This window comes from Croceibacterium mercuriale (assembly GCF_000802385.1).
GTDB lineage: Bacteria > Pseudomonadota > Alphaproteobacteria > Sphingomonadales > Sphingomonadaceae > Croceibacterium > Croceibacterium mercuriale.
On record NZ_JTDN01000002.1, the window covers coordinates 111453 to 167665 of the forward strand.

54 protein-coding genes and 2 tRNA genes (2 of these 56 cut by a window edge) are annotated in these 56213 nt (G+C 67.1%); 24 read left to right on the forward strand and 32 right to left on the reverse strand.

Features of this window, described 5'->3' with window-relative positions:
• The 4 genes from zwf to PK98_RS10160 form a co-directional block, all read right to left on the reverse strand.
• Window positions 1-415: the 5' end (the start) of a glucose-6-phosphate dehydrogenase gene (zwf, locus tag PK98_RS10145; RefSeq protein ID WP_039097527.1), read on the reverse strand. Its footprint begins 1019 nt before the window's first position; only the first 415 of its 1434 coding nucleotides appear in the window; its start codon is at window positions 413-415; its stop codon lies beyond the left edge, outside the window.
• Between the two features lie 154 nt (window positions 416-569).
• Entirely contained in the window at window positions 570-1397 is an 828-nt protein-coding gene (locus tag PK98_RS10150) for a transglutaminase-like domain-containing protein (RefSeq protein WP_326998662.1), read from the reverse strand.
• 38 nt (window positions 1398-1435) lie between these two features.
• Window positions 1436-1861 carry a GAF domain-containing protein gene (locus tag PK98_RS10155; RefSeq protein ID WP_039096800.1) on the reverse strand — a complete coding sequence of 142 codons (426 nt, stop codon included), beginning with the start codon at window positions 1859-1861 and terminating at the stop codon, window positions 1436-1438.
• A 144-nt stretch (window positions 1862-2005) separates the two neighbouring features.
• Window positions 2006-2749 (reverse strand): GcrA family cell cycle regulator, encoded by a 744-nt coding sequence (locus PK98_RS10160; RefSeq protein WP_039096802.1) that lies wholly within the window; start codon window positions 2747-2749, stop codon window positions 2006-2008.
• A gap of 204 nt (window positions 2750-2953) precedes the next feature.
• On the opposite strand from PK98_RS10160, the gene PK98_RS10165 reads away from it, so the two are divergent.
• Entirely contained in the window at window positions 2954-3760 is an 807-nt protein-coding gene (locus tag PK98_RS10165; RefSeq protein ID WP_052208763.1) for an ABC transporter permease, read from the forward strand.
• Here the strand turns inward: PK98_RS10165 and PK98_RS10170 are convergent.
• On the reverse strand, window positions 3757-4176 hold the full coding sequence (locus PK98_RS10170; protein ID WP_039096803.1) for a secondary thiamine-phosphate synthase enzyme YjbQ: 420 nt from the start codon (window positions 4174-4176) through the stop codon (window positions 3757-3759). The genes PK98_RS10165 and PK98_RS10170 overlap by 4 nt on opposite strands.
• 78 nt (window positions 4177-4254) lie before the next feature.
• Here PK98_RS10170 and PK98_RS10175 point away from each other — a divergent pair, with 78 nt between their 5' ends.
• The 4 genes from PK98_RS10175 to PK98_RS10190 all read left to right on the forward strand — a co-directional run bounded on the left by PK98_RS10175 (window position 4255) and on the right by PK98_RS10190 (window position 10668).
• On the forward strand, window positions 4255-5571 hold the full coding sequence (locus PK98_RS10175; protein WP_039096804.1) for a DUF2254 domain-containing protein: 1317 nt from the start codon (window positions 4255-4257) through the stop codon (window positions 5569-5571).
• Between the two features lie 12 nt (window positions 5572-5583).
• Complete coding sequence (locus PK98_RS10180; RefSeq protein ID WP_039096806.1) at window positions 5584-6453, forward strand: HpcH/HpaI aldolase/citrate lyase family protein; 870 nt, start codon at window positions 5584-5586, stop codon at window positions 6451-6453.
• A gap of 91 nt (window positions 6454-6544) precedes the next feature.
• Window positions 6545-9550 (forward strand): TonB-dependent receptor, encoded by a 3006-nt coding sequence (locus PK98_RS10185; RefSeq protein ID WP_039097530.1) that lies wholly within the window; start codon window positions 6545-6547, stop codon window positions 9548-9550.
• Entirely contained in the window at window positions 9550-10668 is a 1119-nt protein-coding gene (locus PK98_RS10190; protein WP_081996189.1) for a glycoside hydrolase family 43 protein, read from the forward strand. The genes PK98_RS10185 and PK98_RS10190 overlap by 1 nt, the downstream gene beginning before the upstream one ends.
• An 11-nt stretch (window positions 10669-10679) precedes the next feature.
• Here the strand turns inward: PK98_RS10190 and PK98_RS17170 are convergent, their stop codons facing one another.
• Window positions 10680-10991: a hypothetical protein gene (locus PK98_RS17170; RefSeq protein ID WP_152608632.1), complete on the reverse strand. Its 312-nt coding sequence runs from the start codon at window positions 10989-10991 to the stop codon at window positions 10680-10682.
• Window positions 10976-11668 (reverse strand): lipoyl(octanoyl) transferase LipB, encoded by a 693-nt coding sequence (gene lipB, locus PK98_RS10200; RefSeq protein WP_407637619.1) that lies wholly within the window; start codon window positions 11666-11668, stop codon window positions 10976-10978. The genes PK98_RS17170 and lipB overlap by 16 nt, the downstream gene beginning before the upstream one ends.
• 72 nt (window positions 11669-11740) lie before the next feature.
• Between lipB and PK98_RS10205 the strand changes: the two genes are divergently transcribed.
• Complete coding sequence (locus PK98_RS10205) at window positions 11741-12550, forward strand: hypothetical protein (protein WP_052208500.1); 810 nt, start codon at window positions 11741-11743, stop codon at window positions 12548-12550.
• A 6-nt stretch (window positions 12551-12556) separates the two neighbouring features.
• Here the strand turns inward: PK98_RS10205 and PK98_RS10210 are convergent, their stop codons facing one another.
• From PK98_RS10210 to PK98_RS10265, 12 genes are all read right to left on the reverse strand, one after another.
• On the reverse strand, window positions 12557-13228 hold the full coding sequence (locus PK98_RS10210; protein WP_052208501.1) for a class I SAM-dependent methyltransferase: 672 nt from the start codon (window positions 13226-13228) through the stop codon (window positions 12557-12559).
• Between the two features lie 143 nt (window positions 13229-13371).
• Window positions 13372-13914 (reverse strand): (2Fe-2S)-binding protein, encoded by a 543-nt coding sequence (locus PK98_RS10215; RefSeq protein WP_039096810.1) that lies wholly within the window; start codon window positions 13912-13914, stop codon window positions 13372-13374.
• A 72-nt stretch (window positions 13915-13986) separates the two neighbouring features.
• Window positions 13987-14778: a response regulator gene (locus tag PK98_RS10220; protein WP_039096813.1), complete on the reverse strand. Its 792-nt coding sequence runs from the start codon at window positions 14776-14778 to the stop codon at window positions 13987-13989.
• Between the two features lie 305 nt (window positions 14779-15083).
• Entirely contained in the window at window positions 15084-15515 is a 432-nt protein-coding gene (locus PK98_RS10225) for a response regulator (protein WP_039096815.1), read from the reverse strand.
• A gap of 93 nt (window positions 15516-15608) precedes the next feature.
• Window positions 15609-16757 carry a hypothetical protein gene (locus tag PK98_RS10230; protein WP_039096816.1) on the reverse strand — a complete coding sequence of 383 codons (1149 nt, stop codon included), beginning with the start codon at window positions 16755-16757 and terminating at the stop codon, window positions 15609-15611.
• A gap of 33 nt (window positions 16758-16790) precedes the next feature.
• Window positions 16791-17561: a sterol desaturase family protein gene (locus PK98_RS10235; RefSeq protein WP_407637629.1), complete on the reverse strand. Its 771-nt coding sequence runs from the start codon at window positions 17559-17561 to the stop codon at window positions 16791-16793.
• A 367-nt stretch (window positions 17562-17928) separates the two neighbouring features.
• The gene (locus PK98_RS10240) at window positions 17929-18159 is read right to left on the reverse strand and encodes a hypothetical protein (RefSeq protein WP_039096818.1); all 231 of its coding nucleotides are present in this window, start codon (window positions 18157-18159) and stop codon (window positions 17929-17931) included.
• 142 nt (window positions 18160-18301) lie between these two features.
• Complete coding sequence (gene lptG, locus PK98_RS10245) at window positions 18302-19402, reverse strand: LPS export ABC transporter permease LptG (RefSeq protein WP_152608683.1); 1101 nt, start codon at window positions 19400-19402, stop codon at window positions 18302-18304.
• Window positions 19392-20678 carry an LptF/LptG family permease gene (locus PK98_RS10250; RefSeq protein WP_081996190.1) on the reverse strand — a complete coding sequence of 429 codons (1287 nt, stop codon included), beginning with the start codon at window positions 20676-20678 and terminating at the stop codon, window positions 19392-19394. The genes lptG and PK98_RS10250 overlap by 11 nt, the downstream gene beginning before the upstream one ends.
• A gap of 40 nt (window positions 20679-20718) precedes the next feature.
• Window positions 20719-21159, reverse strand: a complete 441-nt coding sequence (clpS, locus tag PK98_RS10255; protein ID WP_081996191.1) for an ATP-dependent Clp protease adapter ClpS — start codon at window positions 21157-21159, stop codon at window positions 20719-20721.
• 155 nt (window positions 21160-21314) lie between these two features.
• A complete protein-coding gene (locus PK98_RS10260) occupies window positions 21315-22010 on the reverse strand; it encodes a phasin family protein (RefSeq protein ID WP_152608633.1) in 696 nt (231 codons plus the stop codon).
• Between the two features lie 129 nt (window positions 22011-22139).
• A complete protein-coding gene (locus tag PK98_RS10265; protein ID WP_039096822.1) occupies window positions 22140-24020 on the reverse strand; it encodes an alpha/beta fold hydrolase in 1881 nt (626 codons plus the stop codon).
• Between the two features lie 149 nt (window positions 24021-24169).
• Here PK98_RS10265 and PK98_RS10270 point away from each other — a divergent pair, with 149 nt between their 5' ends.
• The 4 genes from PK98_RS10270 to PK98_RS10285 all read left to right on the forward strand — a co-directional run bounded on the left by PK98_RS10270 (window position 24170) and on the right by PK98_RS10285 (window position 26356).
• Complete coding sequence (locus tag PK98_RS10270; protein WP_039096824.1) at window positions 24170-25369, forward strand: LL-diaminopimelate aminotransferase; 1200 nt, start codon at window positions 24170-24172, stop codon at window positions 25367-25369.
• 90 nt (window positions 25370-25459) lie between these two features.
• A complete protein-coding gene (locus PK98_RS17395; RefSeq protein ID WP_235425486.1) occupies window positions 25460-26134 on the forward strand; it encodes a winged helix-turn-helix domain-containing protein in 675 nt (224 codons plus the stop codon).
• A gap of 52 nt (window positions 26135-26186) precedes the next feature.
• Window positions 26187-26260 (forward strand) — tRNA-Cys (locus PK98_RS10280).
• 20 nt (window positions 26261-26280) lie between these two features.
• A tRNA-Thr gene (locus PK98_RS10285) sits at window positions 26281-26356 on the forward strand.
• 96 nt (window positions 26357-26452) lie between these two features.
• Here the strand turns inward: PK98_RS10285 and PK98_RS10290 are convergent.
• Complete coding sequence (locus PK98_RS10290) at window positions 26453-27565, reverse strand: S-(hydroxymethyl)glutathione dehydrogenase/class III alcohol dehydrogenase (RefSeq protein ID WP_039096827.1); 1113 nt, start codon at window positions 27563-27565, stop codon at window positions 26453-26455.
• A 110-nt stretch (window positions 27566-27675) separates the two neighbouring features.
• Here PK98_RS10290 and acnD point away from each other — a divergent pair, with 110 nt between their 5' ends.
• The 7 genes from acnD (at window position 27676) to PK98_RS10325 (ending at window position 36062) form a co-directional block, all read left to right on the forward strand.
• Window positions 27676-30294, forward strand: a complete 2619-nt coding sequence (gene acnD / locus PK98_RS10295; RefSeq protein WP_039096829.1) for a Fe/S-dependent 2-methylisocitrate dehydratase AcnD — start codon at window positions 27676-27678, stop codon at window positions 30292-30294.
• Complete coding sequence (gene prpF / locus PK98_RS10300) at window positions 30291-31478, forward strand: 2-methylaconitate cis-trans isomerase PrpF (protein ID WP_039096831.1); 1188 nt, start codon at window positions 30291-30293, stop codon at window positions 31476-31478. Before acnD ends, prpF begins: the two co-directional genes overlap by 4 nt.
• 31 nt (window positions 31479-31509) lie before the next feature.
• Window positions 31510-32658: a bifunctional 2-methylcitrate synthase/citrate synthase gene (prpC, locus tag PK98_RS10305; protein WP_039096833.1), complete on the forward strand. Its 1149-nt coding sequence runs from the start codon at window positions 31510-31512 to the stop codon at window positions 32656-32658.
• 31 nt (window positions 32659-32689) lie between these two features.
• On the forward strand, window positions 32690-33010 hold the full coding sequence (locus tag PK98_RS10310; protein ID WP_152608635.1) for a hypothetical protein: 321 nt from the start codon (window positions 32690-32692) through the stop codon (window positions 33008-33010).
• 28 nt (window positions 33011-33038) lie between these two features.
• Window positions 33039-33959 carry a methylisocitrate lyase gene (gene prpB, locus PK98_RS10315; protein ID WP_039097541.1) on the forward strand — a complete coding sequence of 307 codons (921 nt, stop codon included), beginning with the start codon at window positions 33039-33041 and terminating at the stop codon, window positions 33957-33959.
• 38 nt (window positions 33960-33997) lie between these two features.
• Complete coding sequence (locus PK98_RS10320) at window positions 33998-35020, forward strand: SDR family oxidoreductase (RefSeq protein ID WP_407637620.1); 1023 nt, start codon at window positions 33998-34000, stop codon at window positions 35018-35020.
• Between the two features lie 67 nt (window positions 35021-35087).
• Window positions 35088-36062, forward strand: coding sequence for an asparaginase (locus tag PK98_RS10325; RefSeq protein ID WP_152608636.1), 975 nt, complete (start codon window positions 35088-35090; stop codon window positions 36060-36062).
• Window positions 36063-36065: 3 nt separating this feature from the next.
• On the opposite strand, the gene PK98_RS10330 is transcribed toward PK98_RS10325, so the two are convergent.
• A complete protein-coding gene (locus PK98_RS10330) occupies window positions 36066-36524 on the reverse strand; it encodes a MaoC family dehydratase (RefSeq protein ID WP_039096837.1) in 459 nt (152 codons plus the stop codon).
• A gap of 89 nt (window positions 36525-36613) precedes the next feature.
• On the opposite strand from PK98_RS10330, the gene PK98_RS16005 reads away from it, so the two are divergent.
• From PK98_RS16005 to PK98_RS10355, 5 genes are read left to right on the forward strand one after another with little or no spacing between them, the layout of a single operon-like run.
• The gene (locus PK98_RS16005) at window positions 36614-36922 is read left to right on the forward strand and encodes an I78 family peptidase inhibitor (RefSeq protein ID WP_052208515.1); all 309 of its coding nucleotides are present in this window, start codon (window positions 36614-36616) and stop codon (window positions 36920-36922) included.
• Entirely contained in the window at window positions 36915-37976 is a 1062-nt protein-coding gene (locus PK98_RS10340) for an enoyl-CoA hydratase/isomerase family protein (protein ID WP_235425487.1), read from the forward strand. The genes PK98_RS16005 and PK98_RS10340 overlap by 8 nt, the downstream gene beginning before the upstream one ends.
• 47 nt (window positions 37977-38023) lie before the next feature.
• Window positions 38024-38965: a sulfate adenylyltransferase subunit CysD gene (cysD, locus tag PK98_RS10345; protein WP_407637621.1), complete on the forward strand. Its 942-nt coding sequence runs from the start codon at window positions 38024-38026 to the stop codon at window positions 38963-38965.
• Window positions 38965-40899 carry a sulfate adenylyltransferase subunit CysN gene (cysN, locus tag PK98_RS10350; protein ID WP_039096840.1) on the forward strand — a complete coding sequence of 645 codons (1935 nt, stop codon included), beginning with the start codon at window positions 38965-38967 and terminating at the stop codon, window positions 40897-40899. The genes cysD and cysN overlap by 1 nt, the downstream gene beginning before the upstream one ends.
• The gene (locus tag PK98_RS10355) at window positions 40881-41639 is read left to right on the forward strand and encodes a 3'(2'),5'-bisphosphate nucleotidase CysQ (protein WP_039096842.1); all 759 of its coding nucleotides are present in this window, start codon (window positions 40881-40883) and stop codon (window positions 41637-41639) included. The genes cysN and PK98_RS10355 overlap by 19 nt, the downstream gene beginning before the upstream one ends.
• Before the next feature lie 21 nt (window positions 41640-41660).
• Here the strand turns inward: PK98_RS10355 and PK98_RS10360 are convergent, their stop codons facing one another.
• From PK98_RS10360 to PK98_RS10395, 8 genes are all read right to left on the reverse strand, one after another.
• Window positions 41661-42989, reverse strand: a complete 1329-nt coding sequence (locus PK98_RS10360) for an alkaline phosphatase PhoX (protein ID WP_039097546.1) — start codon at window positions 42987-42989, stop codon at window positions 41661-41663.
• A gap of 75 nt (window positions 42990-43064) precedes the next feature.
• Window positions 43065-45638 (reverse strand): DNA ligase D, encoded by a 2574-nt coding sequence (ligD, locus tag PK98_RS10365; RefSeq protein WP_052208517.1) that lies wholly within the window; start codon window positions 45636-45638, stop codon window positions 43065-43067.
• 3 nt (window positions 45639-45641) lie between these two features.
• A complete protein-coding gene (ku, locus tag PK98_RS10370; protein ID WP_039096843.1) occupies window positions 45642-46550 on the reverse strand; it encodes a non-homologous end joining protein Ku in 909 nt (302 codons plus the stop codon).
• Between the two features lie 61 nt (window positions 46551-46611).
• On the reverse strand, window positions 46612-47628 hold the full coding sequence (locus PK98_RS10375) for a phytase (protein WP_039096845.1): 1017 nt from the start codon (window positions 47626-47628) through the stop codon (window positions 46612-46614).
• Entirely contained in the window at window positions 47628-50444 is a 2817-nt protein-coding gene (locus tag PK98_RS10380; RefSeq protein ID WP_039096847.1) for a TonB-dependent receptor, read from the reverse strand. Before PK98_RS10380 ends, PK98_RS10375 begins: the two co-directional genes overlap by 1 nt.
• 121 nt (window positions 50445-50565) lie before the next feature.
• On the reverse strand, window positions 50566-51867 hold the full coding sequence (gene hslU, locus PK98_RS10385) for an ATP-dependent protease ATPase subunit HslU (protein WP_039096849.1): 1302 nt from the start codon (window positions 51865-51867) through the stop codon (window positions 50566-50568).
• 14 nt (window positions 51868-51881) lie between these two features.
• Window positions 51882-52457: an ATP-dependent protease subunit HslV gene (gene hslV / locus PK98_RS10390; protein WP_039096851.1), complete on the reverse strand. Its 576-nt coding sequence runs from the start codon at window positions 52455-52457 to the stop codon at window positions 51882-51884.
• Between the two features lie 62 nt (window positions 52458-52519).
• Complete coding sequence (locus PK98_RS10395) at window positions 52520-52993, reverse strand: outer membrane protein assembly factor BamE (protein ID WP_039096852.1); 474 nt, start codon at window positions 52991-52993, stop codon at window positions 52520-52522.
• A 147-nt stretch (window positions 52994-53140) separates the two neighbouring features.
• Here PK98_RS10395 and PK98_RS10400 point away from each other — a divergent pair, with 147 nt between their 5' ends.
• Window positions 53141-53674 carry a ubiquinol-cytochrome C chaperone family protein gene (locus PK98_RS10400; protein ID WP_039096853.1) on the forward strand — a complete coding sequence of 178 codons (534 nt, stop codon included), beginning with the start codon at window positions 53141-53143 and terminating at the stop codon, window positions 53672-53674.
• Window positions 53671-54186, forward strand: a complete 516-nt coding sequence (locus tag PK98_RS10405) for a YceD family protein (RefSeq protein WP_039096855.1) — start codon at window positions 53671-53673, stop codon at window positions 54184-54186. The genes PK98_RS10400 and PK98_RS10405 overlap by 4 nt, the downstream gene beginning before the upstream one ends.
• On the opposite strand, the gene PK98_RS16010 is transcribed toward PK98_RS10405, so the two are convergent.
• From PK98_RS16010 to PK98_RS10425, 3 genes are all read right to left on the reverse strand, one after another.
• Window positions 54128-55240 carry a DUF1440 domain-containing protein gene (locus PK98_RS16010; protein WP_081996194.1) on the reverse strand — a complete coding sequence of 371 codons (1113 nt, stop codon included), beginning with the start codon at window positions 55238-55240 and terminating at the stop codon, window positions 54128-54130. The genes PK98_RS10405 and PK98_RS16010 overlap by 59 nt on opposite strands.
• 135 nt (window positions 55241-55375) lie before the next feature.
• Complete coding sequence (locus PK98_RS10420; RefSeq protein ID WP_039096857.1) at window positions 55376-55567, reverse strand: hypothetical protein; 192 nt, start codon at window positions 55565-55567, stop codon at window positions 55376-55378.
• 58 nt (window positions 55568-55625) lie between these two features.
• On the reverse strand, window positions 55626-56213 hold the 3' portion of the coding sequence (locus PK98_RS10425) for an NAD(P)H-dependent flavin oxidoreductase (RefSeq protein WP_039096859.1). Its footprint extends 423 nt past the window's final position; 588 of the gene's 1011 nt are visible here — the last part of the coding sequence; the start codon falls outside the window, past its right edge; it ends in the stop codon at window positions 55626-55628.

Consider the following 56213-nt stretch of genomic DNA (forward strand, 5'->3'; position numbering starts at 1 on the left):
TCCGCGCGCCGTTACCGTTGAGCCCGCAATCGGCCAGGCCCTTGATCGTCGCTTCGAACAGGCTGGGTGCGGTGGACAGGAAGATCGCGACATCGCCGTTACCGTCCTGCCGGACCTTGTCGGCCAGTGCATGGTACCCTTCCGGCGTGGTCGCATCCAGCGCCTGGTAGGTCAGCCGGCCGAGGAAGGCTTCCACATCGCCGCGTCGCGGTTCGGGCAGGAACTTCCCGATCGCTTCGCGCGCCAGGTTGCGGAACGCGGCATCATCCATCTCGGACCGCGCAGTACACACGATCCGCAACTGTTCGTGCAGCAGCCCGTCCGCATCCAGCGCGCAGAGCGATGGCAGCAGCATGCGCTGCGCAAGGTCGCCGGTGGCGCCAAACAGCACAAGTGTTTCGGCAGCCGCCTTCATCGCGATATTGCCCCGATGGCTGTTCTGGCGTGCATCCGCGTCTCCCGTGCTGGCGGTTGCGCTACAGCCCCGTGCTGCGATGCGCAATGCCGCACCGATCATCTATGCAATCGATTGCATAGTCCCGCAACCCGGCTGTGGACGCAACAATCCGTCAGTCGGGTGCGGTCACCGCTACGGTCTTGTCCTCGAACTGGGCGGCGCCGAATGTCGTCATGAAGCTGACATCGGCCGCGTCACGGCCCACGCCGATCTTCACGGTCTGCGCCGGATCGGCCATCGCGGTCGCATCCAGGATGTGCCACGCGCCGCCACCCGGGATGCTGGGATCGGCCAGGAACACCTCGGCCACGGCATGGAAGTCCTGCGGCGTCACGCCGGGGGCATAGCAGCTGACGAACCGCGCCGGCACCGCGCTGGCGCGGGCCAGCGTGATCATCACATGGGCATAGTCGCGACAGATGCCGCGGCGCTCCACGAAGGAATCCATGGCGGTGGTGGTCGCATCGCTGCTGCCCGGCACGTAGGAGAAGTTCTGCGCCACCCAGTCGCGCATCGCCACCATGCGCGGACCACCGGTCAGATGGCCGAACTCCGCCTCCACGAAAGGCTGGAAACGGTCAGCAGGGCAATACCGGCTGTCGAACAGATATTGCACCGCTTCGCCCGGCAGATCGTGCGGCTCCAGCCGCTCCAGTTCCGACAGGTCGGCCAGCATGCGGTTGACCTGGACGCGGGCACGATAGTCGACCTCGTACAGCCCTTCGCTACGCAGCCAGATCCGCTGGCCGATATTGTCCTGCGCCGGAATGCGGGCGAGATGAATCGCCTCGCTCATCTGGCAGTCGCAGGACAGGATTGTCTGTTCGGGGATGGCGGCGGCCTCGAACTGCAGCAGCACATCGCAAGGATCGTGCAGGCTGAAGCTGAACCGGGCGGAGATGTCGATGGGCATGATGCCTGGCCAACGCCCGTCCGCCATGGCGGTTTCGCGCCGGCGAAAAGTACCGCGGGCAAGCGTCAGTCAGGTTGGCCCGTCATGCACAGGCCGGCCGCGACACCGGCCAGCTGCTGCAGGACGCCCAGTTCCTCGCCGGAAAGCGGCCGTTGCGCGCCGTCCATGGCCGCCAGGGTGCCGATGCGGCGCCCGGCCCGGTCGCGCAAAGGCAGGCCGGCAAAGAACTGCATGCCGCAGGCCCGCGCGGCAAGCGGGTCGGCGAGGCCGCCCGGATCGCGCATGGTCGCGGGAACCGGCATGTCGATCCCGCCGCGCAGGGCCCAGGCGCCGTCCGCATCCGGCAGGCTGACCAGCGCCAGCTCGCAATCGAGATAATGTTGCAGGAAGCGGGTCAGATCGCCCAGCGATTGCAGATTGTCCAGGCCCAATACCGCCACGCTGGCGAAGGCCCCTGTCGCGCTGAAATCCTGATGTGCGATGTGACCCATGCTGGTGCCCCTGTCCCCGTTGGCACCATTCTAGGTAAGCGCGATCTTGCGCACCATTCAGGGAAGCCCCCTAGCCTGCACGCCGCGCTGATACGCAGAAACCGCTACCGCCCCGGGGCAGCCGGAGCCGCCCCGGGGCGCGGGTCAGCGGACGCGCGGACCGCCGAAGGGCAGCGGCGGGGGTGGACGGCGCGCACCACGGGGCAGCTGTGCCTGATAGGCCCGGCCGCAATGTTGCACGCAATAGGGGAAACCGGGGTTCACCTTGTCGCCGCAGAAGTGGAAGTCGGCCTCGCCCGGATGACCCATCGGCCAGCGGCACACGCGATCGTTCAGGTCCAGCAGGCTGGTCTTGTCGGCGATGTCCGCGCTCGGCTTGGCCGGCACCAGCCGCCGCGGCGGGGCAGGCGGAATGGGTGCCTGCTGATCACCCGGCCCCTGCCGCAGGAAACCACCCGGCCCGACCGATACGATGCGTGGCGTGGGTGCCGCGGGCGTGACGGGGGCGGCGTCGACCTCCTCCTCGTCATCATCCTCGACAGCTTGCGGCCGGGCAGAGGGCGTGGGCACCGGCGCAGAGGCGCGCGGCGCGGCGACGGGGGCCGCCTGCGGCTGGACTGCGCGATCCGCCGCGACCTCCCGGGCCTTGGCCGCAGGGGCCTCCGCTTCGGTGGTCACCGCCTCGGCAGGCTTGGCCTCGACCGCCTTTTCGCCAGTCTTCTCGTTCGCCTTCACGGGCGAAGGGCGTGACTTCAGTCCCAGGCGATGCGCCTTGCCGATCACCGCATTGCGCGACACGCCGCCCAGCTCGTCCGCGATCTGGCTGGCGGTGGACCCGCCTTCCCACATGCGGGTCAGGGTACTGATGCGTTCTTCGGTCCAGCTCATCGTCAATCCGCCGTCTGTAATCGTGTGTCGTCAGGGCAGGACACAGCCTGCCACGATCCCCGTTGCTCCACCGGTGCTTGCCATGCGCCGCCGGGGCCGATAGGCGCCGGGCCCATGGCCGATACCATCCGGAACGCCGCCCAGGGGGAACGGAAGCCCGACCCCGCCACCGCAGCCGCCCTGCCGGCAGGAAACTTCCCGCCGATGGGACAGCCCCGGATCACCGGTATCAACCGGATCGGGCTGTGGGCACTCTATATGAAGGAGGTGCGCCGGTTTCTCAAGGTGCAGACACAGACTGTCTGGGCACCGGCCGTCACCACCCTGCTGTTCCTGATCGTGTTCACCGTCGCCATGGGCCGGGGCGACCGGCTGGTGCTGGGCGTGCCCTTTGCCAGTTTCGTGGCGCCGGGCCTGATCATGATGGGCATGATGCAGAACGCCTTTGCCAATTCGGGCTTTTCCCTGCTGGCGGGCAAGCTGCAGGGCACGATCATCGACATGCTGATGCCCCCGCTCAGCGAGGCGGAGCTGATGATCGGGATCATCGCCGCCGCGCTGACCCGCGCGGTGATGGTCGGCTGCGCCCTGGCGCTGGCGATGGCGCTGTGGCCGGGCGTGTCGCTGTCCGCCGCGCACCCTTGGGCGATCGTGTGGTTCGGCCTGATGGGCTCGACCATGCTGGCGCTGGGCGGCCTGCTGACCAGCATGTGGGCGGAAAAGTTCGACCACAACGCCGCGGTGACCAACTTCGTGGTCGCGCCGCTGACGCTGCTGTCCGGCACCTTCTACGTGGTGCATGACCTGGCGCCGGCGTTCCAGACGATCAGCCGGCTCAACCCGTTCTTCTACATGATCAGCGGTTTCCGCTTCGGCTTCCTGGGCATCAGCGACATCGGCGACACCAATGGCGCGGTGATGGGCGCGGCGATCGGCGTGGGCGTGCTCAACATCGTGCTGGGGGCGATCGCCTATGCCCTGCTGCGCAGCGGGTGGAAGCTGAAGAGCTAACCCTCGCCGACCACATGCGCCACCACCTGCCGGCGGTGCGGCGCATGGCGATGCTCCGCCAGGTACAGCCCCTGCCAAGTGCCCAGCAGCATGCGCCCGTCCGCAACCGGGATCGTCAGCGACGGCCCGGTCAGCAGGCTGCGCAGATGGGCGGGCATGTCGTCCGGTCCTTCCTCGTCATGCTCGTAGCCGCTGCCCTCCGGCGCCAGCCGGGCCAGCCAGCGCGCAAGGTCGCGTCGCACTGCGGGGGAGGCGTTCTCCGTAATCAGCAATCCGGCGCTGGTATGCCGGCATAGCAGGCTGACGAGGCCGGTGGCGATGCCGGTGCCGGCCAGCCAGCGGGCGACCTGTGGCGTCAGATCGGTGAAGCCGGTGCCGTTCGTCGGGATCGTGAAGGTGGTCTGCGCCTGCTGCATGGGACCGCCATAAGGCACCGGCAATCTGCTGCACAGGCGCGGCATGCCCGCCTGCCCCGCTCGCGCGTTATCCGGCGCATGAGCGAAATGCGCTGGCTATGGTCCCGGCTGACCGGCAATTACTGGTTCTTCCCCACGCTGTTCGCCGTTGGCGCAACAGCGCTGGCGTTCGGCATGCTGGCGCTGGATCAGGCCGGCTTTGCGGAGTTGCTGAACGGCCAGGACCTGATCGTGCCCGCGCGCCCGGACAGCGCGAGCACCATGCTGTCGCTGATCGCCAGCTCGATGATCGGAGTGGCAGCAACGGTGTTTTCCATCACCATCGCCGCGGTCGCCTATGCCAGCGGCAGCTATGGCCCGCGTCTGCTGACCAATTTTATGCAGGACCGCGGCAACCAGTTGAGCCTGGCGACCTTCATCGGCACCTTTGTGTACGCGCTGGTCGTGCTGCGATCCGTTCGGGCAGCGGACGAGGCGACCACCAGCGCACAGAATGCCGCGGCCACCGCCCTGCCCGGCTTCGTGCCGCAGCTGTCGCTGCTGGTCGCGTTCGGCCTGATGGCGCTGTCCGTCGGCGTGCTGGTCTATTTCCTGAACCACATCCCCGATTCGATCCGGATCAACACGGTGCTGCGCGGCATCGGGCAGGCGCTGCTGGACGAGATTGCCGAGCTGCACCCGCGCCTTGGCGGCGGGGAGGAAGGGCGGGACACCCGATCCGGCGCACCGGTGCGTGCCCGGCGCGCCGGGTACATCCAGTTCATCGACTTCGACGATCTGGCACAGGCCGCCCGCAAGCATGGCAGCTGTCTGGCCATGGAGGTCAGGACCGGCGACTTCATCCACGCGGGCATGGTGCTGGCGCGGGTGGTCGACGGCCCGGGGGATGACGCGATCGCCGATGCCGTGCGCCACTCCCTGACCATCGGTTCCGCCCGCACCCCGGCGCAGGATCCGCAGTTCCTGCTGGACGAGCTGGTGGAGATCGGCCTGCGGGCGCTCTCGCCGGGGATCAACGACCCCTTCACCGCCATCACCGCGCTGCACTGGGTCGGCGCGGCCACGGCCGACCTGGCGCAGCGTGACCTGCGCAAGGTGGTGGCGGAGGAGGCGCCCGAAGACCGCAGCGTCATACCCCTGGCGGACGATTTCGCGCATTATCTGGCGCGCGGCTTCGGCGTGATGCGCTCCGCGGTGGCGACCAGCCGGCCCGCCGCGCTGGTGATGCTCGATTCGCTGCGCAATGCCGCCGGCGCCATCGATGATGAAGGACGAACCGGGTTGCTACAGCGCGAGGGCGACCGGCTGCTGGAGCAGGCGCGGCTGGAGCTGGAAGGGCCGGACCTGCAGGAGGTTGAGGCACGCCACGCCTTGTTCGCCCTCGCGCTTCGCTGATAGATGCCGGCGATGACACACGTACAGACCGGTCCGACGACGACACGATCATGGCTGTTCGCCCCGGGCGACAGCGAGCGCAAGCTGGCCAAGGTCGCGACATGCGGCGCGGACGTGGTGATCGTCGACCTGGAAGATGCCGTGGCCCCGCCGAACAAGGCGCGGGCGCGGGGCCTGGCTTCGGAATGGCTGGCGGACCATCCGAACGCCTGGGTCCGCATCAATCCCCTTTCCTCCGACCTGTGGCAGGATGACCTTGCCGCAGTGCTGCCCGCCCGGCCCGCCGGCATCATGCTGCCCAAGGCGGCCGGGCCGGTGGAGGTGGCGCAGCTTGCCGCCGCGATCACCGATGGCGCGGGCACCGACGCCGCGATCGGCATCCTGCCCCTGGTCAGCGAGACGGCCGCTGCGGCGCTGACCATCCCCCTCTATGCCGCTGCCACCCCGCCCCGCCTGGCCGGGCTGACCTGGGGGGCGGAGGATCTGTCGACCGTGCTGGGCGCCACGCGCAAGCGTGACGAGCGCGGGTTCTGGACCGATGCTTTCCGCCTGATCCGTGCGCAGGTGCTGCTGACCGCCCATGCGGCAGGCGTGGCACCGGTGGACACGCTGTTCGCGGATTTCCGCGATCTTGCCGGCCTCGCCCGCGTGGCCGCCGCGTCCTACGCCGACGGGTTCGCCGGGATGCTGGCGATCCACCCCGATCAGGTGGCGATCATCAATGCCGCCTTCACTCCCACCGCCGGGCAGCTGGCCGAAGCCCGCGCAATCATCGCCGCATTCGCGGCTGACCCCGGCGCGGGCGCGGTGCAGCTTGACGGGCGGATGCTCGACCAGCCGCATCTGGTCCTCGCCCGACGCCTGTTGGCACGTGCCGAATGAACAGGCGGCATCTTTACTCGTATGACAAGTCCTGATACATAGTGCGACAACGTTCCAAATAATGGGAACGCACATGTGGGGAGGCTTTTTCATGCATCATGCCAGTCGTTTTGCGTCCGCAGCCGTGTCGCTGCTGGCGATTGCCGCCGCTTCGCTGTGTGCGGCACCTGCTTTGGCGCAAGACGCTGCCGCGGCCGGCCGTGCCGCTGACGAGCAGGCAGAGCCGACCACTCCGCCGGGCGGTGGCGAGGAAATCGTCGTTACCGGATTTCGCGCTTCGCTCACCAGCGCGCTGGCGCTGAAGCGCAACGAGACCGCGGCGATCGACAGCATCGTGGCCGAGGATATCGGCAAGTTCCCTGACAGCAACCTGGCCGAATCCATGCAGCGGATCCCCGGCGTGGCGCTGGCCCGCGGCGACGGCGGCGAAGGTCGCAACATCTCCGTCCGCGGCCTGGGTGCGCAGTTTACCCGCGTGCGGATCAACGGGATGGAAGGCACTAGCCAGACCGGCAGCTCCGACATCTTCGGTGCCGGCAACACCGGCCGCAGCTTCGACTTCAACACCTTCCCGACCGAGATCTTCAGCCGGCTGACCGTGCGCAAGACGCCGTCTGCCGACGTGGAGGAAGGCTCCCTGGGCGCTACGGTCGATCTGACGGCCCCGCGGCCGTTCGACAATACCGAGGACTTCGTGTTCTCCGCCACTGCCCGCGGCGTGTACAACGAGGTCGCCGACCAGGTCGACCCGCGCGCATCCATGCTGGTGTCGCGCAAGTTCGGCGATTTCGGCGTGCTGTTCTCCGCCGCGTACCAGCGCCGCAACCTGCGCGAAGTCGGCTATGCCGCGGTCGACCTGCTGCCGTCCAACGTGAACGGCTTCGACCCGGACGGGACCGGCCCTATCGGCGTGCAGCCCTTCTGCACCCCGATCGGCTTCCCTGTCCTCAGCCCCAACACCCCCGCCCGCGGCTCCGACGCGGCGAATTGCAGCACCGGCAATCCGCGCACCGGATCGCTGGCCGCGTACAACACCATCATCAATCTGCGCCGGCCGGACGCCCCGAATGTTCCCGGCAGCGGCGCGTACTTCCCGCGCATCCCGCGCTATGTGAACTCGGAACAGGACCAGCAGCGCATCGCCGGTACCCTGACGCTGCAGTACCAGCCCAGTTCCGATACGGACATCTCGCTGGACCTGCTGCTGTCCGAGTTCGAGGTGGAGCGGCGCGACAACTACATCGCCGGCCTGTCCTTTGCCCGGTCCATCAGCAACAATGGCCAGCCGATGGTGTCGGTCCGCGATGTCGAGTTCGACGAGAACGGATCGCTGGTCTACGGCCTGTTCGACGGCGTGGACGTCCGTTCCGAAGGGTTGGTGGACAAGTTCACCACCACCTTCCAGCAGGCGAACCTCAACATTCGCCAGCGGCTGGGCGACACGCTGGAGTTGACCGGCCTGTTCGGCATCAGCGAAAGCCGGCTGGATGGCCCGAGCCGGCTGCAGACCTTCATCGACGTGATCGATTCGGACAATTTCTCCATCGATTTCCGCGATGACGACGTGATCCCGACCCTCGGCTTCGGCTTCGACGTGTCGAACCCGGCCAATTTCACCTACGCACCGACCCGGTCGGACGGCACCGTGCTGGGCGGCTTCAGCCTGCAGGGCCGCCCGCTGCGCAATACGATCGACAACAAGACAGCCGAACTGAACCTGGACTGGGAGGCGAGCGATGCAGTCTCCTTCAAGGTCGGCGGGCAGTACCGGGAGAGCGAGTTCCGTGGCCGGTTCTACTCGCCCTACCTGTCCGACGTGACCGTGCGCCCGCTGCCCGGCGGCGTGAACCTGGCTGACCTGACGCGCCAGATCGAAGGTGTCGGCAAGTTGTGGGGCAATGGTGCGCCCGACAGCTGGACGGCGATCGATCCGGACCGCTTCTCCGAAGTGTTCGGGGTGGAAGGGGTGCGCCTGTGCGGTGTCGAATGCGGCGCCGGCGACACGCGCATCCGCGAGGAGGTTATCAGCGGTTACGCCATGGCCACCTTCGATGCGACCGACCTGCTGGGCATCGGCCTGCGCGGCGACATCGGCGTCCGCTATGTACGCACCGACCAGACCTCGTCCGGCTACATCCCGATCCCGCCCCCGGCCGGCACCACCAGCCCGACCAACGTCATCGGCCAGCTGGCCCAGGCCGAGCGGGACTATGACGACTGGCTGCCGTCCGCCAACCTGGTGTTCGAGCCGACCGACGGCCTGCTGCTGCGCCTGTCCGCCGCCAAGGTGATGTCGCGCCCCGAACTGCAGCAACTGGCGCCCACCAGCGGCGTCAATCCGGTCACCCGTGTCGGCAATGTGAACAATCCGTTCCTGGAGCCGATCCGCGCCAACACCTTCGATGCGGCGGTGGAATGGTACTGGGCCCCGGGTGCGCTGCTGTCGGCCGCGTTCTTCTACAAGGACATCGGCAGCTTCATCCAGACCATCAACAGCCAGATCCCGTTCAGCGATCTGGGCCTGCCCGATGCGCTGCTGGCAAACAGCGGCACCGTACCGAGCGAGCTGTTCAACGTGTCCCGCCCGACCAACACCGATGGCGGCCCGCTGAAGGGTGTCGAGGTCAACGCGCAGGTGCCGTTCAGCGCCTTCGCCACCGGCTTCCTGGAGAGTGTCGGCGTGCTGGCCAACTACACCCACGTCACGTCGGAGATCGAATACTGCCTCGCCAGCCAGGGCGGCAATTGCATCAACAGCACGACCAACGATCTGATCGGCCTGTCGCGCAACACCGCATCCGGCACGCTGTATTACGATGATGGCACGTTCAGCATCCGCAGCACCGCCAACTGGCGCGACAGCTTCGTGCGCGGCATTCCGGCATCGCAGGGCAGCGATCTGCAGGGCAATTCGCCCACCCTGTTCGTCGATGCCAGCGCGTCCTACGCCATCAACGAGAATGTCGGCCTGATCCTGGAGGCGCAGAACCTCACGGACGAGCAGAACCGGCTGTATATCGACAGCGTGCGCGAAGACACGCTGTTCCAGCTGCGCTTCGGCCGGACCTTCACCGCCGGCGTGAACGTCAAGTTCTGATGCGACAGCCCCGACCGGTGCCGCGCCTCCACAAGGCCGTGCACCGGTCGGCCATCGCCGTCCTGCTGGCCCTGCTGCTGCCGGGCTGCCTGCACACGCCACCTGCAGCGCCGGTGGCGGCGGCGCCCTCGGCCGAGATGGTCGCCTACCTGTTCGTCTACTTCACCGGCAGCGGGCTGGAGAAGGAGGCGATCCACTTTGCCGTCAGCGAAGGCAATGATGCGCTGCACTGGCGCCCGCTGAACGACGGGCGGCCGGTGCTGCAATCGACCAAGGGCACGCTGGGCCTGCGCGATCCGTTCATTCTCCGCTCCGCGCAAGGGGATCGCTTCTTCCTGTTGGCGACCGACCTGTCGGCCGCGCGCACCGGCTGGGACGATGCGACCAGCCGCGGCAGCCACCACCTGGAAATCTGGGAATCGACCGACCTTGTCCACTGGGGCGAGCAGCGGCATGTGCAGGTCAACCTGCCGCAGGCCGGCATGACCTGGGCGCCGGAGGCGACCTGGGATCCGGCGAGAGGTGTCTACGTCGTCTATTGGGCATCGACCCTGTTCACCGACGATGCCCGCACGCAGGGCGACGGCCATGGCGCGCAGATGCTGTTCGCCAGCACGCGCGATTTTCACACCTTCAGTCCGCCGCAGCCATGGTTCAAGGCGGCCGACCGGCCCGAACTGACGCCGGACAAGGGTCTGATCGATGCCACCGTGCTGCACGAAGGAAACACCTTCTTCCGCTTCACCAAGGCGACCGAAGCGAGCGGCTGCCCGTCGGGCGACATCATCCTCGACCGCTCGACCGATCTCGGCGCCGGTGGCAATCGCTGGCTGCTGGCGGATCGCTGCATCGGGCAGGATGCCGGTACGACGGAGGTCGAAGGTCCGGCCATCCTGCGTACCAATCCCGGGGACCGGAGCGGATATCGTTACATCCTGTTTGTCGACCGGTTTCGCGATATCGGGCTGGTGCCGCTGGCCACGCAATCGCTGGAGGGCGACATCCGCTGGACCACGCCGGCCAGCTTCGCGCTGCCGGCAGGCGCCCGGCACGGTACCGTGCTGCCGATCAGCGCGGCGGAGCGCGATGCACTGCTGGCGCGCTGGGGCGCGAAGTAGCGCCAGCGCGCTCAGTCCGTTGCGGCGCCGCTGCTGGCGGTAGTGGGCACGGCGGAAGGCCCGGCGCTCGGCATCGCGCCTGGCGCGGCACTGGCCTGGACGGCCGGCCTTCCCGCGGGAGCACGGGCGCTGGTGTCAGGCTCCGGCGGGGCGAGGGGCGGCTGCGAGGTGACGGTCGCCAGCGGCAGCATCGCATCGCTGGCGGTGCCTTCCAGCACCTCTCCGCCGCCGGCCACCGGCTCGTCCGCGGCCTCGTTGCCGCCACAGGCCGCCAGCAGCGCCATGGCGCCGGCCACCAGACCTGTCTTCAACCTGCCGTGCATGTCGCCTCCTTGCCTTCCAGCCGTTCCAGGAACTCGCCGGCGCGGGCCTGCAAGGCCGCATCCCACTCCGCTCCCGATACCCGCACGCCCAGCCGGGCCAGGCTGGTCACGCCATATTCGGCAATGCCGCAAGGCACGATGCCGCCGAAATGCGAGAGGTCGGGATCCAGATTGACCGCAAAGCCGTGCATGCTGACCCAGCGCCGCACCCGCACGCCGATCGCGCCGATCTTCGCCTCGCGCCCGTCCACGTCGCGGGTCCAGATGCCGACCCGCTCCGGCACGGCCCAGGCTTCCACGCCCAGGTCGCCCAGGGTGGTGATCACCCAGCGTTCCAGCCCGTGGACGAAGCAGCGCACGTCACGGCCCCGCTGTCCCAGGTCGAGCAGCAGGTAGCAGATGCGCATGCCCGGTCCGTGATAGGTGTAGCGCCCTCCGCGCCCTGTCTGTACCACGTCGAAGCGCGGATCGATAAGGTCCGCAGCATCGGCGCTGGTGCCGGCAGTATAGACTGGCGGATGTTCCAGCAGCCAGATCAGTTCGTCCGCGGTGCCATCATGCACGGCGGCGTTGCGCGCCTCCTGCGCCGCCAGCGCCTCGCGATACGGCACGGGGGTGGAGGATCGCCGCCATTCGATCGCCCGCCCGGGCCAGTCATGTTGCACAGCTTGCGTCACGGGCGATTGCCTGCCCTGTCCCTTCGCGCTTATCAAGGCCGCTGCATGGGGCCACGGCCGGAAGGATCACGCATGAAGTTCGACATGAGCGCTGCCTGGAGCGAGGCGGTGGCGATGGTGACCGCCAATCGGGAGGTGCTGCTGGTGGTGGCTGGCATCTTCTTCTTCCTGCCGTCGGTGCTGCAGGGCTTCGTCATGCCGCCGCTGCAGGATGTGCTGACGGCAACCGACCCAGAGGCGATGCAGCGGCAGATCGCGGAAATCTACCTCGATTACACCTGGCTGATCGCTCTGGTCGCCATTGCCCAGATCGCGGGCACGCTGGCCCTGCTGGTGCTGCTGCGCGATCAGCGCCGGCCAACCGTGGGGGAGGCCATCCGTCGCGGCTTCGGCGGATTGCTGCCGATCGTGGGCGCGTACCTGCTGGTGGCCCTTGCCGTCATCCTGGCCTTCGTGGTGGCGACCGTGGCCACCCTGGCGACGCCGATCATCGGCGCCGTGGCGTGGCTGATCGTCGGGGTCGGCTTGGTCTACACGATGATCCGCCTGTCGCTGCTGCAGCCGGTCGTCGCGATCGAGCAGGTGCGCAATCCGCTGACCGCGCTGCGCCGCAGCTGGGCGGAAACGCGCGGCAATGTGGGGCGGCTGCTGCTGTTCTTCGTGCTCCTGACGATCGCCTATATCGTTGTGGCGCTGGTGGTCGGCCTGGTGGTCGGCGCGCTGGGCATGATGCTGGGTCAGGCAGGCACACTGATCGTGGGCGGGGTCGTTACCGGCCTGCTGGCGGCGATTGCGACCACCGTCTTCACCGCCGTGCAGGCGGCCATCCACCGCCAGCTGGCCGAGCCGGGGGTGACGGCCACGGCACCACCCCAGCTGTAAGCCGTATCAGGCGGCGGCGGTGGCCCGGGCCGCTTCCGTCGCCGCGTCCACCTCGTCCTGCCAGCCCCAGGCCAGCAGGCAGGGCGGCACGTTGCGCCACACGAAATGTGTCTCCACCCGCGGAAAATGCTGCGCGGTGAAGTCGCGCGCGGTGGTGCTGAACTGATAGGTCAGGAAGGCACCGCCCGGCCGCACCACACGGTGCGTCGCCGCCGCGATCGCCGGCGCCACGCCCTCCGGCAGAGTGGAAAACGGCAGTCCAGACAGGACGAAATCGGCACCATCGTGGCCGATGCTGGCCACATGCGCCTCCACATCAGCCGCAGAGCCGAGCACGGCATGGAAGCGGCTGTCACGATAGTTCTGGCGCAGATAGTCGATGAACAGCGGGTTGGTGTCGATCACCAGCAGCTCGCCCCCACGCGGCAGGCGGTCAAGCACCGGCCCGCAGAAGGTCCCGACACCCGGCCCGTATTCGACGAACAGCTTGCACCGGTCCCAGTCGACCGGCGACAGCATGCGGTTGATCGTCCACCGGCTGGACGGAATGATCGAGCCGACCATACGCGGATGTTCCAGGAAGCCGCGAAAGAACACCCCCGCGGGTCCCAGCGCCTGCCCCATGCGCCGCACAAGCCTGGAGCGGTTACGCTCCCCGGCCAATTCACTGCCATTCATCGCGTGGGGGCCACTCCGTTGGTTGGTCCGTATCGCCGCCGCCGACAGGCTGGCGGATCAGGCAAGGGGACTGGCAAATGTGTCTACCATTTGCAAGCGTGACGGTTCGGTTACGCAATCGCGGATCATCCGTTCCCACCTTCTCAGTGCCTTGGCTGACTGAGGGCAGGCACGGCGCGGACCGCATCGGCCGGTTCGATGCCGGGCGGAGGGACACCCTCCACCCGCTCTGCTCGCCGCCCGACACGGGCTGCCTGCTGCACGGCGGCGATCAGGCGCGGATAGACACCGCAGCGGCACAGATTGGGGATCGCCGTGCCGATCTCGGCCGGCGAAGGATCCGGATTGCGCGCCAGCAGCGCTGCGGCGGCGAGGGCAATGCCGGGGGTGCAGAAGCCACACTGGATCGCGCCCTGTGCCGCCAGCGCCTGTTGCACGGGATGGCTGCGGTCGTGTGACAGGCCCTCGATCGTGACGACCTCACGCCCCTCGGCATCGGCCAGGCTGACGAGGCAGGATCGAAGCGCGGCGCCATCCACCAGCACGGTGCACGCGCCACAATCGCCGACGCCGCAGCCATATTTGGTGCCCGTCAGGTTCGCCGCATCCCGCAATGCCCATAGCAGCGGAGCAGCGGGATCCATGGCGAAGCGCAGCGGCCGGCCGTTGACGACAAGGTCGGTCATGCACGCTGCCCTAGTGCCGGGCGACCATGATGACAATTGCCACCATGGTCACGGGCCCGGCAAGCGGACGGATCAGCCCAGCGGGCGAGCGGAGCCGAAGAACAGGGCCTGGCTGATCGCCGCGCGGACCGTATCTTCGTGGAACGGCTTGGTGATGAGATAGGTCGGCTCGGTTCGGTCGCCGGTCAGCAGCCGTTCCGGATAGGCGGTGATGAAGATCACCGGTACGCTGACGGATTGCAGGATATCGTCCACCGCATCTAGGCCGGAAGACCCGTCGGCCAGCTGGATGTCCGCGAGAACGAGGCCCGGCGTCTTTTCGGCAACGACTTCCTGCGCCTGTGTGCGGGTAGCGGCCGTGCCGCAGATGTCGTGACCCAGCGACCGGACCAGATCCTCCAGCTGCATGGAGATCAGCGGCTCGTCCTCGATGATCAGGACGCTGGTGGTGGATTCGCGTTCGATCTCCTCGACCGCGTCGGCCACCAGGCGGCTCACATCATCAGCCGACACGCCCATGATCTCGGCCGCTTCGGCCGCGGAGAAATCCTCCACGGTGGTCAGCAGCAGCGCCTGCCGGTTGATCGGCGTGATCTTCTTAAGCTGATCTTGCGCGGCACGTTCATGCAGGCCGCCGGCGCTTTCCTCACCGATCTCCATGTAGGCGCTGGACCACACCTTGTTGAAGGCGGCGTAGAGCGGCACGCGGCCGCCGGACAGGGACTGCGCCAGATCCTCGTCGGCCAGCGCGGCCTCCAGCGTGGCCTGGACAAAGGCGTCGCCGGTGCTCTGCGACCCCGTCAGGGCACGCGCATAACGGCGTAGAAACGGTAGATGAGCAGCTACTTCAGCCCCGATGGACATTCAAACCCCTTCCCGATGAAACTCGTCGGTGAACAACGACAAGGCTGTGGCATTGTTCCATCCGCCTGCGCAAGCCACCGGAGAACCCGCCTTGATCAAAGCCCGGGCAAACCGGCGAAAAAATCTGCCAGCAGGCCGGAACCTCTGTCTTTACCGCTCATTATCGCCTTGTCACCGCCGAGACCCCCCCTCCCGTCCAAGCGGCAGGTGACACGATCCCGAGGGCCCCCGCTCCTGAACAGAGCGGGGGCCTTTTTTCGTAGGGTGATCGCAGGAGCGGAGGCACAACACTCCTCGACGCGAGTTCAGCCGATTGCGTCCCGCAGCCGTGCGAAGAAGCCGCGCGGACGCCCGCTGGCCAGCGCCCGGGCGAGTTCGAGCGGGTCGTACGGCTTTTCGAACACCAGTCCCATCTCAGCAATGGCCGGCGGGATCAGTTCCGGCGATCCGGTGGAGAAGGCAATCGTCGGCCGCCGCGGACCGAGCTGGTCCACCAGCTCCGCCAGTGCCCACCCATCGTTGCGGTCTGCAAGATGCACATCCAGCACCAGGCAATCGGCCTCCGCCTCCTCCAGCGCCAGCATGGTGCAGGCGATGCTGGGGCAGATCACCACTTCGGTGGCGCCCACCGTCAGCAGGGCGTCCTCTATGGCAAGGGCCAGCACCGCATCATCCTCCACCACCAGCACGCGGCCCAAAGGGCGATTGGCATCGGCAGGGGTGTTCTGGCGGATCATGGCGGTCCAGCAAGCAAGAGGGGCGGGGCCATGGCGGCCCCTGCCATTTGAACCCGCCCTGCCCCACTGCGTTCCGCGCCGCCGGCGCCAGGGTCAGAGCGTCTTCTGGTAGACGCGGTATTCGCGATTGACCTTGCCGCCGATCGCATCGGCAATGGCGATCATGCCGCCATTGTCATCCAGCACCCAGCCGATCTCGCCACGGCTGGCGCCATGTTCGCCCACGGCCACGCGGCGAATATACTCGATCATCATGAAAGCGATCTGGCTAGCCATGCGGCTGTTCTGCAGCCGCTTGCGCACGCCCATCAGCGGGACGCGGAAGGTGCGGACCTGGGGCTTGCGCAGCCACCACAGCAGCTTTGCCCAGTTGAACGGGAACAGCCGCCCCTTCATGCCGATCAGCTGTTCGTTGAGATCGGGCCAGGCAAGCATGAAGGCGACCGGCTCGCCATCCACTTCGGCGATCATGTTGGTGCGTTCCAGCGTGATCGGCTTCAGCTTCTTGGCGCCGTAAGCCTTTTCGGCATCGGTGAACGGCACGAACCCCCAGTTTCCGGACCAGGCATCGTTCAGGATGTCGATCGCAATCTCTGCGTCACGCGCGAAGTTCTTCGGGTCCACCGTGCGCAGCGTGATCCGGCTGCTGCGCTCGCCCGAGGCCACAATCCGGTCGATCAACGGGGGAAGCCCCTTGTCGATCGGCAGGTCGTAGGTGAGCAGCGACTTGGCCGCTTCGTATCCGGCGCCTTCGATCCAGCCCTGATGCTCGGCCGGATGGTGCCCCATCATCATCGTGGGTGGATGATCGTGGCCGCGCACCAGCAGGCCGGGCTCTTCCCAGATAGACAGGCTGATCGGGGCAAGCACGCGGGTCATACCCTGGATACGCAGCCATTCCTCGGCCGTGGCGATCAGGCTGCGGGCGATGCCTTCGTCCTCAGCCTCCAGCAGGCCCCAGTTGCCGGTGCCTGGCCCAAGGCCCTGCTCGACAGGCTGCGCCAGCGCCTGCTCGTCGATGTGGGCAGAGATGCGCCCGACCACCTGACGGCCTCGCCGCGCCAGGAACAGCTGCATCCGCGCATGTTCATGGAACGGATTGCGGCCGGGAGTCAGCAGTTCCACCATGTCGCTGCGCAGCGGTGGCACCCAGTTGGGGTCACCGGCGTTCAGGCGATATGCCAGCTCAATGAACAGGCCAAGTTCCCGTCGGCCTGCGACCGGCGCAATCGTCACTTCCATCGGCCTGCCCCCCTTGCTGGACCGCTGACAGATTCAGGCCGAAGCCTGCTGCCCGTTCTCTGCCCCGTCAGCCTGCTTCGCCGGATCGAAGCCTTCCTTGCCCATCACGCGGCGACGCGGATGGCCGCTGGCGATACCGCCGGACAGGTCCTTCACGTAGGGCCACTGTTCCGCGATCGTCTCGTCATAGCCGAGGTTGAACACGGTCGCCGACCGCTTGGGCCGGTCCTTCTTCTCGTAATAGGTGCCCAGCAGCCGATCCCAACCATAGTTCGTGATGCCGAAATTGCCGGTCTCGTCGAAATAATGGTGCTCGTTATGGCGCTGCTTCATGTGCTGCACCCACTTCCACTTCGGCTTGAACGCCAGATGCTGGATGCAGTGCATGAACTCGTAATAGCAGGTGGTCAGCAGACCAGCGCACAGCGCCGCCATCGCCCCGCCAAAGCCGCCGATCAGCCAGCCGACCGGCAAGGTCGCGATCGCGATGGTCGGCAGCGTGGTATGCAGCGCACCGAACAGCACGGACAGGTTGTTGGGGTCCTGATGGTGGTCGTAATGGATGCGCTTCCACGTCGGGGCCAGCCACTTGTGCCGCCACATCCACTTACCGTGAAGCACATATTGGTGCAGCAGGTGCCAGACGAGCGGGTACACCGCCACACCGGCGGCAAAGGCGATGACCGTCGGCAGCGCCGCTGCCGGGCGCCACACGAAGGCTGCCACACACAGCGCGGCCAGCGCCAGATAGGCGATGATCGTGTAATGCTGGAAGTAGGCGTGCACCAGGCCCCGCAGGTCCATCCTGTCGAGGTAGTGGCTCCGCTTCCAGAACGGCAGATCGGACTGGTCCGCCTTCGCGGTGGCGTTGTGCGACACTGAAGTCATCCTGTACCTGTTTGCGCGGGTCCCGCACTACGGGGCGCTCGGGGCAGCAGATGCGCCTCCGCACGCCCGCTTGCAAGGGACGGGCATTCTGTAGCCTTCGACACCTGAACGGGTCGTGACACATGGGTTACACTTGAAGGCACCCCATGCCAGAACCTGGCACTGAACGCAAAACGCGCCGCCGGCCCGAAAGCCGCGCGGCGCGTGTTGTCGCAATCACGTCACGTGATCACAACCGCATGTCCGCCGTCGTCCGCAAAGCAGACGACGCCGAACAATCCGATTACATCGAGGTCGAGGTCTCGGTGGTCACGGTGGTGTCGGTCATCGCCGTGTCGGTCATCATGGCCGTGTCGGTCATCATCGCGGTGTCGGTCATCATCGCGGTGTCGGTCATCATGGGCTCGGTCACGGTGGTCTCTTCGACAACCGTGGTGTCCTCGGCCGGCTCTTCAGCGCAAGCGGACAGGGCGATCAGGGCGGCGGCCGAAGCGGCCAGTGCAATCATCTTCATAAACCAGACTCCTATGGTGGGCCCGGTCAGACCGATGCCCCAAGAGAAACTCGCAGCGGCGCGAGCAACCCCCAAATAATGGCAGGAATGTGGCGGTGCAAGCGGGATTATGGCAGCCTGCCGCAATCTTGGCCGGCGTGCCCTACTCCTCGGTCCGGATCAGGACGGTTTCGCCGATCAGGGCGAACAGCACGAAGGGTGCCCAGGCGGCCAGCAATGGCGGATAACCGCCGAAACTGCCCATGGCGAGCGCCGCATTGTCGACCACGAAATAGGCGAAGCCCAGTGCCATGCCGATGATCGCCCGCACGAACAGGCCACCCGATCGTGCAAGGCCGAACCCCGCCACCGCACCCAGCAACGGCATCAGCAAGGCGGCGAGCGGCCCGGAAATCTTGTGCCACCAGCGTCCGCGCAGCTCGGACGTGTCACGTCCGGCGGCATCCAGCGCGGCGATGGAGCGCGACAATTGCCCCAGCGGCTCCGCATCCGGGTTGACGGCGCGAATGTCCAGCCGATCGGGCGTGAGCCCCGGCGCCACCACCATTGCGGCAGGCGCGGGCGCACCGGTCGCATTGTCGACCTCGAACACCTGAGGTCGCGTCAGGAGCCATCCCTTGCCGGTATAGCGGGCGCTGTCCGCCAGGATGCGCCGCCGGATCATCAGGCTGTCATCCCGCTCGTAGAAGGTGATTCCCTGCATCACCGTGGCGGCACCGCGCCCGGAAACGGTAGTGGCCAGCAGCACGTCTGGCCCGTCGTTCAAATAGACGTTGGCCCTGACCGTCGGGTCGTCGGGCACCGGGCCAAAATCGACCGCTTCCCACACCGCCAGCTGCGCCGTGGCGCGGGTCACCACCAGTTCGTTGAACAGGAACGATGCCAGCGAGATCAGCCCGGCCGCCAGCAGCAGGGGCGCCAGGATCTGGTGCGCGGACATGCCGGCGGCCTTCATCGCGGTCACTTCGCTGTTCTGGTTCAGCGCCAGCAGGGTGATGATCGTGGCGAGCAAGGCGGAATAGGGCAGGAACTGTGCCACCAGCTGCGGCAGGCGCAGGCCGACGTAGCGCCACAGGTCGCTTTGCGTATTGCCGGGCGCAGACAGGATCTTGCCGCTGGTGCCCAGCAGGTCCAGCATCATCAGCACCAGCACCAGCATGGCCAGCACCGCCACGATGCGGCTGACGAAGGTCTTCGCCAGATACCACGTGATTCGGCGGGAAGGCAGGAAGTCAAACAGCACGCGGCGCCCCGCTTCCATTCGTCAGCGGCTCCGGCTCGGCATGCGGACCGTCCGGATCCTCGATTTCCGCGCGCTGGGACCGCCGCCCCCGTCGGAACAGGCGCCCCACCCACTTCGTCACCTTGGCATAGCCCGCCTCCAGCGCGCCGATCGCCTGGCCGCCAGGCACGAACGCCACTTGGTAATACATCCAGCCAATCATGGCGGAGAACACGGCAAAGGGACCCCACAGCGCCAGCAGCGGGTTGGCCCGGCCCAGTTCCGCAATGTCCTGCCCGTACTGGTTCACCTTGTGGTAGGCGACCACCAGGATGATGGAGATGAACACGCCCAGCGCAGAGGTGGAGCGTTTCGGCGGGATCGCCAGCGCCACCGCCAGCAGCGGCAGCATGAACATCATGACCACCTCAACCATGCGGTAATTGAAGTCGGCCTGGCTGTCGGCACGGACAGCGGCGCTGCTGTCGCTGCTCCAGCCCATGCGGGCGAGTTCGGGCAACAGATATTCGCGGCTCTCCTCGCCACGCTGGCGGAACCGCTCGATTGCCGGCAGGTCGATCGGCAGATCATGCTGGCTGAAGGACAGCACGCGGCTGGGCTGACCCGGAATGTCGTGCACGATGGTACCATCCAGCAGCCGCAGGATGATGGTGTTGCGGTTCTCGCGATTGGCGAGGAACTGTCCTTGCCGGGCGGAGATCGCCAGCACCTGCCCCTTAGGTCCCTGCTCCGCCACCCGGGCGAAAATGCCGCTCAGCTGCCGTCCGTCATCCCGGCTGCCTTCCACGCGCAGCGCGACGCGATCCTCCAGCGTGACGAACTCGCCCACCTTGATGGATGCGCCCAACGCGCCGGAGCGCAGTTCGAAGTCCAGCTCCTCATAGCCATATCGCGCCAGGGGCTGGAGATAGCCGACGATGGCGAAGTTGACCGCCACCAGCACCAGCGTGATCAGATATGGCACGCGCAACAGGCGGGTATAGCTCCAGCCGACCGCCCGCATGACGTCCAGCTCGCTGGAGGTAGCCAGCTTGCGGAAGGCCAGCAGCACGCCCAGCATCAGCCCCAAGGGAATGGCCAGACCGGCATATTCCGGCACCAGGTTGACCATCATGCGGAACACCACGCTGATCGGCCCGCCTTCGGTGGAGACGAATTCGAACAGGCGCAGCATCTTTTCCAGCATCAGCAGCGATGCGGCGAGCACGAATACCCCCAGCATCGGCACGATGGTGAGCCGGAAGATGTAGCGGTCGATGGCGGTGATAAAGGTCAAGATCTTGGGCCGGTCCCGTCATGCCGCTGGGCAGCTCAGGTCAGGCCTTCTCCAGCGTGCATTGCAGCGGGTGCTGGTTCTCCCGTGCGAAATCCATCACCTGGACGACCTTGGTTTCGGCCACCTCATACGGGAAGATGCCGCAGACACCCACACCTTTCTGGTGCACGTGCAGCATCACCCTGGTGGCCTGTTCCATGTCCATGCGGAAGAAGCGCTTCAACACCATCACGACGAACTCCATCGGCGTGTAGTCGTCGTTCAGCAGCAGCACCTTGTACGGGCTGGGCTTCTTGGGACGGGTCCGCGTCCGTGTGGCGAGGCCCACCTGACCATCACCCGCGCCGTTCCCGGCATCATCGTCGCCATACTCGTCCTGCGACACCGGATCGCACCGGACAGGCGCGTCAGCCGCCGCCGCGGGGGCAGCAGGGTATGACACCGGTCGGTGCCCGGCCGCGGGTGAGTTGTTGCTGCGCATGGGGCAGGAATATCGCATCACGCCCGCCTGCTTCAAGATGCAAGCACCGGCAAATTGTGCCGGGGCGGCCTGGCAGGCGCCGGATGCACATACAGCAAGGGGCCGGATGACGATGCACCCGGCCCCAGCCATGTTCAGCGAATCACGCGCCTGGATCAGACGGGCTTGCCGATCTTGTCCGCGGCAACGCTCATCCGGCCGGAGATCGGCTCGAACGCTTCGTTGGCCAGCTTCATCATCGCTTCGGTGTTGCGCGAGCTTGCCGCCACCAGCGAATCAAAGTTGCGGCGCATGATCTTGCCCTGTAGCTGGAACAGCTCGGTCGGGCTCTTGATCGTGGCCACTTCCTTCATGTCGGCGGTCATCTGCTCGTAAGCAGACTTGGCTTCCTCGGCATAGGTCTTGCCGATGGTCTGCAGGCCTTCCGACAGGATACGGCTGCTTTCGACCAGCGCTTCGACATTGCCCTTGGCAAACTCGGTCGCCTCGCCGGCGGCGACGGTGCCCTTCTCGTAAGCTTCGCGGGCCTTGCCCTGCGCGTCGTTCATCGCCTGCGTCACGGACGTGGTGACGGAGTCGTTGAACTGCTGGATGTCTTCGTTGCTGGGGGCAGTGGCCATGATCTTGTCCTTGAGCTGTGCAATCGTGCGTTTCACGGGATTGTCGCCCTGCACGCCCCGGAAGGGGCTGATAGCCGGCGGGGCAGCGGCTTCGACAATCGAGGCCGGCAGCGGTTCGGCCGCAGGCACCGCCACGGGACCATCCCCGATGTCGGTCTGCGGGTCGGCCGGTGCCGGGTCCGCCATGACGGGAAAAGCAGGTTCGCCCTGCGACTTGCCTTGGTCGTTCATGTTCGCTTCCACCCGGAGGTAACAACGGAACTTTGCGGAGCAACCTTGTGTTGCACTGCACAAAATAGAGATTTAACGTTACCAGTCAAGCAGATTGTGCAATGCACCATTTGCTTAGCTTAAGAATACCTAGCGCATGGCGACATACCGCCCGGGCGCAGCTTCCAGCCCGCCTTCCGCCGGATCGCGGCTGCCCTCTGCAGCCACCCGCTCGGGTGCGATTGCCGTGATCCATGTGGCCCAGTCGTTCCACCAGCTGCCGGGCACTTCCGTCGCACCGGACACGAATTCCTCCAGCGATCCTGTCACCGGGCCGTCGATCCAGAACTGGTACTTGCCCGATTCGGGCGGGTTCACCACGCCGGCAATATGCCCGCTGCCCGCCAGCACGAAGCGGGTGGGGCCAGCCACATGCGCCAGCATGCGGAACACGCTGGCCGGCGGCGCGATATGGTCCTCCCGTCCTGCCTGGACATAGACCGGCACGGTGATCCGGGTCAGATCGATCGGCGTGCCATCCGCCTCCAGCCGGTCGGGCACGACCAGCAGATTGTCGCGGTACAGGTTGCGCAGGTATGATTCGTGCCACAACGCCGGGAGGTTGGTGACGTCACCGTTCCAGTGCAGCAGGTCGAAGGCCGGGTAATCCTCCGCCAGCAGGTAGTGATTCACGACCGTGTTCCAGATCAGGTCGGGCGCGCGCAGCAGGTTGAACGTGGCGGCAAGATAGCGGCCATCCATGTAGCCGGACTTGCTGGCCTGGCGGATCACTTCCATCTGCGTCTGGTCGATGAACAGCTTCAGCTCGCCGGCGGCCTCGAAATCGACCTGCGCGGTCAGGAAGGTGGCGCTGGCGACCTGCTCGCTCTGCCCGCGCCGGGCAAGCACCGCCAATGTCGCGGCCAGCGTGGTACCGGCAACGCAGTACCCGACCGTATGCACCGCCGGAACGGCCAGCCGCGCCCGCACATGCTCGATCACCTCGATCTGCGCACGGACATAATGGTCCCATTCCACATGGGTCAGGCTTTCATCCGCCGACCGCCAGCTGACCATGAACACGGTCAGGCCCTGTGCCACGGCCCATCGCACGAAGCTCTTCTTCGGGTTGAGGTCCAGGATGTAGAACCGGTTGATCCACGGCGGGAAGATCACCAGCGGCGTCGCCAGCACGTCCGGCGTCGTCGGCGTGTACTGGATCAGCTGGTACAGCTCCGTCTCGTGCACCACCTGGCCGGGCGTGGCGGCGATCGTCTCGCCCAGGCGAAAGACGCTGCTGTCGGTATGCGTCAGCTGGCCCCGTTCCAGATCGGCGGCCAGCCGCTCCATGCCGCGCCGCAGATTCTCGCCTCCGGTCTCCAGCGTGCGTTGCAGGACCTGCGGATTGGTCAGCGGGAAATTGGCCGGGCTCAGCGCATCCAGCATGGTGCCGGTGGCGAAGCGCACCGATTCGCGCTCGCCATCGGCAAGGCCGGGCGCCTCGTCGATCGACTCGAGCAGGAACTCGCGCAGCAACAGATAGGATTGGTGCAGCATGGCGAAGGCCGGCTGCTCGCGCCACTCGGGTGCGGCGAACCGCCGGTCCGCGCGCGGCAGCTGCACGGGCGCCCCCTGGTCGGCAGCGGCAGCGAACTGGCGCGACAGGTCTTCCCACAATCCGGTCAGCCTGGCGGTGAGCTGCTGCTGCCGGTCAGGGTCGAGGAAAGGCAGCTGCCGCGCCCATTCCCGCACCAGCTGCAACCAGCGGGCGGGGTCGGCGAACAGAGGCACCGGGCTCTCGCCTTCCGGCTGACCTGGCGCCGTCAGCGGCCGCTGCTGGCGCAGGAAGTCGAGCCACAATGCCTGCAGGCGCTGCATCGCGGCGCTCTGTTCCGCGATCGCCTCACCCGGGGGTACCGGGTTGTCGATGCCGGGCAGGAAGGTCTGCATGGCCTGCCGCGCCAGCTCGGCCTGGGCCTGCAGCATGTCGGTCACCAGTTCGGCCGCGGTACGGGGCAGCGTGTCGCCCATAACATCCTCTCCTTTTGCCACGTGCATAGCATGGCCACACGTAGTGCAAGCATCCGCATTGCGCCTGCCTGCCGGTTCCGGCACATGATCCGATGGGGCAACCATCTTGCGCGCACCGCCCCGGCGCCGATCACTATGTTGCAGAGACCATGGACACCGAATTCTACCGCATCAAGCGACTGCCGCCCTATGTCATCGCCGAAGTGAACGCGATGCGGGCCGCCGCGCGGGCGGAAGGAAAGGACATCATCGATCTCGGCATGGGCAACCCGGACCTGCCGCCGCCGCAGCACGTCATCGACAAGCTGTGCGAAGCTGCGCAGAAGCCGGACGCGCATGGCTATTCGCAGTCCAAGGGCATCCCGGGCCTGCGCCGCGCTCAGGCAGCCTACTACCAGCGGCGGTTCGGCGTGGATCTCGATCCGGAGACGGAGGTGGTGGTGACGCTGGGGTCCAAGGAAGGGCTCGCCAGCCTCGCCACCGCGATCACCGCGCCGGGCGACACGATCCTGGCACCCAACCCCAGCTACCCGATCCATACCTTCGGCTTCATCATCGCCGGGGCCACGATCCGCGCGGTCCCGACCACGCCGGACGAACGCTACTGGGATGCGCTGGACAAGGCGATGCGCTTCACCAGTCCGCGCCCCACGGTGCTGGTGGTGAACTATCCCAGCAATCCCACGTCGGAGATCGTCGATCTGGCATTCTATGCCCGGCTGGTGGACTGGGCGCGGGAGAACAAGGTGTGGGTCCTGTCGGACCTCGCCTATTCCGAACTGTATTATAACGGCCAGCCCACCCCATCCATCCTGCAGGTGCCGGGCGCCAAGGATGTGGCGGTGGAATTCACCAGCCTGTCCAAGACCTTCAGCATGGCCGGCTGGCGGATCGGCTTCGCCGTCGGCAACCAGACGCTGATCGCGGCCCTGACGCGGGTGAAGTCCTACATCGATTATGGCGCCTTCACACCGCTGCAGGCCGCCGCCTGCGCAGCGCTGAACGGGCCGCAGGACATCGTGGAGAACAATCGCCTGCTGTATCACAAGCGGCGCGACGTGCTGGTGGAAAGCTTCGGTCGCGCCGGGTGGGATATCCCCGCCCCGCCCGCCTCCATGTTCGCGTGGGCCCCGCTGCCGCCGGCCCTACGCCATCTGGGCAGCATGGAATTCGCCAAGCAGCTGCTGACCCATGCCGGCGTCGCCGTGGCGCCGGGGGTGGGCTATGGCGAGGATGGCGAGGGTTTCGTGCGGATCGGTCTGGTGGAGAACGAACAGCGTCTGCGACAGGCGGCACGGAATGTCCGTCGCTATCTACAGAGCATGGGAGTGAACAGCTCCGCTGCATGATGGCGGGCCGGGCGGCTGGCGCACTTGCCACCGTCCGGCAATGCTGGTGCGCTCCCCCCTCCTGTGGTTCGGGCTGACAAGGGGCGCATCGTGGAATGGTTCTGCTGGAACAGGCAAGCGGGCGACCTCCCGCATCGATGGGATCTGCGAAGGCGAGGCTGGCAGCTGTGCCGCTGCTGCGATGACGGACAGCCGCCATGCAGCCATGTCACCCTGCACGATGGACCGCATCTGCCGCTCGACACGATCGATCCGTCGGCCACCCGGCGTTCGATCGTGCTGGGCATAAAGGACAGCGACACCCGCGCCCGCCTGCTGGCGCGCGGTTATGGCGATGTGGTGGAGCCCGCCATCGGCCTCGCCGAACTGGAAACACGAGCCCGCCGTGTGGCGGCGGCGGCGGGCGCCCTGCCACGGGCGGTGAATGTCGGGCCGCTGCTGCTCGACCTGCTGCATCGCGATGCGCGCCGGGGGCCCACCTGGCTGGGCCTGCACCCGCGTGAATTCGGCCTGCTGTGGCGCCTGGCGGAGGAGCCCGGCACGCCCGTCACCCGTCGCACCCTGTTGCAGGATGTATGGCGCATCCATCACGAGCCGGACACCAACAGCGTGGAGGTCCATGTGTCGCGGCTTCGCGGCAAGCTGGCGCTGGCCGGCTGCGCCGATCTGGTCCGCACGGCGAGCACCGGCGGCTACCGGCTGGAGGTGCAGGAGGGCCCTGCACCCATGACGCGCCAGGCGATGAGCATGATGATGTCATCTTGATGGCGAATGGCCGTTGCGCTCCCCCGCAGCTTTCGCTAGGTGCGCGCATTCCGGCCCGATGGCGGAGTGGTTACGCACCGGACTGCAAATCCGTTTACGCCGGTTCGATTCCGGCTCGGGCCTCCATACCCCTCTGATCCGGGGACGCCGCTTTAGCTCAGTTGGTAGAGCACATCATTCGTAATGATGGGGTCACAGGTTCGAGTCCTGTAAGCGGCACCATCCCGTTCCGGGATGCAGGGATCACATCATCGAACTGACGCGGCCTGACGACAGTGCGCCGGATGGTTCCGGCGCACCGTCTGCCACGCGTTCGAATCAGTAGACCACCACGCTGCGGATGCTCTCGCCCGCGTGCATCAGGTCGAATCCCCTGTTGATCTCCTCCAGTGTCAGGACATGCGTGATCATCGGGTCGATCTCGATCTTGCCATCCATGTACCAGTCCACGATCTTCGGCACGTCGGTGCGGCCCTTTGCGCCGCCGAAGGCAGTGCCGCGCCAGTTACGGCCGGTCACCAGCTGGAACGGACGGGTAGCGATCTCCTTGCCCGCTTCGGCCACGCCGATCACGATCGAGGTGCCCCAGCCGCGATGGCAGGCCTCCAGCGCGGTGCGCATCACCTCGGTATTGCCGGTGCAGTCGAAGGTATAATCGGCGCCGCCATCGGTCAGTTCGACCACCTTGGCGACAGTCTCCTCGCGCGACAGTCCCTTCGTGTTCAGGAAGTGGGTCATGCCGAACCGGCGGCCCCATTCCTCTCGGTCGGGATTGATGTCCACGCCGACGATCATGTTCGCGCCGGCAAGCCGCGCGCCCTGGATCACGTTCAGCCCGATTCCGCCCAGGCCGAACACCACCACATTGTCGCCCACCTGCACCTTGGCCGTGTTCACCACCGCGCCGACGCCGGTGGTGACGCCGCACCCGACATAGCAGCTCGACTGGAACGGCGCGTCGGTGCGGATCTTCGCCACCGCTATTTCCGGCAAAACGGTAAAGTTCGAAAAGGTGGAACAGCCCATATAGTGGAAGATCGGCTGCCCCTTGTAGCTGAAGCGGGTCGTGCCGTCCGGCATCAGGCCCTTGCCTTGCGTCGCGCGGATGGCGGTGCACAGGTTGGTCTTGCCGCTGAGGCAGGACTTACACTGGCGGCATTCCGGCGTGTACAGCGGGATCACGTGGTCGCCCGGCACCACGCTGGTGACGCCGACGCCAACCTCGCGCACGATGCCCGCGCCCTCATGCCCCAGCACGGAGGGGAAGATGCCTTCGCTGTCGAACCCGTCCAGCGTGTAGGCGTCCGTGTGGCAGATGCCGGTTGCCATAATTTCCACCAGCACCTCGCCGGCCTGCGGACCTTCCAGGTCCAGCTCGACGATCTCCAGCGGCTGCTTGGCCGCGAAAGCCACGGCGGCACGGGTCTTCATAAGTTTGCCCTCCTGATAGCGCGCCCGGCGCGTAGACCTCTGGCGCAACAGCGGCAAGCTGCCCAAATGGTGTTTGCCTGCAAGCTCTTGGCGTGAAAAAGGATTGGTGCATGGACAGTTACCGCAAACCCCTGCTCGGCACCGACCTCCACTTCATCGACGTGCGCGCCGCGGTCGAAGCGATCCGGCCGGGGGCCTATGACCGCCTCCCCTATGTCGCGCGGGTGCTGGCCGAACAGCTGGTACGCCGGGCCGATCCGGCGGAGCTGCCGGGCTATCTGCAGCAGATTGCGGAGGGACGGCGGGATCGCGATTTCCCGTGGTACCCGGCGCGCGTCGTCTGCCACGACATCCTGGGTCAGACCGCGCTGGTCGACCTTGCCGGCCTGCGCGACGCCATCGCCGAGCAGGGCGGCGATCCCGCCAAGGTCAATCCGGTCGTGCCCACGCAGCTGATCGTCGACCACAGCCTGGCAGTGGAGCATGGCGGCCATGATCCGGACGCGTTCCTGCGCAACCGGGAGATCGAGGACCGCCGCAATGCGGACCGGTTCCATTTCATCGAATGGTGCAAGACCGCATTCGACAATGTCGACGTGATCCCGGCCGGCAATGGCATCATGCACCAGATCAACCTGGAACGGATGAGCCCGGTCGTGCAGGTGCGCGACGGCGTGGCCTTCCCCGACACCTGCGTCGGCACGGACAGCCACACCCCGCATGTGGACGCCCTGGGCGTGATCGCGGTCGGCGTGGGCGGGCTGGAGGCGGAGACGGTGATGCTGGGCCGTCCGTCCATGATGCGCCTGCCGGACAGCGTCGGCGTGCGCCTGACCGGGCGACGCGCGGAGGGGATCACGGCAACCGACATCGTGCTCGCCATCACCGAGTTCCTGCGGCACGAGCGCGTGGTCGGCGCCTGGCTGGAATTTTTCGGCGAGGGAGCCGAAAGCCTGTCGATCGGCGACCGCGCCACCATCAGCAACATGTGCCCCGAATATGGCGCCACCGCCGCCATGTTCTTCATCGACCGCCAGACCATCGACTACCTGCTGCTGACCAATCGCGCGCCCGAACAGGTGCGGCTGGTGGAAACCTACGCCAAGGCCACCGGCCTGTGGGCCGATGCGCTGGAAACGGCCGAATACAGCCGGGTGCTGGAGTTCGACCTGTCGACCGTCGAGCGCAACCTGGCTGGCCCCTCCAACCCGCACAAGCGCCTGCCGACCGCGGCATTGCACGATCGCGGCATCGCGCACGATCTGGCCGGCGCGATCGCGCAGGAGCAGGCAGGGCTGATGCCCGATGGCGCGGTCATCATCGCCGCCATCACGAGCTGCACCAACACCAGCAATCCGCGCAATGTGGTCGCGGCCGGACTGGTGGCGCAGAAGGCCAATGCGCTGGGCCTGCAGCGCAAGCCATGGGTCAAGACCTCCTTCGCCCCCGGATCGCGTGTCCCCAGCCTGTATCTGGAGGAAGCCGGCCTGCTGGAGGAGCTGGAGCGGATGGGCTTCGGCATTGTCGGCTTTGCCTGCACAACCTGCAACGGCATGTCCGGCGCGCTCGACCCCGCGATCCAGCGCGAGATCGTGGAGCGCGACCTGCACACCACTGCCGTCCTGTCCGGCAACCGCAATTTCGACGGTCGTATCCATCCCTATGCGCGGCAGGCGTTCCTCGCCTCCCCGCCGCTGGTGGTGGCCTATGCCATCGCCGGCACGATCCGCTTCGACATCGAGCAGGATGTGCTGGGCACCACGCCGGACGGTCAGGACGTCCGGCTCAAGGACATCTGGCCGACCGATGCGGAGATCGATGCCGTGGTCGGGGAGCATGTGAAGGCATCGCAGTTCCGCGACGTGTACGATCCGATGTTCGCGCGCGACCTGCACGGCCACGAGGCGGTGTCCCCGCTATATGACTGGCGTCCGCAGTCGACCTATATCCGCCGGCCGCCTTACTGGGACACGGCCGGTCTGGGCGCGCTGGCCGCCAGCCCGCGCACGCTGAATGGCATGCGGCCACTGGCGATCCTGCCCGACAACATCACCACCGATCACCTGTCCCCCTCCAACGCGATCCTGCCGACCAGTGCGGCGGGAGAGTACCTGACCAGCATGGGCGTGCCGGAGGAGGACTACAATTCCTACGCCACCCATCGCGGCGACCACCTGACCGCAATGCGCGCCACCTTCGCCAACCCGCAGTTGGTGAACGAGATGGCGCTGGTCGATGGCGAGGTGCGCAAGGGATCGCTGGCGCGCGTCGAGCCCGAAGGCACGGTGATGCGGATGTGGGAGGCGATCGAGACCTACCTGACCCGCCGGCAGCCGCTGATCATCATCGCCGGCGCCGATTACGGGCAGGGCTCGTCGCGCGACTGGGCGGCCAAGGGCGTCCGGCTGGCCGGGGTAGAGGCAATCGTGGCCGAGGGATTCGAACGGATCCATCGCACCAACCTGATTGGCATGGGCGTGCTGCCGCTGGAATTCACGCACGGCACCACCCGTCTGGGCCTGAAGCTGGACGGGACGGAGACCTATGACGTGCATGGCGATCCGCAGGCGGGCGCGGAACTGGTGCTGGTGATCCGCCGCCGTGACGGCAGCGTGGAGGAGGTGCCGGTCCTCTGCCGGCTCGACACCGCCGAGGAGGTCTCGATCTACGAGGCCGGCGGTGTGCTGCAACGCTTCGCGGAGGACTTCCTGGCGGCGGAGGCGGCATGAGCGTGGCACCGCAGGTCGCCATCTCCGCCACCTACATGCGCGGGGGCACCAGCAAGGGCGTGTTCTTCCGGCTGGAGGATCTGCCGGAACCCTGCCGCGTCCCCGGCCGCCCGCGCGACCGGCTGTTCCAGCGGGTGATCGGCAGCCCCGACCCGTATGGCGCGCAGATCGACGGCATGGGCGGGGCGACCTCCAGCACCAGCAAATGCGTGATCGTCGGCCCGGCGACCGTACCGGGTCATGACGTGGATTACCTGTATGGCCAGGTGTCGATCGACAGCGATTTCGTGGACTGGTCCGGCAATTGCGGAAACCTGTCCACTGCCGCCGGCGCCTTTGCCATTCATGCCGGCCATGTCGATCCGGCCAATGCGGTGGACGGCATCTGCACCGTGCGGTTGTGGCAGGCCAACATCGGCAAGACGATCATCGCCCATGTGCCGGTGGCGGATGGCGCGGTGCAGGAAACCGGCGCCTTCGAACTGGACGGCGTGACCTTCCCGGCCGCCGAGATCGTGCTGGAATTCATGGACCCGGCGGATGGCGAGGGCGCGATGTTCCCGACCGGCAATCTGGTCGACACGCTGGACGTGCCGGCGGAGATCGTCGCCGGAGGCAGGCTGCAGGCCACGCTGATCAATGCCGGAATCCCCACCATCTTCGTCCGTGCCGCCGATATCGGCCATACCGGTACCGAATTGCGCGACGCGGTGAATAGCGATTCACAGGCGCTGCACCGGTTCGAGGTGCTGCGCACGATCGGCGCCCTGAAGATGGGCCTGATCACACACGCCGAGGAGGCGCTGAAGAGGCAGCACACGCCCAAGATCGCCTTCGTGGCCCCGCCCGCGGCCTACACCACCGCCAGCGGGCGCGTGGTGGCGGCGGAAGAGATCGACCTGGCCGTGCGGGCCCTGTCCATGGGAAAGCTGCACCATGCCATGATGGGCACCGCCTCCGTCGCCATTGCCGCCGCCGCCGCGGTGCCGGGCACGCTGGTCAGCGAAGCGGCCGGCGGCGGGGAACGGACCTACGTACGCTTTGGCCATCCTTCCGGCATCCTGCGCGTTGGCGCGGAAGCGCAGCAGGTTGACGGGCGCTGGACCGTGACCAAGGCGGTGATGAGCCGCAGCGCACGCATCCTGATGGATGGCCGCGTGCACGTTCCGGCTGACAGTTTCTGAACACGATAACACAACAAGAACGGACCAGAGGATGACCGAAACCACCCCCTTCAAGCCCAAGAAATCCGTCGCGCTGTCCGGCGTCACGGCGGGCAACACGGCGCTGTGCACGGTCGGCCGCACCGGCAACGACCTGCATTATCGCGGCTATGACATCCTGGACTTCGCCGAAGAGGCGGAGTTCGAGGAGATTGCCCACCTGCTGGTCCATGGCCGTCTGCCGACCAGGCCCGAACTGCATGCCTACAAGCTGAAGCTGAAGGCGATGCGCGGGCTGCCGCTGGCCGTGCGCGAGGCGCTGGCCGCCCTCCCCGCTGCCGCGCATCCAATGGACGTGATGCGCACCGGCGTCTCCGCGCTGGGCTGCGCCCTGCCGGAGAAGGATGACCACAACACCCCCGGCGCGCGCGACATCGCCGACCGGCTGATGGCCTCGCTCGGCTCCATGCTGCTGTACTGGTATCACTGGAGCCACAATGGCCGCGAGATCAAGGTCCATACGGACGACGACAGCATCGCCGGCCACTTCCTGCACCTGCTGCGTGGGCGTCCGGCGTCCGAGAGCCATGTGCGCGCCATGCACACCAGCCTGATCCTCTATGCTGAACACGAGTTCAACGCCTCCACCTTCGCCGCGCGGGTGATCGCCGGCACGGGCAGCGACATGCATTCGGCCATCACCGGCGCGATCGGCGCGCTGCGCGGCCCCAAGCATGGCGGCGCCAACGAAGTCGCCTTCGAGATCCAGAAGCGTTACGCCACGGCCGACGAGGCGGAGGCCGACATCCGCGCCCGGATGGAGGCCAGGGAGGTCATCATCGGCTTCGGCCATCCGGTCTATACCGTCAGCGACCCGCGCAACGAAGTGATCAAGCGGGTCGCGAAGTCGCTGGCCGACGAAGCCGGCAGCACCACCCAGTTCGACATCGCGGAGCGGATCGAGACGGTGATGATGGACACCAAGAAGATGTTCCCGAACCTCGACTGGTTCAGCGCCGTCTCCTACCACCTGATGGGTATACCGACCGCCATGTTCACGCCCCTGTTCGTCATCGCCCGCACCAGCGGCTGGGCGGCGCACGCGATCGAGCAGCGCGAGGACAACAAGATCATCCGCCCCAGCGCAAACTACATCGGGCCGGAAGATCTGGCCTGGGTGCCGTTGGCAGAGCGGGGGTAAGCGGGTGCGGAACGTAGCAGCGGCGGCGATCGTGTTCGGCGTGAGCGCCGTCTACTGGCAGGGCGTAAGCATGGTTTCCGGCGCTGCGGAACCGTGGGACTCGCCGGCTTACGGCATCGCCTACCTGGTCGCCCTCGCCATTGCGCTGGCAGCGGGTCTGGTGATCGGACGGGCGGCCTGGCTGATCGGTCTGGCGATCAGCTTCGCGCAGATCCCGGTGATGCTCTGGAATGGCGACGGCGCCGTCGGAAACATGGCGGCGGCCGGATTGATCATCCTGGCTGCGCTGACGCTGCCGCTGATTGGTGTCGCAGCCCTGGGAACGATCATCAGAAAACGGCGTGCGCGCTGATGCCGCACAAACAATCCAAGGACGTATGATGCCCTATCTCCTCGCCTCCGACCTCCCGACCGAACCCGCCGGCAAGCGCTTCCGCGCGGGGCTGGAACGTCCCGGCATCTACCAGCTGCCCGGCGCGCATAACGGGCAGGCGGCGATCCAGGCGCGCAACGCCGGCTTTGACGGCCTGTACCTGTCCGGCGCGGCGATGACGGCCAGCATGGGTCTGCCGGATCTCGGCATCATCACGGTGGACGAGGTCGCGTTCTTCATCCGCCAGATCACCCGCGCATCGGGCCTGCCGCTGCTGGTGGATGGCGATACCGGCTATGGCGAGGCGCTGAATGTCATGCACATGGTCCGCACCTTCGAGGATGCGGGTGCCGGCGCGGTGCATCTGGAGGACCAGATCCTGCCCAAGAAGTGCGGGCACCTGAACGGCAAGAACCTGGTCAGCCCGCACGACATGGCCGCCAAGGTCGCCGCCGCCGCCAAGGCGCGGCGCGACATGGTGATCGTGGCGCGCACCGATGCCGCCGGCGTGGAAGGGTTCGACGCTGCGGTAGAGCGAGCAAGGCTGTATGTGCAGGCGGGTGCGGACGCCATCTTCCCCGAAGCGCTGAACACGCGCGAGATGTTCGAGAAGTTCGCAGCGGCAGTGCCCGACGTGCCGCTGCTCGCCAACATGACCGAGTTCGGCAAGACCCCGTTCTTCACCGCGACCGAGTTCGAGCAGATGGGTTACAAGATGGTGATCTGGCCTGTCTCCAGCCTGCGGATCGCCAACAAGGCGGTGGCGGACCTGTACGCCTCCATCCGCCAGCATGGCGGCACGCACGAGATGGTCGACCGGATGCAGACCCGACAGGAGCTGTACGACACGATCGGGCTGCACCAGTTCGAGGAACTGGATGCCAGCATCGTGCGGACCGTGGTGCCGCAGATGACCGGCGCAAGCTGACCGGACACATCGGCTCCGCTCGTCGTTAACCCTGCCGGATGGACGACAGAGCGGAGCCGGTGATGAACGACTACGAGACCACGCGCAGGACAATTCTGGGCGGTGCAGCGATGGGCTTGGCTGCAGGCGCGTTCGCCGCACCGGCGGCCGCGCAGGACGGTGGCGGCACGGCCGCGCGACGCCCGCTGCGCGACCCGCGCAGCGCCTATACGCGCGAACCCTTCCCCGAACAGCAGCAGGAATGGCCGGGGCTGGCCAGCCGCATGACCCCGCGCCCCGATCACGGCGAAAGCAGCTATCGTGGATCGGGCAAGCTGGCGGGCCGAAAGGCGCTGATCACCGGCGGCGACAGCGGCATCGGCCGGGCGGCGGCGATCGCCTTCGCCCGCGAAGGCGCCGACGTGGCGATCAACTACTACCCCACCGAGGAACCGGACGCGCAGGAGGTAAAGCAGCTGATCGAGCAGGCCGGTCGCCGCGCCGTGCTGCTGCCGGCCGACATCCGCACGCAGGCCGCCTGCGAGCAGACCGTGGCCAAGGCGATCGAATCGCTGGGCGGGCTGGATATCCTGGTGAACAACGCCGCCTACCAGCAGAGCAAGGCCGACATCCTGGAGATCAGCGACGAGCAGTTCGTCCGCACCTACGAGACCAATGTCTATCACGTGTTCCGCTTCAGCAAGGCGGCGGTGCCCAGCCTGCCGCCGGGCGCGGTGATCATCAACACGATCAGCCAGAACTCCTACGATCCGGGCGAGGAGCTGATCGATTATGCCAGCACCAAGGCCGCGATCCTGAACCTGACCAAGGGCATGGCCAAGCAGCTGGCGAAGAAGGGCATTCGCGTAAACGCGGTCAGCCCGGGTCCGATCTGGACCCCGCTGCAGGTCTGCGGCGGGCAGATCCCCGGCACGATGGGCGAGTTCGGACAGGACACACCGCTGGGCCGCGCCGGCCAGCCGGCGGAGCTGGGTGCGCTGTTCGTCATGCTGGCGAGCGACGAGACGACCTACTCCACTGGCACCGCCGTCGGGGCGCATGGCGGCGGCGGCAACCCTTGAGGCAGAGCTTGAGACCGGCACGCTTTGCCGCCATGGGCCTCGCCGTCCCCTCAGGAGGTGAGTGCCCATGAATGCCAGGCCCGGAGTGCTGCTGATCGATGCCGGCGGCACCATCGCCTCCGTGCCGGACGATCGCGGCGTGCTGGTCGGCCGGGTGGGCAGCGCCGGACTGGCCGCCGCCCTGCCGCCGCTGCCTCATGCCCTGACGGAGCGGCAGGCCTATGCCGGCCTGAGCGAGGACATGGGCTTCGGCGACGCCTTGCGCGTCATCGACCTGGCGGCAGCGGTCGAAGGCGATCCGGCGCTGGCCGGCACGGTCGTGGCCCATGGCACGGACACGATGGAGGATGTCGCCTTCCTCACCGACCTGTTCCATGGCGGCGCCAAGCCGGTGGTGTTCACCGGCGCACAGCGGGCACCTGGCGCACCCGGTGCGGATGGCATGGCCAACCTGCGGGACGCGCTGGCCGTCGCGACGGAGCCGGCTGCGCGCGGGATCGGCAGCGTCATCGTGTTCGGCGGCCGCATCCTGCCGGCCGCGTACGCGCTGAAGCTGGACAGCAGCGCGCCCGAGGCGTTCGGTCCGCCCGGTGCCGAGATCGGCCGGGTGGACGATCAGGGCATGCGCCTGCGATCCCTGCCCCTGCGACGCCCGGCCTTCGCCCGGGTAGAGCCGGATGCCACGGTCGAGATCGTCGCGCTGGCGCTGGGCAGCACCGGCCGGCAGGTCGACCTGCTGGTGGAGGCAGGCACGCGCGGCATCGTGGTGCAGGGTTTCGGCCGGGGCAACGTGCCTGCCGCCGTGCTGCCGGCGCTGGAACGCGCCCGGGCCGCCGGCGTGCTGCTCGGGATCGGCACGCATTGCATCGCCGGCGGCACCGCGCCGTCCTACGCCTCCGGCGCGGCGCTGGCCGATCTGGGGGCGATCCCCGCCGGCCCGCTCAGCGTCCGCAAGCTGCGCCTGTTGCTGGCCGTGGCTCTGGGCGATGGACGCATTGCGACGGAGGCGGAGCGGCTCGCCCGTGCCTGGCTCGCGGCCTGAATCCTAGCTTGCCGGCGGTCGGCACCTCTGCAGCCCGCTGCGGCGGCATTGCGCCACCAGTTCGTCCCGCTGGTTGAACGCCCGGTGCGCGAAGGTGACGATGCCCTGGTCCGGCCGTGATCGGCTGGGGCGCAGTTCCAGCACCTCTGTCTCGATCCTGAGCGTATCACCGATGAAGACCGGCCTGGGGAAGCGCACTTCGTCCCACCCCAGATTGGCGACGGCGGTGCCCAGCGTGGTATCGCCGACCGACACGCCCACCATCAGGCCCAGCACGAACACCGAATTGACCAGCACCTGCCCGAACTCGGTGCCGGCCATGTATTCGGCATCCAGGTGCAATTGCGCCGGATTGTGCGTCATGGTGGAGAACAGCAGGTTGTCCGTCTCCGTCACCGTACGGCGGATCGCGTGGGCGAAGACCTGCCCCACATGCAACTCGTCGAACCACAGGCCTGCCATTGTGCGTGCTCCTTCTCCCGTGCCAAAGCGTTAGCAGAGGGGAGCCGGGGCGCCAGTCGCCCGTTGAGGCTGCCAAAGGAGAACGATTGATGACGACCCGGATTCCCCTGATCCTGCTGGCGACCCTGTCGCTGACCGGGTGCAAGACGCATTGGGACAATGTGCGCGAGGAAGTGGCGCACCGGCGTGACGACGCGCCGTGCGACGCGACCGACCTGCAGGGGATGGTCGGCCAGCGGGTCGATGCGGAGATGGGCGAACGGCTGCGGCGCGGATCGGGCGCAAAGACCCTGCGCTGGGCGCCGCCGAACTCTGCGATGACGATGGATTTTCGCGAGGACCGGCTGACCGTGTCCTATGACGAGCGGATGGCGATCACCCGGATCAGCTGTGGCTGACACCATCGGCCCTGCGACGATCAACGACGTCCAGGTCTGGCGTGAGGGCGCGGTCGGCCGTATCCGGCTGGCGCGCCGCACCGCGCTGAACGCGCTGACGCCGCCGATGTGCGACGTCATGACCGGCGCGCTGCTGGGTTGGTGGCATGACGATTCGCTGACCACCATCATTCTGGACCATGCGCCGCAGGTGCGCGGCTTCTGCGCCGGCGGCGACGTCGCCTGGGTCCGGCAGTCCGTGCTGCGCGATGGCGGCAACGCGGCGCGGGCGTTCTTCGGGCACGAATACCGCCTGAACCACCTGCTGTTCACCTGCCCCAAGGTGCTGGTCTGCTTCATGGACGGGGTGACGATGGGCGGCGGCGTCGGGCTGGCGCTGCCCTGCCTGTATCGCGTGGCCACGCCCAACACGCTGCTGGCCATGCCGGAGGGTTCGATCGGCCTGTTCCCCGATGTCGGCGCCGGCTGGTACCTGCCGCGCCTGCTGCATCATGTCGGCCCGTTCCTGGCGCTGACCGGCGCCCGGCTGGACGGGGCGGAGTGCCTGTGGGCCGGGCTCGCCACGCATTACCTGCCGGACAATGCGCTGGAGGAGGCCAAGGCGGCGATCAGCGCCGATCCCGCCACGATCGAGCAGGTGCTGGAACGGCTCGCCACCACACCGCCGCCGGCGCGGCTTGAAGGCAATGCGGAAGCGATCGAGCACCTGTTCGCCGGCAGCACGCTGGCTGCCGTCCGCGCCACACTGGCCGCAGACGGCAGCCGCTGGGCGGCAAAGGAACTGGCGGCGGTGGACGCCCGCTGCCCCACCAGCGCCACGGTCGCCCTGCGCCTCTTCGCCGCGGATGTGCCCGATTTCGCGGCCGAGATGGCGCTGGAACACCGGATTGCGCTCCGCATGATTGCCCGACCGGACTTTGCGGAAGGCGTGCGTGCCGTGCTGGTGGACAAGACCGGCGATGCCCTGTGGCAACCACCTGCCATCGGCGCGGCGCTTGACGCCATCTTCGCACCCCTGCCGGCAGGAGAGGAGTGGACGCCGCACCGGGTCTGATCCGGCCGGCTTGCGCCCACCCAAGAAAATCTGCCCGCCCGCCCGCCTTGTGCAAAAGGGCGGCAGACGGCACTTCGGCCCCCATCATGCTGGGTCTGACACATCTCCAACGGCTCGAAGCCGAATCGATCCACATCATGCGCGAGGTCGTTGCCGAGGCGCAGCGGCCCGTGATGCTGTATTCCGTGGGCAAGGACAGCGCGGTGATGCTGCACCTTGCGCGGAAAGCGTTCTACCCTGCCCCGCCGCCCTTTCCGCTCCTGCATGTGGACACGACTTGGAAGTTCCAGGCGATGTACGCGCTGCGCGAACAGGCGGCGCAGGATGCCGGCATGGACCTGCTGGTCCACCACAATCCGGAGGCGATGGAGCGTGGCATCAACCCGTTCGACCATGGCCCGCTGCATACGGACATGTGGAAGACGCAAGGGTTGAAGCAGGCGCTGGACAAGTACGGCTTCGACGCAGCCTTCGGTGGTGCCCGGCGGGACGAGGAAAAGAGCCGCGCGAAGGAGCGCATCTTCTCCTTCCGCACGGCCAGCCATGGCTGGGACCCGAAGAACCAGCGGCCGGAGCTGTGGAACCTGTACAATGCGCGCAAGCACCGGGGCGAGAGCATCCGGGTGTTTCCGCTGAGCAACTGGACCGAGCTGGACATCTGGCAATATATCATGGCCGAGGGGATCAACATCGTACCCCTTTATCTCGCCGCGCCGCGCCCGACCGTGGAACGCGACGGCATGCTGCTGATGGTGGATGACGACCGCTTCCCCCTGCGCCCGGGGGAGGAGCCGGTGATGCGCTCCGTCAGGTTCCGCACGCTGGGCTGCTACCCGCTGACCGGCGCGGTGGAGAGCGCGGCGGCGACCCTGCCGGAGGTGGTGCAGGAAATGCTGCTGACCACCACCAGCGAACGCCAGGGCCGCGCCATCGACAAGGATGAAGGCGGTGCCGGCATGGAGAAGAAGAAGCAGGAGGGATATTTCTGATGGCCCTCCATTCCGAAGACCGTGCCTACCGCCCCGATGCGCTGATCGCGGAGGACATCGACGCCTATCTGCAGCAGCACCAGAACAAGGGCCTGTTGCGCTTCATCACCTGCGGGAGCGTGGATGACGGCAAGTCCACCCTGATCGGCCGGCTGCTGTACGACAGCAAGATGATCTTCGAGGATCAGCTGGCCGCGCTGGAGGCGGACAGCGCCCGCGTCGGCACGCAGGGGCGGGAGATCGACTTCGCCCTGCTGGTGGACGGCCTGGCGGCGGAGCGGGAACAGGGCATCACCATCGATGTCGCGTATCGCTTCTTCTCGACGGAGCGGCGCAAGTTCATCGTCGCCGACACGCCGGGGCATGAACAGTACACCCGCAACATGGTGACCGGTGCTTCCACCGCCGATCTGGCCGTGATCCTGGTGGATGCGCGCAAGGGCATGCTGGTGCAGACCCGCCGCCATTCCTTCCTGTGCCAGCTGCTGGGCATCCGCCATCTGGTGCTGGCGGTGAACAAGATGGACCTTGTCGGATACGACCAGGCCACCTTCGATGCCATCGTGGCCGATTACCGCGCCTTTGCCGCCAGCATCGGGGTGGAAGAGTTCACCGCCATCCCGCTCAGCGGCTTCCGCGGCGACAACATCACCGCAGCGCCGTCCGCCAGCACGCCGTGGTATGCCGGGCCCAGCCTGATGCAGCACCTGGAGACGGTGGAGGTCGGCAACGACGTCGCGCAGGAGCGCGCCTTCCGCATGCCGGTGCAATGGGTCAACCGCCCCAACCTGGATTTCCGCGGCTTCGCCGGGCAGATCGCCAGTGGCGTGGTGCGTGCGGGTGACGCCGTGCGCATCGTGCCGTCGGGCCGCACCACAACGATCAAGGCGATCGAGACGTTCGACGGCCCGCTGGAGCAGGCGGTCGCCGGCCAGTCCGTAACCCTGACGCTGGCCGACGAGGTCGATTGCAGCCGAGGCGACGTGATCGCGGCGGCGGAGGATCCGCCGGAAGCCGCCGACCAGTTCAAGGCCAGCATCGTGTGGATGGGCGAGGAAGCGATGATCCCCGGCCGCGCCTACTGGCTGAAGCTGGGCACACAGACCGTCAGCGCCAGCGTAGCGGCCCCGCGGTACGAGATCGACGTCAACTCGCTAGAGCATCTGGCCGCGCCCACCCTGTCGCTGAACGGGATCGGCGTGGCGGAGGTCACGACAGACCGGCCGCTGGTGTTCGAACCCTATGCCGACAGCCGGGCGCTGGGCGGCTTCATCCTGATCGACAAGCTGACCAACGCCACGGTGGCGGCCGGCCTGCTGCAGAATGCGCTGCGCCGGGCGCAGAACATCCACTGGCAGGCGCTGGATGTGGACCGGGCGGCCCGCGCCGCGCTGAAGGGCCAGCAGCCGCAGGTGCTGTGGTTCACCGGCCTGTCCGGCAGCGGCAAGTCGACCATCGCCAACATGGTGGAACGCAAGCTGCATGCCGCCGGCCGGCACACATTCCTGCTGGATGGCGACAATGTGCGGCATGGGCTGAACAAGGATCTGGGTTTCAGCGAGGCCGACCGGATCGAGAACATCCGCCGCGTGGGCGAGGTCGCCCGGCTGATGACGGATGCCGGGCTGATCGTGCTGACCGCTTTCATCAGCCCGTTCCGCGCCGAACGCGAGCTGGTTCGCAGCATGATCCCGAATGGCAGCTTCGTGGAGATCTTCGTCGACACCCCGCTGCAGGTGGCAGAGGCGCGGGATACGAAGGGGCTGTACCGTCAGGCGCGGGAAGGCAAGCTGCCCAACTTCACCGGCATCAGCAGCCCGTACGAGGCGCCCGAGCGGCCCGACATTCGCATCGACACCACCCGCAGCACGCCCGAACAGGCGGCCGAGATCATCGTGGCGCAGGTGCTGGGTGAATGGAGCCCGACCCTTTGACCCTGGCCGAGGATGCGGCCCTGGCCGCCCGGCTGGCGGCCGCCGCCGGGCGGATCGGGCAGGAAGTGCGCGCCGCCGCGCTGCTGGATGGCAAGGCGCTGGGCTGCACCGGGGATTGCACGGTCAACACCTTCCTGGTGGAGGCACTGAGCCGATTGCGGCCCGATGACGGCCTGCTATCCGAGGAACGCCGCGACACGCCCGAACGGCTGGGCAAGTCGCGGGTATGGATCGTCGATCCGATCGACGGCACCCGCGAATATGGCGAATGCCGCGCCGACTGGGCGGTGCATGTCGGCCTGGCGGTGGACGGCGTGGCGGTCGCCGGCGCCGTGGCGCTGCCGGATTGCGATGGCGGCACGGTCCTGACCTCGCACGATGTCACGCCACTGTCCGCCCATGCCGGCCCGCCCCGCCTGCTGATCAGCCGCAGCCGTCCCGCGCCCGAGGCGCTGGCCATCGCCGAACAGCTCGGTGGCGAGCTGATGCCGATGGGCAGCGCCGGGGCCAAGGCAATGGCGGTGGTCCGTGGGCAAGCTGACATCTACCTGCATTCGGGCGGACAATATGAGTGGGACAATTGCGCACCCGTCGCGGTCGCCGCCGCACACGGGCTGCATTGTTCACGCATCGACGGCTCGCCGCTGCGCTACAACAACCGGGATACCTATTTGCCCGACGTGCTGATCTGCCGGCCGCAATGGGCCGAGCGGGTGTTGAGGATCGTGGCGACGCTGTAGGCCGCCACGACCTTCGTCCAGTCAGGCCATCCACGGCCCGGTGATGGCGATCGTGCGAGCCGGACTGTAGAAGTTCACGAATAGCGTCCTGCCGTCGGGCGAGAAGCAGGCCCCCGCCAGTTCGGTCTGCTGGCGCAGCAGCGCAATCGGATAGGCCTCGCCCTCCGGCGTGATGCCACGCAGGTGATTGGCCACCGTTTCGGTATACTGGTCCTCGCACACCACCAGATGGCCGTTGGGCCCGACCGTCAGGTTGTCGCCATAGTCGAACTGGTCCTTGCCCTCTGACTCGAAGAACAGGTCCAGCCGATCGGCATTGCCGCTTGCGGAGGGGCGCAGGCGGAAGATCTGGCCCAGCCCGGCCGCGCCGCCGCTGGTGCAGCAGAAGAACAGTTCGCCCTCGCCCATATGGATGCCCTCGCCCCGGGCGAAGATCGCGGCGCCCGCCGCCGCGCCGCGCAGGCGCAGATCGTCGTTCGGGCTCTCCACGTCGTCCAGCTCGATCCAGCGGACCGCGCGCGCCTGCCCGCGCACAGCACCGGTCCGCCCGTCCCAGTTGCGGGTGTCGGCCGGGCCGTCGGCCAATGCCAGCGCCTGCAACCGCCCGCCATCCGCCAGCCGCCCTGGGGTCCGGGGGATGAAGCGATACAGCAGGCTGTCCTTCATGTCCTCCGTCAGGTAGACGATGCCGGTCGCCGGATCGACTGCCGCCGCCTCGTGATTGAAGCGCCCCATTGCCTTCAGCGGAACCGGATCGACCAGCCCGGTCGCAGTGGCAGGGACTTCGAAGACCCAGCCATGATCCTGGTTGATCTTGCCATCAGCGCGGGCGACGTTCTCCTCGCAGGTCAGCCAGCTGCCCCATGGCGTGGTGCCGCCTGCGCAGTTGCGGATCGTCCCGGCAAGCGAGCGGTGCTGCCCCTGCAGTTCCAGCGTGGCGGCATCCAGCACCAGTGTCGTCGTGCCGCCGGGCAGCGGCACCAGACTGCGCGCCTGCGTGTCAAAGGCCTTGCCGACGACGCCGCCGCCATCGTTGGTGGGCATCAGTTCGTGATTGCGCACCAGCGCAATGCGGCCATCGCCCAGGTCGAAACAGCCCATGCCGTCTGCCCGGTCGGGCACGGTAAACCCGTCATGCATTGCATCGCCCAGGCTGGAGATCACCCGATAGGTGAAGCCCTGCGGCAGATCGAGGATGCCCGCCGGGTCCGGCTGCAACGCGCCAAAACCAAGACCGGGCCGCATTGCGGCAGCGTTGAGCGGCGTGCGCATGCACCCGCTGGCGGCCAGCGCGGCAAAGGCGCTGCCGGTGGCGGCAAGGAAGCGGCGGCGGTCGGTAGGAAGGGTCATGATCGATCCGAATGATGTGCGACAGGTCGAGCGGCTTGTGCGCCTGCCGATCCCGATATTGCCGTTATGCGTCAACTATATGGCCGGCAATGCCTGTTCCGCATGACCCCAGCCGGCCAGCGCCTTGGCTCGTGCCCGGGTCAGCAGTTTCTTGGTATCGCTGATGGAGAACGGATGCGCATCGGCAAAGCCGGCCAGCTCTGCCCAGGCGATCGGCACCGCCACCGGCGCACCGGCCCGGGCGCGCGCCGAATAGGGCATCACCGCGGTGCTGCCGCGCTGGTTGCGCAGGTAATCGATGAAGATCCGTCCGGTGCGCTTGGCCTTGCTCATGTTCGCGGTGAACCGCTCCGGCTCCGCCATGCTCAGTGCCTCCGCGAAGCGTTTGCTGAAATCCTTGTGCGCGTCCCAAGAATGGCCGGTGGTGAGCGGCACCACCACATGCACGCCCTTGCCGCCGGACAGCATGGCAAAGCTGGCGAGACCGATATCGGCCAGCCGGTCGCGGATGTCCGTCGCGGCCAGCTTGACCGCCTCGAAATCGAGCCCCTCATCCGGGTCGAGGTCGAACACCATCCTGTCAGGCGCCTCCACGTCGGCCACCCGGCTGCCCCAGCCATGGAACTCGATCGTGCCCATCTGCACGCAGGCGAGCAGCCCTGCGGCATCCTCGGTATAGAGGTAATCCTCGCTGCCGCCATCCTTTTCGCGGATCGGCACATGATGGACATGGCCGCCGAAGCTGCCGCTGTCATGCTTCTGGAAGAAGCACTTTTTGGCGCGGCCCTGCGGACAGCGGACCAGGCTGATCGGGCGCGCGGCGGCGAAGGGCAGCAGCAGCGGGGCGACCGTGGCATAATAATCGGCCAGCTGACCCTTGGTCTGGCCAGACTCGGGGAAGATCACCCGATCCCGGCTGGAGATGGTCACGGCCTCCAGTTCGGCCTGCGCATCGGGCGCTGGCTCCGCCACTTCCGGAACTACCTCGACCGCGGGCTTGTCACCGCGCAGGCCCAGGAAGCTGCCGTGGCGCACGCTGCCATCGGCGGTGAACTCGGCAAAGGCGATCTCCGCCACCAGCTCCGGCTCCACCCAGGTCACGCCACGGCTGGCGACCCGGTCCAATTCCGCCGGCGCGGTCTTGCGCACCAGCTTCGCCATGCGATCCGCCAGGTCCGCCAGCGTGTCGGCGCCAAAACCGGTGCCGACATTGCCCTTGTAGACCAGCTTGCCCCCTTCGTTCTGCGCCATCAGCAGACTGGCGAAGGGGCGCGCCCTGGCGGTCGACTTCTTCCAGCCGATGATCACGAATTCCTGCCGCCGGGTGCATTTGACCTTCACCCACGCCTTGCTGCGTGCGCCGCTGTACTTGGCGTCGATCCGCTTGGAGATGATCCCTTCCTGCCCGGCCTTGCACATCGCCCCGAACAGCTTCTCGCCTGCGCCGATCACATGGTCGGCCAGATGGATCGGCGGGGTGGCGGTGGCGAGCAGCGCCTCCAGCCGTTCCTTGCGCTCGATATTGGTGAGCCCGGACAGATCCTCGTCCTCCAGCTCCAGCAGATCGAATGCGTGGAAGGACAGCGCATCCTTGTCCGTCTGCGACCCGTGGCCGCGTTTCAGCACGGCCTGCAGGCTGGAGAAATCGGGATTGCCGTCCTTGCCATAGGCGACGATCTCCCCGTCGATGAGGCAGGGCGGCAGGTCAAGCGCCTGCAGGTGCGCCACCAGCGGGGCGAACTTGTCTGTCCAGTCCTTGCCGTTGCGGGTGTGAACCGCAACCTTCTGCCCGGCCGCGGCAATCAGCGCGCGGTAGCCGTCGAACTTGATCTCGTGCAGCCAGCCATTGCCGGCCGGCACGCTGTCCACGAGCGTGGCGAGTTGCGGCGGGCGGAAGGCAGGCAGCTTGCCGGCCGCGGCCTTGCGCTTCGGCGCTGGCCGCGCCTTTGTTGCGTTCCGCTTCGCCGCCTGGGTCATCTCGGCCGTGAAGGCGTCACCCTTCTTGCCCGCCAGCGAATATTCACCAGCCGTGTCGGCGGCGATCTCCGCCATGGAGCGGCCGGTCAGGACGCTGGTGAGGCAGCGTTCCACCAGCACATCCCCTTCCTGCGCATGGGCGTCGGCGATCTTGCGCAGCAGCCAGTTCTCGCGCTTCTCGCCCGGGCGGGGCTTCAGCCGGATCAGCAGCCATTCGCCCTGCATCCGCTCGCCCTGGACCGTGAAGTGCAGGTGGCCGTCCTTCAGGTCGGCCGCGCTCTTGCCGGCGATCGGCGCCCAGGTCCCGCGGTCCCACAGCATCACCGTGCCGCCGCCATATTCACCCTTGGGGATCACCCCCTCGAACTCGGCGTAGGACAGTGGGTGATCCTCGGTCCGCACGGCCAGCCGCTTGTCGGATGGATCGGGCGAAGGGCCGCGCGTGACCGCCCAGCTTTTCAACACGCCGTCCACCTTCAGCCGCAGGTCCCAGTGCAGCCGGGTGGCGTCGTGCTTCTGCACGATGAAGCGATTGCCGGCGCCATCATCGGCCTGCTTGCCGGCAGGCTCGGCCGTGCGGGTGAAATCGCGCTTGCGGTTGTACTCCGCCAGCAGGTCCGCCGCTGCATCCTTCGGCGGGCCCGCCTTCTTGCGCGATCTGACCGCCGCCACGGCTCAGGCGCTCTTGCGGGTACGCGGCGTGGCCGGCTTCTTGGCGGCGGCAGTGCTCTTCTTGGCCGGCGCCTTCTTGGCCGCGGGCTTCTTCTCCGCCGTAGTTTCCTTGGCCGGGGCGCCGCTACCGACCGACTTCTTCAGCGCGGCCATCAGGTCGATCACGTTGGACTTGCTGGCCGTTGCACCATCGTCTGGGTCTTCCACGATCTTCTTGCCGGTCTTCGACTTCGCCTTCTTCTCGATCAGCCGCATCAGGGCATCGGCATAATTGTCGTGAAACGCCTTGGCATCGAAGGGCGCGGTCTTCTTGTCGATCAGCGTGGTGGCGAGGTCCAGCAGTTCCGCATCGGGCTTCACATCATCGATCTCGCTGAAGAAGGACTGCCCGCCGCGCACCTCGTCGGCATAGCGCAGGGTCTCCATCAGCAGACCCTTGCCGCAGGGCTTGATGGCCACCAGCTGCTCCTTGCCGCGGATCGACAGCTGCCCCAGCGCGACCTTGCCGGCCCGGCGCAGCGCCTCGCGCAGCACCACGAAGGCTTCCTCCGCCAGATCGTCCTGCGGGGCGACGTAATACGGCTTCTCGAAATAGAGGGGATCGATCTCGTGCGCCTCGACGAACTGGACCAGTTCCAGCGTCTTGCGGCTCTCGATCTTGACGCTCTCGATCTCCTCGTCATCCAGCAGGACGTAATTGCCTTTGGAGATCTCGTAGCCCTTGATGATCTCGTCCAGGTCGATCGGACCGACGCCTTCCACCACTTTCTCGTAATGGACCCGCTTTCCGGTGGGTTCGTGGATCTGGTTGAAACTGATCTTCGCCCCGCTCTTCACCGCGGAGTAGATCTCCACCGGGATCGACACGAGGGCCAGACGAATCTGGCCCTGCCAGTAGGCGCGTGCTGCCATGTGTTGAGCTCCTCTATGGCGGAGTCAGCGCATGGCGCGATAAATCGTTTCCGAAGGTCGATCAGATACCCAGCGCGGCCTTGATCGCCGCCCAGGATACCAGCTTGAAGTTCTGTGCCGCGGGCTGGTTGTGCCCGTCCTGCGCCACAAACAGGCCCTCCGGGTAATCAGGCCCGAAATCTCCGGCGATCACCTCCAGCCCGTCGGTTTCCTCGCTGCCACCGATCGCGCCCGGCACCACGGCAAACCGACCCAGCGGAGCCATGTCGGGCAGGCGGAAGACGGCATAGGCATTGTCGCCCTGGCTGCTTGCAACCAGCCAGCCGCCATTGGCCCCTGCGGGCACCAGGCCCAGTCCTTCGACATCGGCGACGAGGTAGCGGTTGTCCACGGCGGCAACCATCTCGCCGGTGGCTGCTCCTGTTCGGAAGCGCCAAATGCCGGCATCCTCCTCCCCGACATACAGCGTGCCGTCGCGATGATCGACGATGCAGCCCTCCGGCTGGGTTGCCACGCGCAGGGTGCGCAAACCTTCGGCAGTCGGCGTCGTGCCCAGCGCGATCCGCTGTTCGTAGATCGCGCCTTCCTTGACCGGGGAGTAGATCAGCAAGGTGCCGTCCCGCCCGGTGGCGCACATGCCGTATGCCTCCCCCGCCCCGACCGGCAGGATGGCCAGCCTGGTCAGGGTGGCGCTGGCGGGATCGAGCCGGAACAGCTGCGCCTTGGCGGCGGTCACGTCGTTGCGGTCGCTGGCGATGACGATGATGCCTTGCGCGCCCATGTCCACCAGGTCGACATTGTTGACCCGCCCGGCATCGAAGAAGCTGCGCACAGTGCCATCCAGGCCATAGACATACAGGCCCGCCTTCTTGTCGGTGGCGACGATCAGGCTGGCGGCCGGATCCGCGGCATTGCGCCAGATCGCCGGATCGTCCGCCGCATCGGCATTGCCGGTGCCGACGGGCGCCGTCTCGCCGGTGGCGGTGACGGGCACCGGGGCCAGGCCGGTGATCGCGGGGGTGGTGGCACAGCCCGCCAGCGATGCGCCGGCGAGCAGCAGGGGCAACAGCGCGCGCATCAGAAGCTCACCCGCGCGCCGGCCTTCATGGTCCAGTTATATTCCTCGTACTGCAGCAGGTTCTGCCGGCCCGCGACAGTGTTGTACGCGAAGTACTTGGCGTTGTTGATGTTGATCCAGTCGTAGAACAGCTGGATGCGGTCGGTCGCGCGATACCGCAGGGTCAGGTCCACCTGGAAGTGGTCGTCGACGATCCGGTCCTGATCGGCCGTGGGGCCGAACTCGTCCAGGTACTTGTCCCGATAGGTGCCGGCGAGGCGGAAGGACACCGGTCCCTTGTCGTAGCCAAGGGCGGCGTTGAAGGTGTGCCGGCTGGTCGCGGGCAGCGTGATCTGCCGCAGGTCGGCCAGATCGCCATCGACCGGCAGGTCCACCGTCGCATCGGTCCAGGTATAGTTGAGCTGTGTGATCAGACCGTCCAGGATGCCCGGCAGCATCGTCCATTGTTGCGAGAAGCCGACCTCCACGCCGTAGATCGTCGCGCTGTCGGCATTCACCGGCACCGTGGCCTCGTCCACGGCCACGCCGAACAGCTCGACATCCTGCACCGTCACGTCGACGATGTAATCACGCACATCCTTGTAGAAGGCAGCGACGGTCAGCGCGCCATTGCTGGTCATGTACCATTCGGCGGAAGCATCAGCGTTCCAGGCGGAATAAGGCCGCAGTTCCGGATTGCCGATCGAACCTTCACGCTCACCGCGGTCGGATTCCTCGATTTCGAAGCGCGGAGCCAGATCGCCGAGGTTCGGACGCACCAGCGAGCGGTATCCGGCCGCGCGGAGCACCAGCTCGTCCGCTGCTTCCCACCGGACGTTGAGGCTGGGCAGCCAGTGATCGTAATCGCGCTGGAACAGCACGGGGGCGACGTTGACGGTATCGCCATCCTCGCCTTCGATCAGCGTCACGGTGTTGCCGCGCAGCACATTGTCCGTCCGCTCGTAGCGCACACCGCCGATCACGCGCAGCGTATCGCTGTCCCACCGTCCCAGCAGGTACCCGGCGGCGATATCTTCCTTGATCGAGTAGTCGGATGCCGCACTGTCGAACGCGGTATCGACCGGCTCCACCTCGAACTGGTCGCCATTGGCAGCCAGGAACCGGCGCGCGGACAGCTTGTCGACCACCGGGCCCATGTCGATCAGGCGATAGGTCTGCCGGCCCTGCAGGTCGGCCAGCGTCAGGTCAGCGCCTTCGATGTGATCGGTCTGGTTGTCGTAACGCTTGTCGCGCCAGCGCATCTTGCCACCCGCCTGCACGGTGAAGCTGCCGCTGCCTGTCTGGAAGCTGCGCGCAACGTCCAGACGCCCGGCCCATTCGGTGTCCTCTGCATCGGACAGGCTGGTGATCTGCGCCTCGTCCAGTTCGTAGGTCGCGGGATCGAGGAAATCTGCCGGACCAGCCACGGCGGAATAGATCGGCACGCGGCGGTCGCTGTAATCGGCATTCACCGCCAGCCCTTCACCCGCGAAATCGCGCGCGAAGGTGATCGGGTCGACGGAGCCGTTCTCCCGTTCGGTGGAGCGGGCCCAGCTGCCCGAATACTCCACGTGCCACGTGTCGGTATCGGTCTCGCCGCCCACCACCAGCGTGCGGATGCGCTGTGTCTCGAACCGGTCCTTCAGGTCGCGCTCGACCGTGATCTCGTATTCGTCATCCGGATTGGTCGCATCGCGATCGCGGAAGGTCACGCCAGTAGAACCGTTGGCGGTCGCCAGCGCATTGCCGGTCCCGAAGATGGTGCGGCGGCGGTACTCCTGGTCCTCGAACTGGCTGTACAGGCCGCGGGCATACAGCATGGTCGTGTCAGTGGCGCGCAGGTCCAGGTTCAGCGAGGCGCTGACCCGTTCGCGCTGCACGTCGTAATCGCGATATTCCAGCCCCTCGGCATAGACGGCGCCGTCATCGCCCTCCACCCAGTCCTCGGCCTCGACATTGTCCGTCTCGAACCGGCGCTGATAATAGGACACGCCGCCGGAAATGCCGAAATCGGGTGTGACGCGGGTGGCGAAGTCGACCGCCGCCTTGGGCGTGACCTCGCCCACATATTCGTTGTAGCTGCCTTCGAGCGAGACGTTCAACGCATCGCGCAGCCGGTTGAAGGCGCTGGTGGTCTCGATATCGATGGAGGCGCCGATCGTGTCGGCGTCCATGTCCGGCGTCAGCGACTTGGTGATCTCCACGCTCTGGATCAGGTCGGAGGAAATGACATCCAGCGCGACCGAGCGGATGTCACCCTCTGGCGACGGCAGGCGGACGCCGTTCAGCGTGGTGGCGTTGAGGTTGGGATCAAGGCCGCGCACGGACACGAAGCGGCCCTCCCCCTGGTCGTTCAGCACGTTGACGCCGGGCAGGCGGCGGATCGATTCCGCCACGTTCTGGTCGGGGAACTGGCCGATCGCATCGCGGGTCAGCACGTCGCTGATCCGGTCGTTCTCCCGCTTGCGCGACAGGGCGCTCGCCTGGTTGGCACCATAGCCATAGACCAGGATCGCGCCGCTTTCGGCGCCAAGGGCGAAGTCGGCCCGGGCGGTGCCGGTGGCCGGCACGGTGATCGAGAGTTCCTGCGCCGGCGCGCCGACATAGTTGGCCACCACCGTGTAGGTGCCGGCGGGCACGCCCGCGAACAGGAACGATCCGTCCGCGCTCGTCACCGCTTCCCGCCCCAGTTCCGCAATCCGCACATTGGCGGAGCGAAGCGCGATCGTGTTGCTGCCATCGACGACCATGCCGGCGACCTCGCCAGCCATGACCGGCGTGGCGAGTGTCGCGAGGGCGAGGCCGCTGGTGGCCAGCAGCGGGCGGATGAAGTTCATGTGCGTATTCCCCTGTTCTCTGACAGGGGCCGCTAGGCAGCGTGGATGACACTTGCGGGGCAGCAAGGTTACCGATTTGTGGCAGCCACCCGGTGTGGCCGCCACGCATCACCTCACCCGGTCACAGGATGTACTTGCTCAGATCCGCATTGCCGGCCAGCTCGCCCAGCTTCTCGCGCACATAGGCCGCGTCGATGACGACGGTCTGTCCCGTGCGTTCCTCCGCCTCGAAGCTCAGCTCCTCGAACAGCTTCTCCATCACGGTCTGCAGCCGGCGCGCGCCGATATTCTCGACACTCTCGTTCACCTGTGCGGCGATGCGGGCGATCTCGCCCACGGCGTCGGGGGTGATCTCCACGGTCACCTGCTCGGTCCCCAGCAAAGCGCAATATTGCGCCACCAGATTGGCCCGCGTGTCGGACAGGATCGCCACGAAGTCCGCCTCCGTCAGCGCCTTCAGCTCCACCCGGATCGGCAGGCGGCCCTGCAGTTCCGGCAGCATGTCGGACGGCTTGGCGATATGGAAGGCCCCGCTGGCGATGAACAGCACGTGGTCCGTCTTCATCGGCCCATACTTGGTGGACACGGTGGTGCCCTCGATCAGCGGCAGCAGGTCGCGCTGCACGCCCTCGCGGCTGACCGATCCGCCACGCACGTCGGACACCGCGATCTTGTCGATCTCGTCAAGGAACACGATGCCGTTGGTTTCCGCGGCAGTGATGGCGACCCGGGCGACATCGTCCTGGTCCATCCGCTTCTCGGATTCTTCGTCCACCAGCTTGTCCCAGGCATCGGGCACCAGCAGCTTGCGGCGCTTCATCGGCGTCTTGCCGAACGCCTTGCCCATCATGTCGCCCAGATTGATCATGCCGACATTGCCGCCCATGCCGGGGATCTCCATCGGCATGGCAGGGGTTTCCTCCACCTCGATCTCGACCTCGACCCCGTTCATCGCATTCTCGATGATGCGGCGGCGGAAGCTCTCCCGCGTTGCCTCGCTGGCGCTGTCACCCACCAGGGCATTCAGCAGCCGCTCCATCGCGGCCTTGCTGGCGGCATCGCGCACGGAGTCGCGCCGGCGCTCCTTCTCCAGGCGGATCGCTTCCTCCACCAAGTCGCGGGCGATCTGCTCCACGTCACGCCCGACATAGCCGACTTCCGTGAACTTGGTCGCCTCCACCTTCACGAACGGCGCGTCGGCCAGCTTGGCCAGCCGGCGGCTGATCTCCGTCTTGCCGCAGCCGGTGGGGCCGATCATCAGGATGTTCTTGGGCGTCACCTCGTCGCGCAGCTCGTCCGACAGGCGCTGCCGGCGCCAGCGGTTGCGCAGGGCAACGGCAACGGCGCGCTTGGCATCGGCCTGGCCGATGATGTGCTCGTCCAGCGCGGCGACGATGGCCTTGGGGGTCAGGTTGTCCATGATGTCCGTTCAGTCAATCAGATGGTCTCGACCGTCACGCGGTCGTTGGTGAAGACGCAGACTTCGGCCGCGACGGCCATGGCGCGGCGGGCGATCACCTCGGCATCCTGTTCGTAATCGGACAACGCCCGCGCGGCGGCCAGCGCGTAATTGCCGCCCGAGCCGATCGCGGCGATGTCGCCCTCCGGCTCCAGCACGTCGCCATTGCCGGTCAGCACCAGCAGCGTGTCGGCATCGGCGACGATCATCAGCGCTTCCAGGTTGCGCAGATACTTGTCCGTCCGCCAGTCCTTCGCCAGCTCCACCGCGGCGCGCAGGAGCTGGCCGCTATATTGCTCCAGCTTGCGCTCCAGCCGGTCGAACAGCGTGAAGGCATCGGCGGTCGCACCGGCGAAGCCGGCGATCACCTTCGCCTCGCCACCTGGTCCCGCCGCGCCGATCCGGCGCACCTTGCGCGCGTTCGGCTTCATGATGGTGTTGCCCATGGACACCTGACCGTCGCCGGCGATCACGGTCCTGCCGTTCCGCCTCACGCCGATGATGGTTGTCCCATGCCACTGTATCAGGCCGTGGCTCGCCCTGCTCTCGTCCATGGCGCGGCATATGGGGCTGCGCCGGAATGCTTCAAGCAAGCCCGCTGCACGCGGGACCCAGCTTACTGGCCCGGTGCACCGCCCGGCTGCTGCCCGCCCATGCCGGCCGCGCCGACCTGGCCGATGTTGCCGAACAGATCCTCCAGGAAGCTGCGCTCCTTGCCCAGGGTGGGCGTGGCCGCCCCGTCGGGGCTGAGCCGCACGACCTGGTCCACGCCGGTCTGGCGCGCGGTGGCGACGTTGCCGGCCGCATCGAAGGTCACCGCCAGCACCGTATGTTCCACGATGCGCGGATCGGTGAACGGCGCCTGCGCGGTGTTGCTGCCGATGTAGTACCACACCGGCTCCCCGAACTGGCTGGTGAAGGTCGGCTGGCCCAGCGTGCGTTCCACCGAGACGCGGTTGTCCACGCCCGGCTGCACCGATCCGATCAGCACCGGATCGGTGATGTAGCCGCGATGATTGCGGATGGAGCTGCAGCCCGTTGCTGCCGCTGCCAGCACCAGCAGGAGCCCAATTCGTGTAAGAACCGCCATAACCTGCCTGTTCGTGCCTTCCGTCAAACGCGATCTCGCCTATATCGCCAGAGCGGCCATACGAGCCGCCCTGCCCTTGTGCAACACGCGCCCTGCGTTGCGCAGGCAGCATTGAACCGCTGGTGAATAGGAGCCACAGGCGCTGCCATGACTGCCCGCCAATCTGCCCTGGCCCGGCTATTCCGCCACCGCCCCGACCCGCGAGACAGCCTTCGACCGTTATGGCACCGCATCGTCGGCACATCCCGTGACCCACGCTGGTATGCGGTCGGGCAGGTGGCGGACAGTGTCAGCGGCCGTTTCGACATGATCGCCGCGATCCTGGCACTGGTGCTGCTGCGGCTGGAAGCCTTGGACGCCCCGGCCGAACACGGCGTTCACCTGACCGAGCTGTTCGTGGAGGACATGGACCGCCAGCTGCGCGAGACCGGGGTGGGCGATCTGGTCGTGGGCAAGCGGATCGGCAAGCTGGTCGCGGCGCTGGGCGGACGGCTGGGTGCCTTCCGTGATGCACTTGCCGCAGATGCCGAACCTGTCCTGCTGGAAGATGCCGCGCGCCGCAACATCACGCTGTCCGATGGCGCGGAAAGCGCCACCATCGCGGACTTGCTGCGGACCTGGAATGCGGAGCTGGGCGGGTACGATGCCGATACGATCCTGGCGGCGGAGCTGCCCCGATGAGTGATGCCGGCCCTCCTGAGCTGTCCCGCATGGTGGATCCGCGGCTGATCACCACGCGGCCGGTGCTGGTCGAGGCGAACGAGGCGGAATGTGTCGCACTGGCCCGCAGGTTTGCGCTGGTCTCCGTCGACCGGCTGCGCGCCGAACTCGCGCTGGAGCCCGACGGCGAGCAGGTCACCGCCACCGGTCGCCTGCAGGCCGCCATCGTGCAGAGCTGCGCCATTTCCGGCAACGATCTGCCGGTCACGGTCGACGAGGAACTGCGCCTGGTCTTCGTGCCGGAGCCGGTGATCGAGGCGGAGGAGCTCGAACTGGAGGAGGCGGATCTCGACCAGCTGTTCTACTCCGGCGGCAGCTTCGACATAGGCGAGGCCGTCGCACAAAGCCTGGCACTGGCGATCGACCCCTATGCCTGTGGGCCGGATGCCGATCGCGTGCGTGACGAGGCCGGGCTCAATGCTCCCCGGGAAGGTGGTCCGTTCGCTGCGCTTGCAGCCTTGCGGAAGCCGTAAGCCGCGCCGCCTTTGCCGCTTCACGCCGCCGCTCGCGCGCCTCGCGCCGGCGCTTGAGGGTGACAAAGCCGGTGATCGCCACCGCCCCGGCCAGACACAGCACATCCTCCGCCACGCCGACCGGCAGGTCACGCCCCAGCGCGCGCGAAGCGAAGGCCCGCACGCGATAACCGATCAGGGCCCCGGCGACAGCGCCTGCGGCGCCGATCACCGCAGCATTCCGCCGCTGCTCCGGCCGGGCGATCACAGCTGCCGACAGCGCTGCGCCCGCCATGCGTCCACCCAGCCCCATGGCACTGGTCCGATCGGGCGTTCCCGGCTGTACGTCCACGTAATATTCGGCCGCCGCTCCTGCCACGAACAGGGCTGCGGTCAGCGGATGGGCCATGAAGGCCAGCTTGCTGCCGTCCAGCTTCAACGCGCCGGTCGCCGCCGCCAGGCTGGTGATGGCCGGTGGCGTCATCGTCCGCTGTCCGTTGGCCATGCCCAGCGCGAATGGCAGGGCCGCCTCCTCCAGCGGCAACGGCGTATAATCCTGCTTGCCCGGCGTGCCGCGCAGCGACCGGCGCACTGCTTCCGTTACCATGCCGAATACCACGTGGGAGACATAGGCATAGACATGCGTGCGCAATGAATATTGCCACGGCGGCCGGGCCAAGCCGGTCAACGGCACGGCGATCTGGTCGATCAGGGTGGCGCTGGCAATGCCGAACAGCGCGCCGCCGCCCATGCTGGCCGGACGATACCGCTCCGCCAGCAGGCCATAGGCCGCGCCCGACAGGCCGCCGACCAGGTAATGCACAGCGCTGCCGGCGGCCGGACGCTCGCGCTTGTCCACATCGTGTCCGCTGACCAGCCGGGCGACAGCGTTGGCCGCCTTTTCCGGTGCGGGTGTCTTGTCCCCGTGCTGCGGGCCGGAGGGCTGGAACAGCGGGATGACCGCAGTCTGGAACCGGTCCATCGTCCAAGAGGCGGCCAGTCCCGCGACGAGCCCGCCGGCGGTGCCGCGCATGTCGTCAAGCGTACGGCTGGCGGGAAGGGGATTGGCGGCCATCGGCAGGAACTCCAGCTATTTGCCCACATCTACCCGGCAGCGAGGCGCCGGTTCCACGCCGGCAGGCAGGCCTTCGGGCAAGAAAAAAGGACGGCACCCTCGCGGGTACCGCCCTTCCTCTCCTTTATCTCAGGCTCAACGCTTGCCGGTCAGCTTGCTGGCGGCGTAGCCCCCTGCTGCCAGTGCGATCAGCCCGACCGGGCCGACGCGCCGCAACAGCGGCACGGCCAGCGCGCCGACCAGTGCACCACCAGTGCCGCCGATGCCGCCACGTGCCTTTTCCGCCACCCGGGCGCCGAGGGCGGCGCCAATCATCTTGCCGATCATCAAAGACCTCCTTGGAATGTGAGTCGCAAGCGCGACAGGAGGTATTTGGTTCCGGCGCTCAGCGGCGCTGCAGCGCCGCCTCGCACTGTGCCATCAGGCCGTCCATGATCGCCTGCACCGGCTCCTCCTGCGTGACCATGCCGACCGACTGCCCGGCCATCAGGCTGCCATTCTCGACATCGCCGTCGATAACCGCGCGGCGCAGCGCGCCGGCCCAGTAGTGCTCGATCTGCAGCTGCGCCTCGGCCATCTCCAGCGCCTCGCCATCCAGCATGCCGGCGACCTCGCGCTGCTTGGCGGTGAACACCTCCGTGCCCTTGTTGCGCAGCGCGCGCACGGGGATCACCGGCAGACGCGCATCGACCTGCACGCTGGCCACCGCATCGCGCGCGCTGGCGCGGAAGAACGCCTTCTTGAACGCGGGATGGGCGATGCTCTCGGTAGCGCAGGCGAAGCGGGTGCCCAGCTGCACGCCGACCGCGCCCATCTCCAGATAGCCGGCAATCGCCTCCCCCCGGCCGATCCCGCCGGCGACGAACACCAGGTGATCTTCCGCCAGGGCAGGCAGGAATTCCTGCGCCAGCACGCTGGTGGAGACCGGGCCGATATGGCCGCCCGCCTCCATCCCCTCGATCACCAGCGCATC

Coding starts and splice junctions, on each gene's coding strand:
- PK98_RS10150 (WP_326998662.1), bottom strand. CDS start 1,397: ATGGCGGACGGGCGTTGGCCAGGCATCATGCCCATCGACATCTCCGCC.
- PK98_RS10155 (WP_039096800.1), bottom strand. CDS start 1,861: ATGGGTCACATCGCACATCAGGATTTCAGCGCGACAGGGGCCTTCGCC.
- PK98_RS10160 (WP_039096802.1), bottom strand. CDS start 2,749: ATGAGCTGGACCGAAGAACGCATCAGTACCCTGACCCGCATGTGGGAA.
- PK98_RS10165 (WP_052208763.1), top strand. CDS start 2,954: ATGGGACAGCCCCGGATCACCGGTATCAACCGGATCGGGCTGTGGGCA.
- PK98_RS10170 (WP_039096803.1), bottom strand. CDS start 4,176: ATGCAGCAGGCGCAGACCACCTTCACGATCCCGACGAACGGCACCGGC.
- PK98_RS10175 (WP_039096804.1), top strand. CDS start 4,255: ATGAGCGAAATGCGCTGGCTATGGTCCCGGCTGACCGGCAATTACTGG.
- PK98_RS10180 (WP_039096806.1), top strand. CDS start 5,584: ATGACACACGTACAGACCGGTCCGACGACGACACGATCATGGCTGTTC.
- PK98_RS10185 (WP_039097530.1), top strand. CDS start 6,545: ATGCATCATGCCAGTCGTTTTGCGTCCGCAGCCGTGTCGCTGCTGGCG.
- PK98_RS10190 (WP_081996189.1), top strand. CDS start 9,550: ATGCGACAGCCCCGACCGGTGCCGCGCCTCCACAAGGCCGTGCACCGG.
- PK98_RS17170 (WP_152608632.1), bottom strand. CDS start 10,991: ATGCACGGCAGGTTGAAGACAGGTCTGGTGGCCGGCGCCATGGCGCTG.
- PK98_RS10205 (WP_052208500.1), top strand. CDS start 11,741: ATGAAGTTCGACATGAGCGCTGCCTGGAGCGAGGCGGTGGCGATGGTG.
- PK98_RS10210 (WP_052208501.1), bottom strand. CDS start 13,228: ATGAATGGCAGTGAATTGGCCGGGGAGCGTAACCGCTCCAGGCTTGTG.
- PK98_RS10215 (WP_039096810.1), bottom strand. CDS start 13,914: ATGACCGACCTTGTCGTCAACGGCCGGCCGCTGCGCTTCGCCATGGAT.
- PK98_RS10220 (WP_039096813.1), bottom strand. CDS start 14,778: ATGTCCATCGGGGCTGAAGTAGCTGCTCATCTACCGTTTCTACGCCGT.
- PK98_RS10225 (WP_039096815.1), bottom strand. CDS start 15,515: ATGATCCGCCAGAACACCCCTGCCGATGCCAATCGCCCTTTGGGCCGC.
- PK98_RS10230 (WP_039096816.1), bottom strand. CDS start 16,757: ATGGAAGTGACGATTGCGCCGGTCGCAGGCCGACGGGAACTTGGCCTG.
- PK98_RS10235 (WP_407637629.1), bottom strand. CDS start 17,561: ATGGACCTGCGGGGCCTGGTGCACGCCTACTTCCAGCATTACACGATC.
- PK98_RS10240 (WP_039096818.1), bottom strand. CDS start 18,159: ATGAAGATGATTGCACTGGCCGCTTCGGCCGCCGCCCTGATCGCCCTG.
- clpS (WP_081996191.1), bottom strand. CDS start 21,159: ATGCGCAGCAACAACTCACCCGCGGCCGGGCACCGACCGGTGTCATAC.
- PK98_RS10260 (WP_152608633.1), bottom strand. CDS start 22,010: ATGAACGACCAAGGCAAGTCGCAGGGCGAACCTGCTTTTCCCGTCATG.
- PK98_RS10265 (WP_039096822.1), bottom strand. CDS start 24,020: ATGGGCGACACGCTGCCCCGTACCGCGGCCGAACTGGTGACCGACATG.
- PK98_RS10270 (WP_039096824.1), top strand. CDS start 24,170: ATGGACACCGAATTCTACCGCATCAAGCGACTGCCGCCCTATGTCATC.
- PK98_RS10290 (WP_039096827.1), bottom strand. CDS start 27,565: ATGAAGACCCGTGCCGCCGTGGCTTTCGCGGCCAAGCAGCCGCTGGAG.
- acnD (WP_039096829.1), top strand. CDS start 27,676: ATGGACAGTTACCGCAAACCCCTGCTCGGCACCGACCTCCACTTCATC.
- prpF (WP_039096831.1), top strand. CDS start 30,291: ATGAGCGTGGCACCGCAGGTCGCCATCTCCGCCACCTACATGCGCGGG.
- prpC (WP_039096833.1), top strand. CDS start 31,510: ATGACCGAAACCACCCCCTTCAAGCCCAAGAAATCCGTCGCGCTGTCC.
- prpB (WP_039097541.1), top strand. CDS start 33,039: ATGCCCTATCTCCTCGCCTCCGACCTCCCGACCGAACCCGCCGGCAAG.
- PK98_RS10320 (WP_407637620.1), top strand. CDS start 33,998: ATGGACGACAGAGCGGAGCCGGTGATGAACGACTACGAGACCACGCGC.
- PK98_RS10325 (WP_152608636.1), top strand. CDS start 35,088: ATGAATGCCAGGCCCGGAGTGCTGCTGATCGATGCCGGCGGCACCATC.
- PK98_RS10330 (WP_039096837.1), bottom strand. CDS start 36,524: ATGGCAGGCCTGTGGTTCGACGAGTTGCATGTGGGGCAGGTCTTCGCC.
- PK98_RS16005 (WP_052208515.1), top strand. CDS start 36,614: ATGACGACCCGGATTCCCCTGATCCTGCTGGCGACCCTGTCGCTGACC.
- cysN (WP_039096840.1), top strand. CDS start 38,965: ATGGCCCTCCATTCCGAAGACCGTGCCTACCGCCCCGATGCGCTGATC.
- PK98_RS10355 (WP_039096842.1), top strand. CDS start 40,881: ATGGAGCCCGACCCTTTGACCCTGGCCGAGGATGCGGCCCTGGCCGCC.
- PK98_RS10360 (WP_039097546.1), bottom strand. CDS start 42,989: ATGACCCTTCCTACCGACCGCCGCCGCTTCCTTGCCGCCACCGGCAGC.
- ku (WP_039096843.1), bottom strand. CDS start 46,550: ATGGCAGCACGCGCCTACTGGCAGGGCCAGATTCGTCTGGCCCTCGTG.
- PK98_RS10375 (WP_039096845.1), bottom strand. CDS start 47,628: ATGCGCGCGCTGTTGCCCCTGCTGCTCGCCGGCGCATCGCTGGCGGGC.
- PK98_RS10380 (WP_039096847.1), bottom strand. CDS start 50,444: ATGAACTTCATCCGCCCGCTGCTGGCCACCAGCGGCCTCGCCCTCGCG.
- hslV (WP_039096851.1), bottom strand. CDS start 52,457: ATGGACGAGAGCAGGGCGAGCCACGGCCTGATACAGTGGCATGGGACA.
- PK98_RS10395 (WP_039096852.1), bottom strand. CDS start 52,993: ATGGCGGTTCTTACACGAATTGGGCTCCTGCTGGTGCTGGCAGCGGCA.
- PK98_RS10400 (WP_039096853.1), top strand. CDS start 53,141: ATGACTGCCCGCCAATCTGCCCTGGCCCGGCTATTCCGCCACCGCCCC.
- PK98_RS10405 (WP_039096855.1), top strand. CDS start 53,671: ATGAGTGATGCCGGCCCTCCTGAGCTGTCCCGCATGGTGGATCCGCGG.
- PK98_RS16010 (WP_081996194.1), bottom strand. CDS start 55,240: ATGGCCGCCAATCCCCTTCCCGCCAGCCGTACGCTTGACGACATGCGC.
- PK98_RS10420 (WP_039096857.1), bottom strand. CDS start 55,567: ATGATCGGCAAGATGATTGGCGCCGCCCTCGGCGCCCGGGTGGCGGAA.